Source organism: Lacticaseibacillus porcinae (genome assembly GCF_003946305.1).
Lineage (GTDB): Bacteria > Bacillota > Bacilli > Lactobacillales > Lactobacillaceae > Lacticaseibacillus > Lacticaseibacillus porcinae.
This window is the reverse complement of the sequence record NZ_RHNS01000017.1, coordinates 1-57,224: the sequence shown is the minus strand read 5'-3', so window position 1 is coordinate 57,224 and position 57,224 is coordinate 1. Positions and strand designations below refer to the sequence as shown.

Sequence of the window (57,224 nt, the reverse complement as noted above, 5' to 3'; positions counted from 1 at the left end):
TATTTGACTCCACCCGCACAGCGGGTGGTTTTGAGGCACGCGCGTTTTCCGCGCGTACCAGGCTAAAGCCTGCACAATAAAAAAATCGCACCACCCATCAAAATGGGCAGTGCGATTTGAGAAAACGTCGATTAGGCTTCTTTGTTGTCGTCGTCTGAATCATCAGAAGATGGTTCGGAGTATGGCTTGTCGTCTTCAGTTTTTTCTTCTTCAGCTTTTGGTGCAGCAGCAGGCGCAGCTGGTTCTGCGACAGTGCGAATGGCACTTAAGTTGAAGGTTAAGAAAATGCCGTCTAAGTCCAAGTCAACCGTACCGTTGGCAGTGTCGATGCTATCGATCACACCATGCAAACCACCGATAGTGACAACCTTGTCGCCTTTTTTCATGGCGTTTAACATTTCTTGACGTTTTTGTTGTTGTTTCTTTTGGGGACGCATCATGCCAAAGTACATGAAGGCAAACATAACGACCACTAAAATGATCATGGAATAGCTACTACTCAATGTGGGCACCTCGTTTAATTTTTATTCATTCCATACTGTAACAGATTTTCACTTGTCTTGCCAATGCGACTTTAGGACTAGAAAGACTTCGCATTCGGCTTGTTGTAGCCATATTGTTCGAAAAAGGCTTCGCGGAAGTCTAACAATTGGTCATTGGCGATGGCTTCACGCACTTGTTGCATCAAGTGTAACAAGAAATATAAATTGTGATAACTGGTCAACCGAATCCCAAACGCTTCGTCAGTATGGATCAAATGACGAATATAGGCGCGGGTGTAGTTGCGGCAGGTGTAGCAATCACAATTAGGATCCAGCGGTGTGAAGTCGCGGGCGTATTTCGCATTTTTAATGACGACCCGACCATTTGACGTCATCGTTGTGCCATTGCGAGCGATCCGCGTTGGCAAGACGCAATCAAACATATCGATCCCGCGCATTGCCCCATCGATCAAAGCATCAGGCGAGCCGACCCCCATCAAGTAACGGGGTTTGTGTTCTGGTAACAGCGGCGTGGTGAATTCTAAGACATGATTCATTTCTTCTTTGGATTCGCCGACTGATAACCCACCGATGGAATAGCCTGGGAAGTCTAAGCTGACCAAATCGCGAGCAGATTGTTGCCGCAAATCTTTAAAGCCGGCGCCTTGAACAATGCCAAATAACGCTTGCCAATCAGGATTTTTATGCGCTTTTAACCCGCGTTCTGCCCAACGACTGGTGCGCGCAACCGATTTGGCGACATAATCATAGCTTTCAAAAAATGGTGGACATTCATCAAAACTCATCATGATGTCAGGGCCAAGGGCATTTTCAATGGCGATCGCTTTTTCTGGGGATAAGAACATTTTAGAACCGTCTAAATGGTTCTTGAAATGGACCCCTTCTTCTTGAATATCGCGCAGTTCTGCTAAGGAGAACACTTGGAAACCACCAGAATCGGTTAAGATCCCTTTGTCCCAGTTCATAAATTTGTGTAGCCCACCGGCTTGTTCGACAATGTCTTCGCCAGGGCGCAACCACAAGTGATAAGTGTTTGCCAAAATCACCCCGGCACCCATCGCATCAAGTTCTTCAGGGGCCATGGTTTTCACTGATGCCAAGGTGCCCACAGGCATAAACATTGGCGTTGGGAACGTCCCATGCGGCGTGACTAATTCGCCTAAGCGCGCGCCAGTATGCTTGTCGACGTGTTTGAGATGATACGTTACTGCAGGTTCCATAAAGCCTCCGTTGATTTAATGAGCGACATTGCGAAATACGGTTGTTCTGGTGATTTGAAATTGGGACTCCAGCTGGCTCGCCGCTGCATAGTGAGGGTCCTCGGAAAAGCTAACTTGATCCGTCGCTCTGCTCCGTTTCAAGTGGATCTTTTCCTGCGGCTTTGCCTAAGCGGTAAACCGCTAAGGCAAATCTCACTATGCAGCGACGGCCAGCTTCCGTCCCAATTTCAAATCACTGCCACGTTTTTTACCTCAAAGCGGTTTTAGGAGTGAAAACGACTCACAATCGCTTGGGGTATTGCTGAATAGAATTGATGACGGCGTGGCGTCAATCCATCTTACCACGAACATGGGAAGACAACAAAAGGCCGAGATCGGCCTTTTGCACAAAATTACTTGTGAATATACATCGCATCGCCGAAGCTAAAGAAGCGATAACGTTCTTGAACCGCATGAGCATAGGCGTTGAGAATGTTCTCGCGACCGGTGAACGATGCAACTAACATGACCAACGTGGACTTTGGTAAGTGGAAGTTGGTGATGAAAGCATCAACCACGCGCCATTGATAGCCTGGCTTGATGAAAATATCAGTCCAGCCACTTGAAGGTTTGATTTCACCATCAAACTTGGTGCCGATGGTTTCAAGGGTCCGAATAGAAGTCGTCCCAGTGGCAATGATCTTACCACCGTTTTTGCGCACTTCATTTAAGGTATCGGCAGCTTCTTGGGAGAAACGGTAGAATTCACTGTGCATTTTGTGATCTTCGATGTTGGAAACGGAAACTGGACGGAAAGTCCCGAGGCCAACATGCAACGTTAAGTAAACGAGCTTGGCACCTTTGTCTTGCGCCTTTTGCAGCAATTCTTCAGTCCAGTGCAACCCAGCAGTTGGCGCAGCGGCAGAACCGACTTCTTTGGCGTAAACCGTTTGATACATTTCAGGATCGTCAAGCTTTTCTTTGATGTAAGGCGGCAGTGGCGTTTCACCAAGTTTGTCTAAGATCTCCATGAAAATGCCATCGTAATGAAATTCGATGATCCGGCCGCCATGTTCAAGTTCTTCCATGACTGTCGCTTTGAGCAAGCCGTCACCAAATTCGATTTCGGTGCCAACAGGGGCTTTGCGAGCAGGCTTCATCAAGGTTTCCCACTTATCGCCTTCAGTGTTGTGCAACAACAACACTTCCATGTGCGCGCCAGTATCAGGCTTGACGCCATATAAACGGGCAGGCATCACGCGGGTATCGTTCATCACGATCGCGTCACCTGGTTCGATGTAGTCGAGGATGTCATAGAAATGACGATCTTCAGTGGCGCCAGTTTCCGCATTTAACACCAACATACGGCTGGCATCGCGTTCTTTTAATGGGGTTTGGGCGATTAATTCATGAGGCAGATCATAGTCAAAATCTTCGGTTGTTAACACAGTTGTTCCTCCTGAGAAACTTTATTTTTTCGTCAAATACGGCATATCCAAATGGGCAAAACCTGCAGGCGTCACCATGCGTCCGCGCGGCGTGCGTTTTAAAAAGCCGATTTGTAGCAAATACGGTTCGTACATTTCTTCAATGGTGGCAGTTTCTTCACCAATGTTGGCAGCGATCGTCGCCAACCCCACCGGTCCACCATCATAGTCGCGGATCATCATCATGAGCATTTTGCGATCGATTTGATCTAAGCCGCGTTCGTCGACTTGCAATTGATCAAGGGCATGATCGACCAGTTCAACGGTGACAGTGTCGGCTTCTGCAACATCAGCGAAATCGCGGATCCGCTTGAGCAAGCGATTGGCGATCCGCGGCGTGCCACGTGACCGCAATGCCAATGCTTGCGCTGATGCCAATGGTAGGGTCATATTGAAAATGCCGGCAGTGCGCTGAACGATTTGCGTGAGTTCTTCAGGGGTGTAATACGCCATATGCGCGGTGATCCCAAAGCGATCACGCAAAGGCGCAGACAACATCCCTGCTCGCGTGGTGGCGCCGACTAAGGTGAATGGTGGCAATGGGAAGTGGACTGGATGAGCAGTGGGCCCTTGACCCACAACAATATCAATATAGAAGTCTTCCATTGCAGAGTACAGCATTTCTTCAACAATTTTAGGCAAACGATGAATTTCATCAATAAATAAAACATCACCAGCTTGTAATTCGTTGAGTAACGCCACCAAGTCGCCTGGCTTTTCGATCGCCGGCCCTGAAGTGCTGCGAATGTGGACGCCGAGTTCATTGGCGATCACTAACGCTAAGGTTGTTTTCCCTAAACCAGGTGGGCCATACAACAACACATGATCTAAGGCTTCTTCGCGTTTTTTGGCGGCTTGGATATAAACGGATAATTGATGTTTAACTGCCGTTTGCCCGATATAATCAGCGAGCAACTGCGGCCGCAAAGAACGTTCGATCGGATCTTCTTGCGGTTGTCCATGTTGATCGACGATGCGCTCGTCTGCCATATGACCCCTCCTTTTATTGACTTAATAATGATAACCCTAAGCGCATGTATGCGTCAGTGGTTTTTGCACTAGAATTTTCTAATTGACCGGCAAGTTTATCGACTGCTTTTTGCGGATAACCCAAGGCGACCAAAGCGGCTAAGGCATCTGCTAATTGGGCATTGTCTGGTTGTTGCGGCAATAATTCTTGCAACAGCGGCCCTGGGGCATCGATTTTGCCTTTGAGATCCAAAATAATTTGTTGGGCGGTTTTTTTGCCGATGCCTGGGAATTTCGTCAAAAAGCGCACGTCATCTTGCGCGATCGCATTCGCTAAGCCTTCAGTCGACGCATTGGCAAGGATCGCTAACGCGGACTTTGGACCGATGCCAGTCACGCTGAGCAATTGATTGAAGGTTTGTTTTTCATTGGCGTCAGCAAAGCCATACATGCTTTGATCATTGTCGCGAATGATCAACTGCACGTAAACCGTCACCTCTTGACCTTCTTCAAATTGATAGGGATTGGCCACTAACAGGCGATAGCCGATGCCATTGACATTGATCACGATAAAACTAGGCGTCACGGCGGCGATGCGCCCTTGCATAAATTCGTACATGGGATTCCTTTCATGAGTACATGTGTTCGGTTTATTCTACCATAATTCCAAAGCCTACCCAACAAATCAGACTTGCGCCGCATTTCAAACTTTCATGAGCTTGCTAAACTAAACTTAATGAGTCGCAGGCGTTGATTTGAAAGGGTGAATTTGGGTGCAAACAACGACTTCACGAAAATTGATCAATCTCGGCACGGTTGCCATGTTAGCCGTCAGTATCGGGTTGTGTGCGTATTGGTATCACTTAGGCGTCTTTCACGATCTCAACAGCATGCAAGGCTTTTTAAGTGGAGTCGGCATCGTGGGTCCCTTGGTGTTTATCGCCATTCAAATCATTCAAGTGGTCATCCCCATTATTCCTGGTGGGATCTCCACCGCCGCTGGGGTCTTGTTGTTTGGCCCATGGGCAGGATTTGCTTACAACTACATCGGCATTTGTATCGGGTCGATCATTAACTTTTGGTTGGCGCGACATTACGGCGTCAATTTCATTCATTATGTCGTCAGTGAATCGGTGTTTGATAAATACCAACGTTACACCAAAAATCAAAATAAATTCGATTGGTTCTTTGCCATTGCGATCGTCGCCCCAGTCGCACCAGATGATGTCTTGTGTTTAATGGCTGGGATGACGCATATGTCGTTTAAAAAGTTCTTCTGGATCATTATCTTAGGCAAACCGATCACCATTGCCGCATATTCTTGGGCGTTAGTCACTGGCGCGCATTGGTTGACCCAACTGTTTTAACGCAGAAAACGGACATCTTCTTGGATGTCCGTTTTTTGATGACGTCGCGCTTTACCAAGCAACGCAAAGACCTGCTCTAGGCTACTCGGATGGCTAAGTGCGCTTGGCGTTACTCTGGAATTACAACATACGGGCTAAGGTGCTGATCGGCAACCCCATCACATTGTAGTAATCACCGACAATGCCTTTGACAAGCAGTGCTCCTTGGCCTTGAATGCCATAGGCCCCAGCTTTATCGCGATATTCTCCGCAAGCCAAGTAGTTGCGGATCTCCTGATCTGTCAGCGGCCAGAATTCTACGGCTGTAGTCACCACTTGCAACTTTTCAGCGCCATCAGCTTTGCGGACGAACACCCCAGTGTGGACGTGATGGACTTGTCCTGATAACTCGCGCAACATCGCAAATGCTGCGGCTTCATCTGCGGGCTTGCCGAGCAAGTCGTCGCCATACGCCACCATGGTGTCTGCGGCGATCACGGTGGCATCAGGATGTAACGCCGATACTGCGCGACCTTTGGCTTGGGCTAAGGTTTGCACATAAGTCGCAGGCGCAGACATTGGTAGCGCGCGTTCATCAATTTGCGCAGGTTCCACTTCAAAGTCTTTGGTAATGCGCTGCAACAATTCCACCCGACGTGGCGATTGACTGGCTAAGATCAACATTAGAAATCCTCCGTGGTGTGGGAATCTTGAATCCGTTTGAACATTTTCTCCAAATCAGTATTGGAAAAATGGACCAACACTGGCCGACCATGTGGGCAATTAAAGGGATTTTCACATTGGGCAAGCTTCACCAACAACGCTTGCGCTTGTTGCCCGTCGAGATGGTGATTGGCTTTGATGGCACGTTTACAACTCATCATGATCGCGGTTTTCTCACGGAAAGCCGCTACTGTTAAATGACCATCTTTTAACACCCAATCCACCATTTCGCGAATGGTATCTTCTTCTTGACCCGCTTTAAACCACGTTGGGTGTTGGCGAACAATAAACGTGTTTTGACCGAAGTCTTCTAAATACAACCCGAGACTTTCAAGGGTTTCATGGGCTGCTTTAATCGCGATCGCATCGCTCGCCGGATAATCTAAAACGATCGGCACCAGCAAACGTTGCAAGTCAGTGGCCACCTCACCGATTTTTTGGCGGTAGTATTCGTAATTCACCCGCTCTTGGGCCGCGTGTTGATCCAATAAATACAACCCATCAGGATCTTCCGCTAATAAATAAGTGCCATGGACTTGCGCTAAGTAACGCAGATCAGGGAAACGTTTCGTCGGCTCAGGCCGCGATAAATCAGGTTCTGCGTCAGCGGTAGCCTCGTCATGGGCATATTTTTCGTCCCACTGGGCTAAACGCGTGCGATCTTTAAAAATCGGAGTCCCATCAAGATCCGCCATTGATTTCCCAAAAGCTGGCACAGCTTCAGTTGCTTGCGGTTGCGGCGTTGAGGTTGAACGCACCGGTTGCGGCGTCGGTTGAACTGCCGAAGCACTCACCTGTGGACTCGGCTGCGGCGTCGGCACGTCAAACTGACGTTGCACATCATTGAGGGTTTGCGTCAATTGTTCCATATTCACCGCCGGACGTTGCCGTAAATTATGCAACGCTTCTGGGATCAGATTTTCTGAGCTGAGGCGAGCCTTAATGGTTTGCGTCAATAAGCGCGCTAATTGATCTTCTTTGCTCAACCGCACTTCTTGTTTGGTCGGATGGACATTGACATCAACAAGCAACGGCGCCATTTCAATATTCACCACTGCGATCGGGTAGCGCCCCACCATCAACTTACTGCCATAGCCTGCGATAATGGCTTTGGTCAGTTGATAGTTTTTGATGTAGCGACCGTTGATCATTAAACTCAAATAATTGCGAGAAGCGCGGGTGGTATCTGGCAAAGAGAAGTAGCCTGAGATCTTGAAGTCATCATCTTCGCCTTCAAAGCTCAACATTCCTTTGGCGGTGGCCACACCGTAAATACCAGCAAGGGTTTGTTGCAAGTCGCCGTGACCGGCAGTTTTTAACACCATTTTATCTTGATGGCGCAAACTAAAGGCAATTTCTGGATGGGCTAAGGCTAAACGGTTGACGATATCGACGATTTTCCCAAGTTCAGTGGCTTGCGATTTCACATACTTCAACCGCGCTGGCGTATTGAAAAATAAATCGCGCACCGTGATCTGGGTGCCTTTGCGACTGCCCGCTTTTTCAATGTTTTCCATTTTCCCGCCGACAATATGGGCGATGGTGCCAAGACCTGATGCTGTCGCCGTTTCTAACGTGACATCAGCAACTGCAGCGATCGACGCTAAGGCTTCACCACGAAACCCTAGCGAATGCACATTAAATAAATCCTTCACCGTGAGGATCTTGCTGGTGGCATGCGGCAAAAACGCCGTGGGCACATCTTCTTCATCGATCCCCATGCCGTTATCGAGCACTTGGATCATGGTGATGCCAGCGTCTTTTAAGTTGATGTCGATTTGCGAAGATTTGGCATCAATACTATTTTCCACCAGTTCTTTGACGACACTGGCAGGTCGTTCGATGACTTCCCCTGCTGCAATTTGATTGCTTAACGTCGGAGAAAGTTGATGGATTTTTGGCATAAGCTCACTTCTTCTTTAATTGCTTTTGTAAGTCATACAACAAGTTCATCGCATCCATTGGCGTGGCGGTCATTAAATCAAAGTCCCGCAACTTCTTTTCAACGCGGGATGGGCCTTGGTGGACCGGCTCTGGTTCAAACAAACTTAACTGTGCCTCAGGTTCTGCGACTTGCGCTTCCGGTTCTGGTTGTACTGAAGCAGTCGGTTTGGCCCCTCCTGCTTCCAGCGTTTGTAAAATGGTATCCGCTCGCTTCAACAAGCTATCAGGCAACCCGGCAAGTTTGGCAACATGGATCCCGTAAGATTTATCTGCAGGGCCTGGCAACATTTTGTGTAAAAACACTAAGGTACCTTTGTCTTCAACAGCGCCGACATGGACGTTTTCCAGTTTGTCTAAGCTATCCGATAAGCTGGTCAGTTCATGGTAGTGGGTGGAAAACAAGGTCTTAGCATGGACATGATCATGCAAATATTCAATGATCGCTTGCGCTAATGCCATGCCGTCATAAGTCGCGGTACCGCGACCGATTTCATCAAATAAAATCAACGAACTCGCAGTGGCATGTTGTAAAGCAGCGTCGGCTTCCATCATTTCCACCATGAACGTCGATTGGCCTTGTGCTAAGTTGTCCGCCGCGCCAATGCGAGTGAAGATCTGATCAAACACTGGGAGTTCGGCACTATCTGCTGGGACAAAGCACCCTGCTTGCGCCATGATCACGATCAACGCGAATTGACGCATATAAGTCGACTTCCCTGACATGTTTGGCCCAGTGATCAACAACATATCCGTATCATGATCCATGATCACGTCATTGGGAATGTATTGTTGAGTGCCTAACACTTGTTCCACCACCGGATGACGACCGCCGTGAACGGCAACATCATGGCCTTTTGAAGACATTTGCGGGCGGACATAGTGATTGTTTTCAGATACTGTCGCAAAGCCTTGCAACACATCTAAGCTTGCGATCAATCCAGCGAGTTTCTGCAACCGGGCGATTTGCGCTTTAACTTGTTCGCGAATTTCTTGGAATAAGTCATATTCCAAACCTGCCGCAGATTCTTGGGCCGTTAACATCAACGCCGCTTTTTCTTTGAGTTCTGGCGTGGTGAAGCGCTCAGCGTTGGTCAACGTCATTTTCCGCTCGTAGCGCGCTTCTGGCACTTTGTCTAAACTGCCATTAGGAACGGAGATGAACCACCCGGCAGCGCTAGTGTTGTTGACTTTCAGCGTGCGAATGCCAGTGAGTTCACGTTCGCGAGCTTCCAGTTCAGCCATCCACTTCTTCCCGTTAAGGTTGGTATCGCGATAGTCGTCAAGTTGTTGGTTGTACCCGGCTAAAATGACGCCACCATCAGTGATCGACAATTTAGGATCAGGATCAATGGAACGGCGAATCAAGTCAGCCACATCGCTGACAGGGTCGAGTTGTTTGCGCATATCCGCAAACGCGCCATCATCCAATTGATCAAGAATGGCTTGAATGCTAGGGATCTGATCTAATGACGTTTGCAATTGAATCAAGTCGCGGCCGTTAACATTGCCATAAGCCACCCGGCCAGCTAAACGTTCCAAGTCATACACTTGCGTCAAGCTTTGTTGGAGTTCACTGCGTTCAAAATAGTGATCGAGTAAATCTTGGACTTGGTCTTGGCGCGCATTGATCGCTTTGAGATCAAGTAATGGCCGGTCTAACCATTGCTTCAACAAACGTCCACCCATTGCGGTTTTGGTTTGATCAACTACCGCTAACAACGTATCGGCTTTGCGGCCTGTGCGGGAGTTTTTCAAAATGTCTAAGTTGACGCGAGCATCCATATCCATATCGAGATATTGAGAAGGCTGATAAGCTACCGCTTTTTGAATATGGGCGAGGCTGCGTTTTTGGGTGGTGAGCAAATATTGCATCAACATCACCACCACTTGCACTTCGTGGGCGTCTTCTAGGTCTTGGCTGACATAGCTCGCTTCAGCACTTGGAGTGGTCACTTGTTGCGGTGATAATAACCGGTCTTGGCCTAGCCACTGGGCATCGGCATCGTTTAAATCTGTTGGCACCACGATTTCTTTGGTGTTTAAAGCGGCGAGTTCATTTTGAACGGCGAATTTGTTGCGCAAACGCGAGACTTTCAATTCACCAGTCGACAAATCAGTGTAGGCAAAACCATAGTCGTTGCCAGTTGGCAGCACGGCTGACAAGTAGTTGTTTTCCGTTGCCCGGCCTGGCTTCACATCTAAAATGGTCCCAGGCGTGATCAATTGCGTGACTTCGCGTTTGACCATGCCGACTGCTTTGCGCGGATCTTCGACTTGTTCGCACAACGCGACTTTGTAGCCTTGGTCGACTAAGGTTTCGATCGGCGCTTGCACCGCGTGATGCGGCACCCCACACATCGGGATCGCATGGTCAGTGTTTTTGCTGCGATAGGTCAATTTCAACTCAAGGATGCGAGCGCCTTTGATCGCGTCGTCGTTATATAATTCAAAAAAATCCCCAACGCGGTAGAACAAAAAGGCATCAGGGTATTGATCCTTGATGGCCTGGTATTGTTGCATCATTGGTGTCGTTTGCGTCTTGCGTGGCATGCTTTCACCCATCCTTAAAATATCTGCATCTATTGTAGCATTAAACCAAACCTTGCGCATGACCTCCTGAAGTTGGGCATGACATGTTTCCTGCCGCCATCAGGCGACAGTGGGCTAGCTCCGTTGCGGTCGTTTGAAGCAGTGGTCTCCAGTCGTCTCGTTACTGCATAATGAGGGCCCTCGGGGAAGCTAGTCTGGATGTCTCGCTGCGCTCGCCACCAGCCGGATCTTCCCCTGCGGCTTTCCGTAAGCGACAAGTCGCTAACGGAAATCTCACTATGCAGTAACGGACGCCTTCCGACCACTTCTTCAAACGACCTTCACTGCGCTAGCCCACTGTCACCTGATTGCTACGAAACACGTGATTCCAGAGAACGATGTAATATCTCGACTGATGAATGACGTCGCAATCTCTGCGTCTGTATCTTAAGCTAGGAACATCAACGAAGAAAATCTGTGAACGGAGATAAAAAGTCTGGAGGCGGGATAGCATCAGCCGTGGGCCTCTTTGCGAGTTAGCTTCGACGAGCGTCATTGCTCTACTACGGTCGCCATATCTATCCCGCCGGAAGGATTTTTGTCGGAGCCCACAGATTTTCGTGCCGGAGGTAAGTTGTTGTCACTAGCCGGAAGATCAAAAACGCCTGCCGAAAAATCTCGACAGGCGCGTGGTGAATCAGCGTTTCAAATGGTAACTGTAAGTGGCAATGATGACATTTTCGCGAGAAGCAAACGCGGTGCGTAAGCGCACGTTGGTTTGGTTATGCAAAATGTTTTGCCAAGGTTTCTTTGGCACAAATTGTGGGATCAATACCGTGGTAGTGAAGTTACGTTTGGCGGCATTTTTGGCGATGATGTCGACAAAACGGATCGTTGGTCCTGTGATCGAGCGATATGAAGAATGCACATCGACGAAGCGGACATCTGGGAAGTCGCGTTTGAATTCGTCTTGCGTTTCGTGTTCCTTGTTGGGATTTTCATCCATGGACACATGCATCGCGATCACATAATCACCGATGGTTTGCGCGTAGTTCAAGGCCCCGCGCGTCACCCGCGTCACGTTGCCGACTAACACGATCACTGTGGAACCAGAATATTCATGTTTGGCAATTTCTTCTGGCAACCGCAATTGCGCCGCGACCATTTGATAATGGGTGTGAATTTTCCAGAACACCACGATCAACAATGGCATGATAATGAAAAATGGCCAAATGTCAGGCAACCGGTAAACAAACAAGATCACTAAGATCGCAAATGAGATCAACGCGCCAGAGAAGTTGGCGATCGATTTCCCGATCCAGCCTTTTTCAGTGGTATGACGCTTCCACCAGTGACGGATCATCCCAGATTGCGACAAAGTAAATGGAATGAACACCCCAACGGCATACAACGGGATCAAACGTTCCGTTGAGCCTTGGAACAAAGTGATCAATAAACCTGAGCCGATCGCTAAGGTCAAGATCCCGTTGGAATAGCCTAAACGATCGCCGCGGTCCATATACATATGGGGCAAATATTTATCTTTGGCTAAGTTATAAGCCAAAACTGGGAAAGCGGAGAACCCAGTGTTAGCGGCAACGGCTAAGATCAACGCCGTGGCAAACTGGATCACATAATACATGATGCCGCCGTTACCAAAAGTTTTGGCAGCGACTTGGGATAATACCGTGACTTTGGCAACCGGCACAATGCCGTACCAGTAGTTTAAGAAAGTAATGCCAGCAAAGAAGAAGCCTAAAATTGCCGCCATGATGGCTAACGTGGAAGCCGCGTTGTGTTCACGAGGCTTTTTGAAAAATGGGACCGCGTTAGAAATCGCTTCGACCCCAGTTAACGAACTGGACCCACTCGAAAACGCGCGGAAGATCAACGCTGCAGAAATGCCAGGTACCACCCCGCCGACTACTTGCGTCGCATGAAATGGGATCTGACCGGTGAGGATCTGATAAAAGCCCCACACGATCATCGCGGTGATCGACACCACGAACAAGTAAACTGGGATCATTAAGAAGTTGGCGGATTCACTCATCCCTCGCAAATTCATCAACGCTAACACGACGATGATCACGATGGAAATGGCCACTTGATGCCCGTATAATGCCGGGATCGCAGAGGTGATGGCTTCAGCCCCAGCAGAAGTGGAAACCGCCACGGTCAACATGTAGTCGATCAACAGCGACCCACCGGCAGCTAAGCCAGCATTTTGGCCGAGGTTTTCAGAAGCGACCACATAAGCGCCACCACCTGATGGGTAGGCGTGAATGATCTGGCGATAAGATAACGTCAACGCCAACAGTAAAATCAGCACAAAAGCTGCGATCGGCAAGGAATACCAAATCGCCGCTGCTGATAACGTGGTCAAGACCAAAACAATTTGTTCAGTCCCGTACGCCACAGAAGACAAAGCGTCGCTAGAAAGCATGGCCAAAGCTTTGAACTTCCCAAGCTTTTGGCCACCTTCTTCGTTAGACTTAAGGGGTTTCCCCACTAAGAAGCGTTTTAAATGAGGCATGTCGTTTCTCCATTTTCAAAAAATCAAACAGAAGCTATTCTAGCGCACCAGTTTCTGAAAAGCTACAAAGACTTTGTGCGCAATCTAAAATCCTGACGCATGATATCGCTAAAATGATAATTCACTGAATAATTCGCGGTGATCCCTGTGAAATTTCAGAAAATCGCCATATCGTCGCAATACAGATGAACAAGGCGTTGCGGTCGCTGATTCAGTCCGTCGCCAACGTCATTTGAAATTGGGCGGAAGCTGGCCAGTGCGACGTGGTGAGAATATCGTTAGCGATTTATCGCTTATGATATTCCGCAGGGAAAGATCCGGCGAGTGGGGAGCGAAGCGACACACCTCGGCTAGACAATCCCTTGGACCCTCTCCACGTCGCGCCGGCCAGCTGGAGTCCCAATTTCAAATGCCCGCCTGCGTGCGCAAAAAAATCCTGCTCCGTTGCACTGCGCAAAAAAATCCTGCTCCCCAACAAGGTTGGTTCGACGGGATTATTTTGCGGTTACGCGTTCGCCAATTCAATGATCACGATGTCTTTGAATGGTAATTTCCGCTTCGCGCTGGCTTCAACTGTGGCTTTGGCTTCATCGTCGATTTTTAGTTGCGCCTTTTGTTCAGGGGTAAACAACTTGTCGACGATAAAATCAATTTCAGCTTGTTTGATCTGGCGAGTTTCTTGCGTCAAGATCACATCAGTTTTACTGAAGCCTTCTACGTAATGCACATGGACTGAACCTAAAGTGTACAACCGGAACGTTTTAACCGTGCCGTTGTGTTGACCGAATAAGTAGCGCATGGTGTATGGCAACATTTTATGCAAACTCGCATTCAAGCGAATGGGATTTTCAATCAGTTTCATCGAATCACTCCTTTAAATTAATTGTAGCACAACCCTACGACCAACTGGGATCTGCAGAGCTTTGGGATTGGTTGAGCAACGACAATAACGTCAATAACTCAGTCGGCACGTTGTAGTCGCGGGTATAGATCACATGCGAGATCCGCCGAGAAAAAACGCCGATGCCAATGGGTGATACTTTGCCTTGTTGATACTCTTTGGTAAAACTGACCAACAATGCTTGAACTTGCGGCCAAGCCTTGGTCACTGATACCGCAGCAGTTAAGGCTGCAAGCACTTGAATATCTGGTTTTTGGTGTTTGAACATCGCGTCTTCCCCCCATCCAACAATTCGTTGGTATGCCGTCAATATACACCCTACGCCCTTGTCAGCGCAAACAAAACGACTTTTAACTACCGTGACTGTCGCAAATCGGGGTGTCAAGTTTTCACCTGGAAAATAAAAGTTTCAAATCTTAGAAACACATATACCAATATAACGTCAGTTGCTATAATTACACTTTATTTATAAAGAATAGTTAGTGTCACGATACAAAACCTTTACAATAAAATGCTGGACTTTAATTTTTTATGGTGTTATCTTGTAAGCGGTATCGAGGAGGAAGGGGCGGCTAAGGCTACGTCGTCAGTATTACTTCGCAACGAGGGGAAGTGCCTCGCAAACCGAGGAAGAGCGATCCGCAGTCAGGTGAGGTGACTCTAATGGCTGGCTCTCTGATACCAGAGTGCCGGTACTGAAGTGTCTCGTTTGGTGGACGCAAACCAGGTATACGCGGAAGTACTGCCTCATGGCGACATGAGAAGCAGGTGAAGCCTGTAAGTAAACGGCAATGCAGAGCTTATTAGCGATCAAAGCGGCTAAGGTACAATAAGCCAAGGCTACGCAGACACCCACCTGATACTTAATAGCGATATGAACGTAATCGGATATTGAAATCCACGAAATTAGCCCTAGTTTCGTGGATTTTGTGTTGTCTTCGTAGCTATTCAGATGGTTAGCGTTGATCTTGCTGCCACATTGCTTTCCCACTGTCGCTAAATATAAATAAATACATTTTCTCGTGAAATCGGATATGAACTACTGCATTGAAAATAACACCTTATTTTCAACACAAAAAATCCGGGATCACCTGCAACTTGCAGATGATACCGGATCATTTTTTATCTGATCATATGATCAGCTAGATTACATCATACCGCCCATGCCTGCAGCTGGGTTAGCAGGTGCAGCAGGTGCGTTTTCATCAGGCTTGTCAGCAACGACTGCTTCAGTGGTCAACATCAAAGCCGCAACGGAAGCAGCGTTTTGCAAAGCAGAACGGGTTACCTTAGTTGGGTCGATGATCCCAGCTTCAGCCATATCTTCCCACTTATCAGTGGCAGCGTTGTAACCAAAGCCAACGTCTTCTTTCTTCATCCGATCAACAATGACGGAGCCTTCCAAACCAGCGTTAACAGCGATTTGGCGAACAGGTTCTTCCAAAGCACGCAGCACGATGTTGATCCCAGTTTGAACGTCGCCTTCTTCTTTCAAAGCAGCAACGGCATCGATGGTGTCAACTAAGGCAACACCACCACCAGCAACATAACCTTCTTCAACGGCAGCGCGAGTGGCATTCAACGCATCTTCAATGCGGTACTTGCGTTCTTTAAGTTCCGTTTCAGTGGCAGCGCCGACTTTGATGACCGCAACACCGCCGGCTAACTTAGCCAAACGTTCTTGCAACTTTTCACGGTCAAAGTCAGATGTGGTTTCAGCAATTTGCTTGCGGATGATTGCAACACGTTCGTCGATGGCAGCCTTGTCGCCGGCGCCTTCAACGATCGTGGTCTTGTCCTTGGTGATGGTAACCTTGTTGGCAGTCCCTAATTGTTCCAACTTGGTGTCTTTAAGATCTAAGCCAAGGTCGGAAGTGATCACCGTACCACCAGTCAAAGTAGCGATATCTTGGAGTTGTTCCTTACGACGATCGCCAAAGCCTGGGGCCTTAACAGCAACGACATTGAACGTCCCACGGATCTTGTTTAAGACCAAGGTTGGGAGAGCTTCGCCATCAACATCATCAGCAATGATCAACAAAGCCTTACCTTGTTGGACGATTTCTTGTAACAATGGCAAAACGTCTTGAATGTTGGAGATCTTCTTGTCAGTGATCAAGATGTATGGGTTGTCGAGATCGGCTTCCATCTTGTCGTTATCAGTGACCATGTATTGAGACAAGTAGCCGCGATCAAATTGCATCCCTTTGACCACATCAGATTCCGTCTTGATCCCTTTAGATTCTTCAATGGTGATGACACCGTCGTTACCAACTTTTTCCATGGCGTCGGCGATCAATTCACCAACTTCAGTGGAAGCACTGGAAACAGAAGCAACTTGGGCGATTTCCTTTTTACCAGAAACAGTGTGGGAGATCTTGTGTAATTGATCAACCGCAGCGTCAGTGGCCAATTCGATCCCACGACGGATGCCAACAGGGTTAGCGCCGGCAGTGACGTTCTTCATGCCTTCGCGGATAATAGCTTGGGCTAAAACCGTGGCAGTGGTAGTACCATCACCAGCAATATCGTTAGTCTTGGTTGCGACTTCAGCAACTAACTTGGCACCCATGTTTTCGTAGTGATCTTCAAGTTCGATGCCTTTGGCGATAGTCACACCATCGTTGGTGATTTCAGGAGCACCGTAAGACTTTTCCAACACCACGTTGCGGCCTTTAGGACCAAGGGTGGTTTTAACTGTGTCAGCCAGCTTGTCGACACCGGCAAGCATCGAACGACGAGCGTCTTCAGAGAACTTAATTTCTTTTGCCATGTGTATTTTTCACCTCATAAATTTTTTTTCAAAAAGTTTTAGTCAACGATGGCCATCAAGTCTTTTTCGTGCAAGACCAAATACTTTTCACCGTTGTTCTTCACTTCAGAACCTGCATACTTGTCATAAACCACGACATCGCCGACTTTGACGCTAGGGGCTAACACTTTACCTTCTGGTGTGCGTTCGCCTGCACCGACAGCTACGACTTTACCGGATTGAGGCTTTTCTTTCGCGTTGTTGGCTAACACGATCCCACCAACAGTCTGTTCTTCTTCTTCAACAACTTGAACGATGACGCGATCTCCTAATGGCTTTAACAAGGCAATCCCTCCATAAACATTTGTTTTTTTATTTATTTAGCACTCTACATTCCTAAGTGCTAACCACAACTGCTACTATAACTAGTTTTAAGTTAGAATGCAAGTGTTTTGTAGCAATCTTCCTTCGAGAGTGCTAATTTTCGATTTTCTTAAAAAAATGGTTGTGACTTTCAATGAGGCCCCTACCCGCGGTACACTAGGGATAATATAAAGGAGGGCGACCATGCAAACGCGTAGTTCTCGCCGGCAACAACCTCATTCAAAAAAGCCTTGGCTCAAGTGGCTATGGCTGGTGTTAGCCGTCGCAATTTTCTCAGCAGGTGCTTATGGCCTGAGATTGTACAGCCAAGCCAAATATGCCATCGACAGTACTTATTCCGGCTTAAAAACTCAAAAAGTCGCCACCGACATTGCCAATAAGAAACCTTTTGCCGCTTTGTTGCTCGGGGTGGACACTGGGGCTTTCGGGCGGACTTATAAAGGTAACTCCGATACCATGATCATTGCCGTGGTCAATCCGAAGAAACACACCACTAAAATGGTGTCGATCCCACGGGACACCGTCGCCCAGTTGATCGGCACCAAATCGTTCAACATGCAAAAAATCAACGCCGCTTATAACGTCGGCGGCTCAGACATGGCGATCAACACCGTATCCAAGTTAGTGAATGTCCCGATCAAGTACTACTTGACCGTGAACATGGGCGCTTTGGAGAAAGTCGTCGATGCTGTCGGCGGTATCGATGTCAATGTGCCTTTCTCCTTTAAAGACGCATATTCTGGGAACTTCCAATTCACCAAAGGCAAAATGCATCTCTCTGGTAAATATGCATTAGCTTATGCGCGGATGCGCCATGAAGATCCTCAAGGCGATTACGGTCGCCAGCAACGTCAACAACAAGTGATCAAAGCGATTTTGAAAAAAGCGGTATCCTTCAGCAGTTTGACCAACTTCACCAAATTGCTCAACACCGTTTCTTCCAATATTCAAACCAACTTGACCTTTGACGACATGCAAAGTATTTTCATGAATTATCGCTCCGCCGCCAAAACCGTCACCACCGGCACCTTGCAAGGGCAAGCCGCTAGCGTTTATTCCAGCTTGTACGGCAGCTACTTAGATTATCAAGTGCCTTCCACTGATGAAATGCAAAAAGTCTCTGACGAATTACGCGCGGCGCTTGGGTTGAAGTCTGAAACCATCAACAACGAAAACGTCAAAGAAAATGCCGCCAACAGCGGCTTCTCTTGGAACACCAATGTCGATCAAACTTACACGATTTACAATCCAGATCTGTAAGCGACAAATAGGGCCCAGCGCCAACGCGCTGCGCCCTATTTGTTTGTGAATTACCGTCACTGATGTATCGTCTCAAGTCATCGATATCAGACGAAACAACGCTAAAAGCGATATCATTTAATACAACATCGCGTTTTCTGTACTACTGAATTTCACCGATCAAAATCGATTGCACAAAACGAGTGATCGCCAACCATCTTGTCGAATAGGCCGAAAATTCTGCACAATTAGCCTATTTTGTTTGCTCATTCTTACACCAATAAGTGATTTCATCGTCGCGTTTGTTGAAGCAACGCGCCTCGGATGGCTCTGGAATCAAAAAAAGCCAGTCGCTGCGCCTCAAAATTGAGGTCAACGACTGGCTAATGGTTTTATTGTTCGTCTGTTTCTTGCAACGTTGGCCCGTAATGTTCCAAGAAGTAGATCAAGGTTTGCAATTCGGTGGCAAGATCAACATTTTGGACACGGACGTAATTTGGAACTGAGATCCGCAGTGGCGTGAAGTTCATGATCCCTTTGATCCCAGCTTTCACCAGTTCATCGGTGATGGCTTGCGCCGCATCAGTCGGTACCGTTAAAATCACGATTTCGATTTGTTGTTCTTTGAGTTGCTTGACCAACTCGGTCATCGGATAAATCGGGACACTACTTTGAATGGTGCCAGCAATGTCTGGGTTGACGTCAAAGCCAGCAGAAATGCGAATATTGTTGGCTTGGCGGAAGTTGTAGTTCAGTAACGCATGGCCGAGATTCCCGACCCCCACTAAGGCGACGTTAGTCAGGCGATCTTGATTCAAGATCTTTTTGAAGAAGGTGATCAATGACTGAACGTCATAACCATAGCCTCGTTTCCCTAATGCGCCAAAATATGAAAAGTCACGACGGATCGTGGCGCTATCGACTTTAACCGCCTCTGATAACTCTGTCGAGCTGACTTTGGTGGTACCTGAATTCGCTAAAAACGTCAAATACCGGTAATATAAGGGTAGACGCTTTGCGGTCGCTTTTGGAATGATCGTTTCTGCCATTGGGTGCTGTACCTCCTACAATTTGTTCAGCATTGCGCGAAGCTTTTGTGAATCAGCGTTCATGCTTTCCATTCGATAGTAACCGCTTTGCGCAGCTAACGCAAGCAAATCAGCTGCTTTGCGCAAAAAAATTCACAACCATCAATAAAACAGTATCTATGAATGTGTTATATTGTTACCAAGAACATTGAAGAAAAGGATGACATCACTGTGATTATTATGCAGGCCCAACAAGTCGGGCGGACCTTTGACGGTAACGACTTGTTTACTGGGATCAACCTCGAAGTGCAAACCGGCTCTCGCGTCGGCTTAGTCGGCCCTAACGGTATCGGCAAAACCACTTTGCTTGAGATCCTTGCTGGGATCAACCCACCAGACTATGGTCAAGTGACCACCAGCAAAAATGTTTCCATCGGTTATTTGGCCCAAGACTCAGGTCTTGATTCCAACCGCACCATTTTTGCGGAAATGCTAACGATCTTCGAACCGCTGATCGCCATGGAAAAACGAATGCACGACTTAGAAGCGCAAATCGCCGATCCTAAGCTTGCAGAAAACCAAGACCAATACGATCAAGTCATGAAGCAATATGATCAGATCCAACATGACTTCCAAGCCCAAAACGGTTATGGCTATCAAGCGGAGATCCGCTCAGTCTTACATGGTTTTCAATTTGACGACACCACTTATGACAAGCCGATCGGTAATTTATCTGGTGGCGAACGCTCTCGCTTAGCTTTAGCAAAGTTATTGCTGGAACATCACGACTTGATCATTTTAGATGAACCGACGAACCATTTGGACATCGACACCTTGACGTGGTTAGAAGGTTACTTGAAAACATACCCTGGCGCGATTCTCACCGTCAGCCATGACCAATACTTCTTAGATCATGTGGTCACTGAACTTTACGAACTGACCCCTTCTAAGTCGATTCACTACAAAACCAACTACTCTGGCTACCTCAAGCAAAAAGCCGACAACTTAGCTTTAGCTTGGAAAGCTTACGAAAAACAACAAGAAGAAATTCACAAGTTGCAAGATTTCGTCGACAAAAACATTGTCCGTGCCTCGTCGACGAAACAAGCCCAAGCCCGTCGCAAACAACTGGAGAAAATGGATGTCCTCGCCAAGCCTCAAGGCCGCGAGAAAACCGTGCACTTCCGCTTTACCCCAGAAACGACTAGCGGCAATGAAGTGTTAAAAGTACAAGATGCCACTGTTGGCTACGAAGCTGATCAACCAATGGCCGGCCCGATCAACTTCCAAGTGAATAAAGGCGATCGCATTGCCATTATCGGACAAAACGGCGTCGGAAAATCGACATTATTGAAATCAGTCCTCGGACAAATTCCTTTTTTGAAAGGACAAGCACAATTCGGCACCAACGTCACCACGGGGTACTACGATCAGGACCAACATCAATTGCATTGGAACAAATCGGTGCTTGATGAAATCTGGGATGATCACCCGACGATGCCAGAACAAGCAGTACGCTCTGCATTAGCCGCCTTCTTGTTTGACGCTGATGACATCACCAAAACTGTCGCTGATCTTTCAGGCGGTCAAAAAGCCCGTTTGGAATTGACGAAGCTCTCATTGAAACATGACAACTTCTTAGTGTTAGACGAACCGACTAACCACTTGGACATCAATTCCAAAGAAGTGTTGGAATCTGCACTGGCAGACTTTGAAGGCACCGTGTTGTTCGTGTCACATGACCGTTACTTCATTAATGAACTGGCCACCAGCATTGTTGAAATCGAACCTGAAGGCGGCACCATGTTCTTAGGGAACTGGGATTACTACCAAGAGAAATTGCTGGAAAAGCAAGCTGAACAAGCAGAAGTTGCCGCTGCCGCAGAACCAGAAGTTGCCGCAGCGCCAACTGCCGCCAAAAACTATCAACAATCTAAAGATCAACAACGCGCCCAACGCAAACTCGAACGCGAAGTCGCAAAGCTTGAAGCCGAAATGGAAAGCCTGGATCAACAAGTCTCTGACTTACAAGAGCAAATGACGGCGCCTGAAGTCCTCAGCGACTATGTCAAAATGCAAGAGCTCCAAACCCAACTCGACGCACTGAATGAAAAAGCCAGTGCTGCAGAAGACGCTTGGGAACAAGCGTCGCTACAACTAGAAGAATTCGAATAAATTTCGCAACAAACGAGCCACCTTTCAATCGATGTGATTGAAAGGTGGCTCGTTTTGCTTCTTTAATGTTGACGGGTGATCACTTCAACTCGACGAATCGCTTGGGCGACAGCCGCTGCACTGGTATCAACTGGGATCAAATGCATTGTGGTACTAGGATCTGCAGCATATTCAGCCAGTTGGTCAACGCGTTGGTCGACAGCCCCTAACCCCAGAGTTTCAAAGTTTGTTGGCACGCCTAGCGTCCGATAAAATGGGAGCAATTTGATGATTTCAGTTTCGTGATGCTCCAAAGCTAATTGCACCAAGATCCCATATCCGACTTTGTGTCCATGCAATAATTTCACGGTTTCAGGAAATTCGCACAAGGCATCATGAATGGAATGTGCGCCTGTGGCTCTGGCGTATTCATCCCCCCAACCACCGACAGTCCCAGCCGTGACGATCACGGTTTCAGCAACGGTTTGCCAAGTATGTGTCAACTGACCGGCTTGCATATCCTTGACCGCTTGAATCGCTGAATCTAACAAGATCTGCCGACATAGCTTTGCCGATTGTTGCGATAAGGTCAAGGCCACGGTGTAATCCTCTGGTTGCAATTGGTCAAAAATCAATTCCGATTCATAATACTTGGCCAAGGTGTCGGCGATCCCAGCGATAAAGTAGTCGATCGGTGAATGCAAGATCACTTGCGGCTCAAACAACAACAAATTGGCCGTTTCATTGTACACTTTAAAGTCGTCATGCGACCCATCTTCATGATAATGCACACTCAAAGCTGACCAAGGGGCACAATTGCTGGCAAGCGTTGGGATAAACACCGTGTATAGTGGTGTCCCAGTGGCCACACTTTTGGCGGTGTCCAACACTTTGCCGCCACCTAAGGCGATCACCGCATCGACATGATGTTGCTCGGCGATGGCTTTGATCCGATCGATTTCAACGTAGCTACACTCACCACCAAACAGCACATCAGTCACTTCAAATTCTGCTGTCAAATCTGGTAAATAAGGTTTTGCCGCCTTCAGTGAACGAGTCCCATGCAAAAATAAGACGCGTTTGACCTTTAAACTATGCAAAAATTCAGGTAATTCTTGATATGCCCCAGGCGCAGCAATATAGCGTTGAGGTCCTGGTTGTGACATCATGTGACTCATCCCCTAATTCTTTGGCTTAAAGGCGGCAACATACATATTCTTGAAGTCGGTGTTGTAGACTTTCACAACGGATTTCGTTTGATAAGCTTTGATCACCTTTTTCAGCGTTGCTGAATTCTTGTCTGCAGTCCGCGAAGCGATCACGTTGATCCATGGTTTGTTGTCAGGATTTGAGAAACTGTAATCAGCAGTGTAAATTGCATCTTTGACTGGATCTTTACCGGCGGCTTTGACGAAGTTTGAGTTGGTGATCCCAGCAGCAACGTCAGGCAATAAGTTCATGATCTTGGCTGGGTCTTGTTGAACGATTTGTAACTTCAACTTGTTTTGAGTGATGTCTTTGATAGCTGGCGCAAAGCCTGCTTTAGGATCGATTTTGATCAAACCGGCTTGTTCTAAGACCTTTAAAGCACGACCAGCATTGGTCACGTTGTTTGGAATCGATACTTTGTCACCTGACTTCAAGTCTTTGATCGACTTTAATTTGCTTGAGAAAATGTTCATCGGGGTCAAATAAGTGTTAGCAAGTACCGAGAACTTGTAGCCTTTTTCTTTTTCTTCTTGATTCAAAAAGGCATTATTTTGAAAAGCAACTAAGTCAAGTTCTTTGTTGTTCATGGATTCATTGGCTAAGATCCCATCAGTAAAGCGCACCAACTTGATTTTAATGTGGTCGCCTTTCAAGTTAGTTTGGACTTGCTTCCAGATCTTATCATCGGTGGTGCCAATGACGCCGACTTTCACTACTTTATCCGCTGTGGCAGTACTTTTTGATCCACAACCAGATAACCCCACTGCTAATGCCAGTAATGCCAAGCCTGATAACAAGCCGGCCCAAAATTTTTTCTTCATATTTTTCACTCCTGATTTAATGTTGAGTTTGTTTGCTGATCAAAGTCCCAATAATCTGCATGATGGACACGATCACCAATAGGACAAGGACACAAGCAATGGTCGCATCTTGTTGATTTTGTTGATAGCCATATTGAATCGCAAAATCCCCGATACCCCCGCCGCCAACGACACCAACGATCGCCGTCAAGCCGACTAATGAAATTAAGGTGATGGTGGTCACTCGGGTAATGCTTGCGATACTTTCTTTCAAATATACGGCGTGAATAATTTGCCATACCGACAAGCCCATCACTTGACCTGATTCCACTAAACCGGGATCTAATTCATTTAACGCCGATTCGATTTGCCGCGAGAAAAATGGGGTGATCCCGACGATCAATGGGAAAATCGTCCCTTTGACCCCGATTGCCGTCCCTGCAATGATCCGCGTCAACGGAATCAACGCCGCGATCAAAATAATAAACGGGATCGACCGAAAGAAATTGATCAATTTATCAAATAATTGCCAAACCACCACATTTTCAGCGATGCCACCACGCTGTGTCACGACTAATAACACGCCGATGGCCAAGCTGATCACAAAGCTGACGATGCCAGTAATCACCAACATCTCTAGGGTTTGAATAATGGCAGTGCCGAATGCATCGCTGGACGCCACAACATTAGGAAAGAATTGTTCAAGCATGCTTCAACACCTCCAAACGAATTTTTTGTGCTTTAAGATACGCTAAACTTTGATCAACCGCTTGCTGGTCGCCATCTAAAATAATGACTAACCCGCCTAAAGGTTTTTGCTGCAAGATCTTGATATCACCGACGATGATATTGGCATTCACTTGAAATTGCCGCGAAATATAAGAGATCAGTGGTTCAATGGCGGTACTGTTGACGTAAGTGATCTTGATCAATTGCTGGTGTCCGCTAAGCGTCAACAAGTCCGAATCCACGACTTCTTGCGGCAGATCTAATTTAGAGGTGGTGGCAATGAACTTTTTGGTCAATGGCTGTTGAGGATCAGAGAATAAGTTGTACACATTCCCGGATTCAACGATTTGACCTTGATCAAGCACGGCCACGCCTTGGCACAAGTCTTCGATCACTTGCATTTCATGCGTCACAACCACCACTGTGATGCCAAGTTCCGCGTTGAGCTGGCGGATCAACTGTAAAATATCAGCAGTGGTTTGCGGATCCAGTGCACTGGTCGCTTCATCACATAACAACACTTCTGGATCTGACACTAACGCGCGAGCGATCGCCACCCGCTGCTTTTGACCACCAGATAACGTTGCCGGATACACATCTGCTTTATCTGGTAAACCAACTAACTCAAGTAAATGCGTGACTTTGGTGCGGATCGTCGCTTGATCTAATCCGGAGAAGCGGATCGGCAAGGCGACATTTTCAAAAACAGTACGTGACGGCATTAAATTGAATTGTTGAAAAATCATCCCGATTTTGCGGCGCAGGTCACGGAGTTTCTGATGATCTAGACTACCAACTGCCACGCCTTTAACTAAGACTTCTCCGCTGGTCGGGGTTTCAATGCCGTTGATCAAGCGGATCAACGTCGACTTCCCTGCACCGGAATAGCCGATGATCCCGAAGATGCTGCCGGCTTCGATGGCCAGATCGACGTCTTTTAACACCGTCAGTTGCTGATGATCGGCGCGGGTGAATTGTTTGTTCACATGATTAAATTGAATAATAGTGCCCATATTCGCCCTCCTAAACTTGACGAAACCGTTGCAATACGGTTTTTAACACGGCTAGCGGTTGCGTTAAACTGATCCGCACATAGTTTTGACCTTCAGCGCCAAAGCCAATGCCAGGCGCCACCACCACTTGTGCTTGTTTCAGCAACAATTGCGTAAAGGCTTCACCACTTAAACCATTGGGTGCTTTGATCCAGACATAAAAGGCGCCTTGTGGTAAGACATATTGCCAACCGATTTCATCAAGGCCTGCACATACCGCATCGCGACGCTTTTGATAAGTGTCACGAATTTCCGCAACTGATGATTGATCCCCATTTAAACCGACGATCGCGGCATCTTGCACGGCCCCATAAATCGTACTGTACGTGTGCTCATGGTAAGCTTTTAACGCCGCCATCGCACTGGCATTACCTAAGGTGTAGCCCACGCGCCAGCCCGCCATGTTGTAAGTTTTGGACAAGGTGTTCAACTCAATGGCCACATCTAATGCGCCTGGTTGCGCAAGTAAACTGATCGGCGCTTCATCAAAACCGATCGCCGCATAGGCAAAGTCGTTAACCACCAGTATTTGATGTTGACGACCAAAGGTGATCGCTTGTTGGAAAAATGCCGTTGTCGCCGTTGCACCAGTGGGATTATTCGGATAGTTCAATAACAAGATCCGCGCTTTTGCCAACACGTCAGCTGGCACTGAATCAAGGTCTGGCAGAAAGTGATTGCCTTCATTGATCGGCAACTGATATAACTTTCCGCCAGCTTGCGCGACTGTTGCATAATATTCGGGATAACAAGGATCTGTGGTGATCACATACTCCCCAGGATTTAAAAAGACTTGCGGCAATGCCGATAAACTAATGCATGACCCATTCGTTGCTAAGATCTGCGTGTCAGGATCAACCGCCACCCCGTATAGTCGTTGATAATATGCAGCGATGGCTTGGCGTAAGCTTGCTTTGCCAGCGACATCAGTGTAGCGACCATTTTCAAATTCAGTGCTGGCCTGATTTAACGCGTTAACGATTGCTTTTGGGGTGCGTAAATCAGGATTACCTTTAGTTAAGTCGATGACGTTTGCATGATCTGGGAGACTCGCCACCACTTGGTCGAGTTTGGCAAAGAAGTTTTTCGGGACTGAAGCGATACGAGTTGCTGGGTGAAATTCCATTGTTCTTTGCCTCCTTCAATTTATAAGTAGTGCATCCCACCATCGACTTGAATCGATTGACCAGTGGTGTAGCCGCCATCAGGTCCCACTAAAAATGACACTAAGTTGGCAACATCTTCAGGGGTGCCTTCACGACCTAAACCAATTTCCGTCAAGCAGTTGGCTTGTTGTTGCGGCACCGTTAACCCTTTGATCGCAGCGGTTTTCTTGTCGATGCCATCGCGCAATGGGGTGCGCACGATACCTGGGTTATATGCATTGACGGTGATTTGATCTTTCGCTAATTCTTTAGCCGCCGATTGCGTTAAGCCTCGGATCCCAAATTTAGAAGCAGAATAAGCACTTTGCAAAGCTGAAGCTTCAACCCCAGCCAGTGAAGCGGCATTGACGATCCGACCACCATGACCTTGCGCTAAAAAGCGCGTCGCAGCAGCTTGAATGCCCCAATAAGTCCCCAGCAAATTGACTGAGATCAAATGTTCAACTAGCTTTGGATCAGAATCAACAAATTTATCAATGAAGGCTTCACCGGCATTGTTGATAAACACAGCTAAATCACCAAAATCTTCAACTGCTTGATCAACTAATGCAAACACAGCATCGCGATCAGCGACATCTAAGTGATAAGCCTTCACAGGATATCCTTGCGCTGCTAAATCTGCAGTGACCGCATCCACGGTTTCGGCGTTAATATCTGCTAAAGCAATGGCAAAGCCATCTTTAGCTAAGCGACGGGCGATCCCTTCGCCGATGCCTTGTCCGGCACCAGTGACAATTGCTAAGTTTTGAGTCATGTTGTTTTCCTCCAAATTAAATTTCGTGGCGAACGAACGGATCGTCGCTAATGCCTTCTGCTAGAATTTTCTTGGCCCATTCTTTGGCGGAAAATAAGGAATGGTCGCGGTAATTGCCACAAGAATAAATGTCAGTGCCTTGGACATCGTCCCAAGTGATTTTGTCAGCAATATCTTGCAAAGCCGCTTTCAATGCAGTCGCGACTTCTGTGGTGCTGTGTTGCCCCCAAGTGATCAAATGAAAACCGGTACGACAACCGAATGGGGAACAATCGATCACCCCAGTCAAGCGATCACGCAACAACCCAGCAAGTAAATGTTCGATGGTGTGTAACCCGGCAGTTGGGATCGCATTAACGTTTGGTTGTACCAGACGTAAATCGTAATTTGAGATCAAATCGCCAATTTGGCCGTGTTCTTCAGTGATCAAGCGGACATATGGGGCTTTGACTTTCGTATGATCTAAGGTGAAACTTTCAACTTTTGCCATAATTAAGACTCCTTTTGATTTTCTGGAAAAATGATTTCAGCAATTTCGCTGAGATATTTGGCATCGACATCATCAAATGTATCCAACTTGGGACTATCGAGATCTAACACGCCCCAGAAGCTTCCGTGGCGAAACACTGGGACCACGACTTCTGAGCGGGAAGCACTGTCACAAGCGATGTGGCCGACGAATTGATCAACATCTGGCACAACTTCTGGTTTTTGGGTCGCCGCGACAGTGCCACACACCCCGCGACCTACTGGAATATGCATACAAGCAGGCTTACCTTGGAAAGGCCCAAGGATCAACTCGCCATCAACGAAGCGATAATACGTGGTCCCATTCAGGTCTGGCAATTCGTGAAAGACTAACGAAACAAGATTTGCCATATTCGCAACAAGGTCGAATTCACCCGCTAATAAGCTTTGTGCTTGTTGGACCAACAAGTCATAACGTTTAGATTTTTCAGTCATAGGTAACTCCTTTAAAGAACAAAAAAACACTTCCGCTCTTTGATCATTGATCAAAGGGCGAAAGTGTTTTTCCGCGGTACCACCTTTATTCGCAAATTCCTCACGAATTTGCGCGCTTCGGGTACAACAATTCGTCAGGGATTCGGAACTTACTGAGTCAGTGCATACCTTAACTCGATATCGGGAGTACCCGTAGTCGCCTCACTTACGCTCGACGCCTAAACGATTTTCAAGACCATCTTCAATCCCTTGCCGTTATCGCTTTACACCACCCAGCGACTCTCTTTAAACCGCGCCTGACTTACTCATCTTGTCGTTTGCATATATTAATTGTTTTTGATTATGCGTCGCACAAGCCAATTCGTCAACCCCTAAATTAAAAAAAGTTCATCAAAACAACACGATTATTTAATTTATTCATCACGCTTTGCCAACAAAAAAGCGCCGTCTACCTATGAGGTAACCGAGCGCCTTCAATAACTCGTATGATGCAATTAAATAACAAAAATTAATTTGCCAGCAACGCCTGTAACATTCTCCCAACCCCTGCATGATCGTGATTATCCACCACCGTATTGGCAACTTGTTTCACTTCAGGGATCGCATTGCTCATGGCGACACCGTAACCGACCCCTTCAATCATCGCAAGGTCATTTTCATAATCACCAAAGGCAACGAAATCTTGAACATCGGTGTGCCAAGTCGCCGCTAAAGCCTTTAAACCGGATAATTTGTTCACGCCAAGGTTGGTGATCTCTAAGAAATTCGCTGACGCCCACACCATCGATACCGGTTCATGCACCAATTGGTCATGGATCTTCACCAATACCGCATGATCAGGATGATTGAAGCCGACTTTGTACACCTCGTCGGTGGCTAACAACTTCAACATCCGCGCTGACGTCTTAAATAAATGGTTATACCCTTTGCCATGCATCAAAAATGCGGCATGCCACATCAAATTGTTGGTCACATCATAGCGAAACACGCCTTTTTTGCGGTATAACATCAAATTGGTGTGGCCGGCAACAGCAAGTTGGAATAGCTGGGTGATGCGGTCATGAGCAATCGCACTGGCAACCAACGTTTGACCACGCTCATCTTCGACATAAGCACCATTTAAACAAACTTTAGCACCAGTCACTCCGACTTTCGTCATCACTTGACCGATCGCTGGGGCTTGCCGGCCAGACGCCACGACAAAATGGATCCCGGCGTTAACCGCAGCGCGAACCATTTTCGTATTTAACGCGGCAATCGTCATGCCGTGATGCATGAAGGTACTATCGAGATCAGTGGCAATCGCTTGAATCATGAAAGCTCCTTAAGCGTGGTCAAAGTCTAATCCAGGATCGGCACTGAGATCAAGGCTGCCGAATTGTTTCTTCGCTAAAGCCACATGCGCCGCAGCGCCGATCATTGCGGCATTATCCCCACATAAACGCAGTGGCGGGACGATCAAGTCGATATCGGTGTTGGCGAGTTCTTTGGTCAACCGTTCTTTCAACCCAAGGTTAGCGGCAACACCGCCAGCAACGACAAGTTGTGAAACGGGATGATCATGCAAAGCACGCAAGGTTTTATGAGTCAACACATCAACCACTGCCGCTTGAAAACTCGTCGCTAAGTCTTCGCGGCTCAAGGTTTCATGAATTTGATCCGCATGGTGCACCGTGTTGATGAACGCGGACTTTAACCCAGAGAAACTGAAGTCGAGATCTTCAGAATCATCCATGGCTCGTGGGAAGTTGAAGGTATCTTGACCTAAATGTGCTAAGCGATCAACTTCTTTGCCGGCAGGATAGTTGATGCCTAAGACGCGGCCAATTTTATCATAAGCTTCACCAGCAGCGTCATCGCGGGTATCGCCGATGATCTTAAAGTCTCCGGCGGATTGCATGTACACTAATTCGGTATGCCCACCGGAAACCACTAACGCTAACAAAGGATAAACTAGTGGCTTCACCAATTGCGCTGCATAAATATGGCCGGCGATGTGATTGATCGGGAGCAATGGTAAGTTATGCGCAAAAGCCACCGTTTTAGCGGCAGTGACACCGATCAATAACGATCCGATCAACCCTGGACCGTAAGTCACTGCCACGGCATCAAGGTCTTCATAAGTGACTTTTGCTTCTTTCATCGCCAAGTCGATCACTTCAGTAATTTGCTCAACGTGATGGCGACTGGCCACTTCTGGTACCACGCCACCAAAGCGCTTATGCGAGTTGATTTGGGTGGCAATGATGTTGCTTAAAATCGTGTCGCCATTTTTAATGACAGCGACACTTGTTTCATCGCAACTACTTTCAAAGGCTAAAATCAATTCCGGTTGACTCAAGATGTTCTCCTTATTCCTCATTCAACTGCCGCCACATATCCATGGCGTCTTCATGATGGGCGACATAATACCCTTTTTTAATGCGGCCATCGTGAAATCCTAACTCGTGATATAACGCTTGGGCGATGGCATTGTCGGTGCGGACTTCAAGGGTCAGTTGATCACTGCCAAAATCTCTAGCTTTGGCGATCATCCACAACATTAAATAACGTCCCAACCCTTGATGTTGCAAATTCGGGTCCACCGCAATATTGGTGACATGGGCTTCGTTTTTGGCAAAGGTGCATCCGACAAACGCGACAACAATACCATCATTCGGCAACGCCAACACCAAATACAAACTGTGTTGCCGCTTGTGTAACTCTGATAAAAAGGCCACCCGATCCCAAGGCGTATCATTGTATACGGCCCGTTCGATTGCCAACGCCGCATCGATGTCACTGTTAGTCATCCGCCGCAATGTGAACTCGCGGTTGTGGATCAGCGCTTTTTCTTCAGTAAACGCCAAGCTCTCTGGGGGATTGTTTTCAAACCAGTCTTTAAACTTTCTCAACATAAGGCTCATGTCCTTCATCTGAATGGGTCTTTAACCAGTTACGTTCGGCTTCGGTGACGCGCAAATACGTTGGGACAAAATCAAATACAGACACCGGCTTGGCGTGCATCCCCAGCAAGGCGATGCGACTCGCCCGAGGATAGGCGCGCAAAGGATCGGCAAGATTTGCTTTAGCGCCTAGCGTTGCGCGGATCTCTTCAGCAAATTTCTCAACGTCTGCACCGACAAACACGGCTGGTTGGCGCAACACGCGAACTTCTTCAAGTAATTGCGTCAGCGGCAAATGCGAATCTTCCACGACATTGATCAATTCACCGTTCACCCATTGATACACACCGGCGAATACATTTTGACGGCGGGCATCCATCAATGGCACGATCAACGCTTCAGTGTCGGTGACCCCAGCTGCCAATGCCGCTAAGCTAGACACCCCGACGAGTTCTTTGTTTAGCGTATACGCCAACGTCTTACCAGTAGTAACGGCGATGCGGATACCAGTATAAGAACCTGGACCCTCGGCAACGATAATGCGGTCAATTTGATCGACAGTCAAGTCGGATTGTTTCAGTAAGTTTTGAATCGTTGGCAGCAGTTGTTCGCTGTGCGTTTTTTTGTGATTGATCGTCGTTTCGGCTAAAAGCGTTTGGTCGTGCATTACCGCGACGCTCATGGTTTGATTGGACGTATCAAGAGCTAATAAATACATGTCTGCCTCCGAGTGATTTTATTGTGCTATTATAACATTTTTCAGCAAACTTGCGCGGAATGGGAAAATCTGTGATCTCCAGCATTAGGCATCACGACGGTGAACGAGATCAGCTGCCGCTGCGGCTAGCGGCCAGAACGCCTTATTTCGTTGTTCTCAGGTACCGATGACTTAGTGATTTGCAATTGAGACGGAAGCTGGTTGGTGCGACGTGGTGAGAATCCTGTTAGCGACTTGTCGCTTATAGGATTCCGCAAGGGAAGATCCGGCTGGTGACGAGCGTAGCGAGACATCCAGACTAGCTTCCCTGAGGACCCTCTCCACGTCGCGCCAACCAGCTGGAGTCCCAATTGTAAACCACGTATAACAAAAAAAGCCGTCTGTCGACGACTTTCAGAAACTTTATAACGTTGGTTTCACACGCGAGACGCCTTTAAGCACGGCGTAAGACACAGCCACTTGAATCGGGTAAACGATCGCGTCTTTGATCAACCGCACGACGATGATCCCTTGCCAAGGAGTCCCCATCATTTGCAGCCACAAGGTGTTCATCAACACATTGCATAACAAGGTCACGGCTAACACTGCCAAGGCCACACGCCACAACCGCACTGGCTTTTGGTAGAAAAACAACCCGTAAATGATCGCCGCAGTGATCGCGGTAAGCGTAAAGCCTAAGAAATTGACCCCTGGTGAAAAGATCAACACGTTGATTTGATCACATAATGCCGCACCGACAGCTGCGATCCATGGTCCCAGGTAGTAAGCCATGATGATCGTGGCAATAAAGGCAGGGCCAAGTTTGACAAAACTAGTTCCGAAACTAAAGCGGCGTAACACCAGATCCATGGCCATAAACATTGCTAAGCTGACCCAGGTTTTGGTGGTGAGCTTAGGCGTTCTAAATGATAATTGCATAACAGACTATCCCCTTTGGTGGAGACGCCGCAATTGACACAGGAGGCGCGCACCCCTGACATCAACGTATTTGGCGAATGCGAACTTGTTACCGCAGCAATTGCTTTCGTCTAGTGTTCACATTCCGTTCCACTAGCACTTAACGCAACAAGTTCTACTCCTTAGATTTTTGTAGTACGCTATCCATCATAACCCGTACGTTTTAAAATACAATAGCAAAGTTATCCGACATTCTTGGCAAAAAGTGGGATAAATATTTTTAATACGTTCGGAAATGTTTATATTTAAAATATCGCACGATGATTTATTCCGTTAAAATTTAAATAAAATCACATTTTATGAGAGCCACGTTAAATCTCTCACACGAAATTATTTTAACTTTGCTACTGCCAGCAACATTGAATTTAACTATCGCGGCGTATAGTAGCCATTAGTAACCAAACCGCAATACCGCTTTCGCTTGCGAAAGCTTCCCTTAAATAACACTTCCAGCTGCGAAGTGTTTTTTTATACCGCAAATTCTGATACACTTATTTTTTGAAAGAAGGGATCGTATGACCCATATTTTAGCCTTGCATACTGGTGGCACCATCGCAATGAGCCAAGATGAAAATGGCGACGTTTCGCCTAACGCTGAAAATCCTTTGTTAGGACTACAAGATTTAGTCGGCCAAGACATTGAAGTCACCTCTGAAGATTTCTTCAACTTGCCATCCCCACACATGACGCCGCAACGAATGCTTGAATTGTCTAAACGGATCCGCCAAGCAGAAGCTAATGGCATCGACGGCATCGTGGTGACCCATGGTACCGATACCTTAGAAGAAACCGCCTATTTCTTAGACTTGACGCTTGATGCCACGATCCCAGTCGTCGTCACCGGTGCAATGCGCTCGAGCAATGAAGTCGGCGCTGATGGCAGCTACAACTATGTGTCTGCGATCCGCACTGCCGCCACCCCTGCTGCCCGCAACAAAGGCTGCTTAGTGGTGATGAATGATGAAATTCACACTGCACGCTTCGTCACCAAAACGCACACCACCAATGTTGCGACGTTCCGCACCCCAACCTTTGGGCCGATCGGTTTAGTCACCAAAGCTGGCGTGCGCTTTTTCCAAGAGTTGATCAATCAAGTGGCTTTGCCGATCGATGAACTCCAAGCCCCAGTGTTCTTATTGAAAGCTTATGCCGGCATGGACAGCACGTTATTTGATGCACTGCCCGACGACACCAAAGGCCTCGTGATCGAAGCGCTTGGTGCTGGGAACTTACCGCCAGAAACGCTACCAGGGTTGCAACGCCTGTTAGATCGCAACATTCCTGTGGTGTTAGTGTCGCGGTGTTTCAACGGGGTCGCTGAAGGCTTCTATGATTATCAAGGTGGCGGTGCGCAACTTGCAAAAATGGGCGTCACCTTCTGCCAAGGCCTCAACGGTCAAAAAGCCCGGATCAAATTGATCGTCGGCGTTTCTGCTGGCAAAACTGGAAAGGAGCTCGCGAAGTATGTCGACAACGCGATCTCTTGATTTAAACGGCTTATATCATGAATTAGTCGATTTACTCGGTCCCAGTGGCTGGTGGCCGGCAGATTCAAAATTTGAAATTCTCGTCGGTGCCATCTTAGTTCAAAACACCAACTGGCAAAATGTGGATAAATCGCTGGATAACTTACGCCACGCCACAAACTTTGACCCACAAGCCATCGCCGACCTTTCGATCGATGCCTTACAAACTTTGATCCGTCCCAGCGGTTTCTACCGCAATAAAAGTCGCACGATCAATGGGTTATTCAGTTGGTTGGCACATGCAAACTTTGATTTAGACGCCGTCGCCGCCACTGACCCTCAGCGTTTGCGACAACAACTCCTCGCCCTTCCTGGCATAGGTGAAGAAACCGCCGACGCGATGCGGTTATATGTGTTTGATCAACCGACCTTTATCGCTGACAATTACTGTCGCCGCTTATTCAGTTGGTTAGGACAAGACTTTCAAACGTATGCCAAACTCAAAGTTCACACTCACGAAGTTGACGGTTGGGACTTGATCGACGCCCAAGAGTTTCACGGGTTGATCGATAATTTCGGAAAAACCGTGAAGACTCCCGAAGATTTTGCCCAAAGTCCGCTTGCACAATTCACCTTAACATTGAAATAGCCGCCGCAAATTTGCGACGACTATTTTTTAGTTTAAGCTGAAAGTCATTTTGACCGGATTGTGGTCGGAATACTTAAAATCAGTATCCACCACTTGTACCTGATGAACCTGAACATTCGGTGAGACGATGAACCCGTCGATCAAAGTTTTAAAGCTTTTTGCCGGATCCCAAGGTTTGTCTAAGCCGCGTGCTGATGGAATTGCCGCTGCCGCAAGTCCTGTCGTTGGTTGTGTAAACCCTGCTGGCAACTGATCCACTGGAAAAGGATGCGTCCAAGTCTGCGGTTTTGCACTAGTGTGGAAAACTTTAGGTGCATTGGGGATAACGCGGTGATTATAATCCCCGCCGACGATCACATAATCGCCTTGGGCATAACTTTTGGCAATGGCTTTGAACAATTTGGCAAATTGTGCTTCTTGCACCGCATGATTTGGTGTGAATGCTGATAAGTGAATGTTCACCAACACTAACGACTTGCCATTAGCGACTGCCACGCGACTCATGGAAAAGGCGCGATCGAGATCCATCAACTTATTATAATCAGTATCCACAGGCAACGAATACCGCCGGGCACTAGTGATCGGCGCCTTCGCCAAGGTCACTAACCCAGACTTCGCAGCGCCGATCGGTTGGTTAAATGGATAAAACAAGTACGCTGAATCGTAGTTTTGCGCAAACACCCTGGAATACGCAGGCATTCCTGCCGCCAGCTTCGTCACTTCATTGACATGTTGCGAGCGGTCACCATCGACATCGACTTCTTGATAAAACGCAATGTCTGGCGCCACCAAATGAGTGGTTTTCACCACCCCAGCTAAACTTTTATCCACAGCTTGGGGACTATACGCGCGCGAATACTTACCCCCGTCCATAAAAAAGCTGTAACTTTGGGGATAACTGCCATACCCGATGTTGTAAGACATCGCAGTATACTCGCGATCAGTGGACAACTTAGCTTGTCGGGCATGCGCAACTTTTAGCGGCAAGTCGTCGGCCTCGCGGTGATAACTCGCAAACAAATAGCCCACGTACCCGCCTGCGACTAGCACCACGCCACCGACCCCGATACCTAAAGCTTTGACCCATTTTTTCATCACGCACCTCCGCGTTTATTGTCACAAAAAGCTGGGAACTTATCCCCTGTGGACAAGTTCTCAGCTTAAAAGTTATGCACCGGTGAATATCGCAGTACTCAAATAATATACCCCAGCGACGCCGATAAATCCGTAAACGATTCGCGTGATCATCGCGACATTCAAGTGATCGACGATGCGATTGGCAATGATCGTCCCGATCACCGCACCGATCATCCCCACTACAACATATTTCATGTCTGCAAAGCTCAACACATGGTTGGCAAAGCGCACAGTGGTGACGTAAAAAGTATCGATCAAGAAAAAGGTTTGAATGCTAACAAGATATTCTTCTTTAGATTTGGCTAGCGTTAAGAAGTACAGCGCCATCAGCGGTCCGCCGATGCCAAACAACCCGTTGAAAAACCCTGAGATGATCATAAACCCAACGCTCACCAACAACGGAATCCGTTTATTTCCAGCGGCACGGTTGAAGGTGAAATACAAACATAACACGATCAACAAACACCCAAGCAATCCTTTGAGAAAATGGGTCGGCAAGATCTGTCCCAGATGCACCGACCACGTCGCCACACTCGCATACACGAGAAACGGGATCGGTAGCCGCCGCCATTGCAACGCATGACGATAGCGCCACACCAACACCACTTCGGCGATCAACATCGTTAGCGTTGAGACCCCAGCGCTTTGCCCGATCGGCAAAAGCGTCGGCAAGAAGATCATCAACATGATCCCAGAACCAAACCCGGTGACCCCTTGCACCAAACTGGCAAGCACTGCGGCAAACAGCACCACGAAGATCCAACTCATCGCTTGCGCCACGTCATTTCTGCTTCAGCGTTAATCACGCCGTCAGTCACGACTTGATGATAGGTGTTGAGGCCTTCGATTTGCACTTGGGCACTTGGCGTCGCATCAACTGGCAACTCTTTGGCATATTTAATTTTCATGCTGGCAAGTTCATGCGTTGACAAGAAGTCGGCACCAAGGGAGTCTTCCATCCATTCAAAATAATGCACATTGTTCACATGACCATTAGGATCGATATCAAAATACCGCACGGGATACTCCCGCGTGCGATCGACGCGATCAATTTTGGTGAGACGCTTGAAACGTTCAACATGCGTCGAGTATGGGGCACCGACTTTTTCAACTAAGTCTTTGACCACTGGCACCACTTTACGAGCGTTTAAGTCCATCATCACCCAAGCACCGCGCATCGTTGCTAAGTGCTCGCCATCAGGAGTTTCTAACCAGTAATCGCGGTAGCACATCAACTTATTGTAGCTGGTGGCTTCTGTCCCTAAAATCACCGGCACTTCGACTTTAGGCATCCGTTTAACGTCGAGTTCATATTGGGTGATCACCCAACCGATCCCGCGCGACAATACTTGCGTCATCCCGGCACCGACTTGGTCGAGTTGATGTTCAGACCCCATCAACATCGCATTGACTAACGTCGCTAAGCTGGCAGTCCCTTTTTGCGTCGCCATGAAAAATGGGATCGTGTAAGGTTCGGTGTACTTCATTCAGCGTCCTCCAATCCGTGATAAGCGTTGTAAACTTGTTGCCGGTTCAAGCCGTTAGTCTTGGCGACTGCTTTGATCGCAGCATTCGGTTTGTCGCCGCCGTCGATCAATGCTTGGACTTGTTCAACTAATGGCACGTCTGATACGACCGGCTCTTGAGGCGTTGCGCCTTGCACCATGATCACAAATTCCCCACGGGCAGATTCAATGGCCCAGTCGATCAACTCAGACAAACTGCCACGAATAAATTCTTCATGAAGCTTCGTCAACTCGCGAGCAAGCACCGCTTGGCGATCACCAAAAATCGCCTGGATCGCAGTTAAGGTCTTCGCCACGCGATAAGGGGATTCATAGAAAATCACCGTTTGTTCTTGTTTGGCGAGTTTGGTGAGTTCAGCCTTTTGCACAGAAGCCTTACGTGGTAAGAAGCCGTAAAACATAAATGGTTGTGGCGCTAACCCGCTAGCGATCAAGGCTGTGGTTGCCGCATTAGCCCCAGGCAGTGGCACTACTGGTAAGTTCGCTTCAATGGCTGCGGCGACGAGTTCTTTACCAGGATCTGAAATTGACGGCATCCCCGCATCAGAGACTTGGGCAATCGATAATCCTGATTGAAGCTTCGCGATCAATTCAGGAATCCGCTGTTGGGTATTGTGTTCGTGAAATGAGATCTGCTTAGTGTCGATGTCGAAGTGATTCAACAGCTTTTGGGTGTTGCGGGTATCTTCTGCGGCGATCAAATCAACGGTTTGCAACGTTTTGACTGCGCGCACCGTCATATCATCTAAATTGCCGATCGGCGTCGGCACCAAAAAAAGCGTGCCGCTATCATGTTGGTCAAAACTGTGTTGATTTTGCATTAGCGCTCCCCGTAAATAATGTCGACACAAAACGCGCAAGGTTCATTATCGATGCGGCGTTGGCCATAGTAGTATGGGCACACATGAAAGCCTTCTTCATAAAGGTTCTCTAAGTTGAGCTTTGATTTGGACAGCTCAACAGCACCGGTAGATTTGTGATCGGCACTGGTTTGCAATTCTTGTAAATGCTCACGCAAATGCCGGTTTTCAATTTCTAGTTCGGCGTTTTTTTCGACTAATTGCGCCATATTTTGCTTCAAGCCTGCGAGTTTACTTAACATCGCTTGCGTTTGTTGTTCTAGCTCGACGAATCCGTCATAGAGATCTTTTTTCTCCATGTGCTCCCCTTCTTGTGTGAATATGATAGTTCCAGTATAGCATACGAACAGGCCTTGGCTAACCACACGTCCGCATTACAACGTGAACGACTTCAGTCGAATCACTAGATGTTTCAGCGCACCTTTGATTCAACAAAACATCCTTATCAAGATTGTTAGCAATAAAATACGATGCCCATCGACTAAAATTGTCGGTGGGCATCGTTATTGTGAATTTTAGGACGGAAGACGACATCATTTCATCGTGGCTTCGTTGAAAGCGTGTCGCAGATAAATTCAGCATATCATGACTCATCTTCAAGATTCACAATCCTAAGACCTTGTTATGCGATCCTGTCTGCAACAGTAACACCACGGTTCCAGCTTCTGTGATTTCATATTCGATCACCCAGTCGCTGGCTCGCTGACCTACATGAATCTCACGAAAGGCTTTCTTTTTCCCAGTCAACTGATGATCCCATAGACGTTCAAGCTCTGCAACGTCTTCCGTCAGCAAGACTTCAACTGAATGATCAAGCAGATCCATATTCCATCCGGCACGTTTTAATCGCTTGTACTGTTTTTTGTACGTGTGGGTAAATTCGACTGCTCTCATAGCTTATCCATCGCTGCTTTGTACGCGGCAAAATCATCAGCGTGCTCAACGCGACCTGCCTTAACGTCGGCAAGGGCATCAGCTAAGGTTGCATCTAATGGATCTGCGGCACTTGGTGTAAACGGTAACCGTTGATCATGGGCAACTTGACTGAGATAAATACTGATTCCCGTACTCATATCCATCCCCATCGCCTTAAAAGCCGTCATCGCCGCATCCTTAGTTTCTTTATCGATACGGGTTTGAACTGTGACACGCACTTCAGATTTTGGTGTTGATTTCGTCGAAGACATCTAAACGCCCCCTTTGAGTTTATAGTTTGAATTCTAGCAGATGAAATGCAGTTGTCAACATATAGCATGCATATTGCAACGTATCTACCATTTTGAGTGTAACATAAAAAAGCAGCCAAGTCCTAAGACTCAGCTGCTAACAGTTGTAAGATCAACGCTTCAGTGGCAGATTGAAACGTCACGTTTTGTCGTAGCCGCACTTGTGCAGCGAGGATCGCTTGCAAGCTTTTGGTCAACACTTTGCTGGATAACCCGGCAAGTTGCTTGACCACAGCTTCACCGACAAATGTCGATTGACTCTCAACTTCAAAATGATGATTCAGCGCATCTTCATAAACTAACGCGAGCAAGGCTAACACTTGATTTTGTTCCGGCAAAGCTTTGGCAGTGGGCAACAAGCTTGATTGCACCGACACAAACGCCGACGCATCGCGATTAGCCAGTTGCGCGGCGAGATTCAACACTGCTTGGACGCGACTTTGAAACTCAGAATCCGCGACTAAAGCTTGAGCCTGCGCAACATCTGCAGTGAGCTTCACGGCCAGCGCTGCCGACTTCTTATCGACCCCTGCAGCTTCAAGTTGTGATTGAATCGACGCCACTGGCGGTTCTGGGAAGTTAATGATCTGCGCTCGCGACAAAATCGTCGGCAACAATTGATTCTTCGCTGTCGTTGTTAAAATGATCGTCGCCCCTGCCACTGGTTCTTCGTAGAATTTCAACAAGCTGTTGGCAGCCCCTGGGGTCATTTTCTCTGCTTGCTGGATCACGAAGACACGTTGTTGGCCTTCAACCCCTGATTTCGTCAGCTCAGCTTTGAGGCCGCGGACATCATCGACTTTCAAGCTCCGCGCTTCAGTGGCGAGCACCACCACATCTGGATGGTTGTGACTTAAGATCCGCTGGCATTCAGGACATTGACCACAAGGTTGACCATTTTGGACATTTTGACAAAATAAGCGCAGTGCGATCCACTCTGCCAGCTGTGCTTTGCCAGAGCCGGCCACGCCGCTGAAGACGTATGCTTGTCCCAGTTGATTGCGGTCGATGATCGCGGCAAATTGTTTGACCAAGCTGGGCTGTAACTCTGCGATTTGCATCAGAAGCGGTGGAAGCTTTCGACAGGCAAGACAAAGACAGTCGCGCCGCCGACTTGCACTTCGATCGGATAAGCCATCGCCGAATCGCTAGTGGCATCAAGGTTTACCGGTGGGGTCATGAATTGTTCACGGGTTTGCGAGGTGTCTTTGATGATCTGCAACACTTCATCCACGCGATCATCGTCGATCCCGATCAAAAAAGTGGTGTTCCCAGATTTCAAGAAGCCGCCAGTGGTCGACAATTTCGTCGCCCGAACGTTGTTGTCGATGAATTCACTACTTAACAAATTGGCGTCTTTGTCTTGCACGATGGCCATGATCATTTTCATGATGAGTCCCCCTTATTGTAAATGCTTGAGCAACTGCGCTAAACTTTGCGACACCACGGTTTCAAAATCTTGAGTGGCGTCGATGGTGACAAAACGTTGTGGATTGGCGTCAGCTAAACGTAAGTATGCCGCCCGCACCCGTTGGTGAAAATCGAGCTTTTCTTGATCGAGGCGATCATATTGGGTGGTTTTGCGATGGGCTTTGATCCGCGCTAAGCCGATATCAGAAGGCACATCTAAGTAAATCGTCAAACTTGGCTCCAAGCCTGCAGTGGCAAATTGATTCATTGCCAACACCGCTGATTCACCGATACCGCGACCGGCGCCTTGATAGGCAACAGACGAATCGACGAAGCGATCGCACACCACCACTTGATCTTCCGCTAACGCCGGTAAGATCTTCTCCACCAAATGTTGCCGGCGGCTAGCAGCGTACAACAATGCTTCAGTGCGCGCATCCATTTCCGTGTTTTCTGGGTCTAAGATCAAGTCGCGGATCTTTTCAGAAATTTTAGCGCCACCAGGTTCTCGGGTCAACACCACTGAGCGGTTCAACGCTTGTTCTAATTGCGGTAACACCGCTTGTAAGACACTGGTTTTCCCAGCGCCATCTGGTCCTTCGAAAGTGATGAATCTCCCTGCCACAACAAATCGCTCCTGTCTGATACCTTTAGTTTAATGGAATGTGGTGAAAACCGCAAAAAGCGCCCGGTCGCCCGTACGCCTTTTACAAGTTCGCTTGATGTAATTGTTCGGCAGCCATTTCCGACACTAATTCGCCGGACACTTGCCGCACCCGCGCTTCGCGATACAAAAAGTCGAATAACCCGGCTTGTAAGTTGTATTGCGATTTGGATACGGCATCGACTTCCCGAAAGGTCGCCAACAATTTCCGTTCATGCGTCATTTGATCCCGCACGCGATAAACTGTCGTCATTAATTCCCGATCAGCTTCAGTTTTCAACTGTGGTTTCTTTTTGAAAAACATCGTTATCCTCCAAAGCTTACTTTATGATGCTACCGGCTAGCGCCGTTACAAGATCTTGCAGTTTGGACTCCGGCTGGCTCGTCTAGGCATAGTGAGGGTCCTCGGGAAAGCTAGCCGAGGTGTGTCGCTACGCTCCCCACTCGCCGGATCTTTCCCTGCGGCTTTGCGTAAGCGATAAATCGCTAACGCAAATCTCACTATGCCTAGACGGCCAGCCTCCGTCCAAACTGCAAAATCTTTCCACTAGGCTAGCACATGCCGTAACGACGACGAAATGGTAGCGAGTTGATATCTCATTTGAGAAACAAAATGACTCATAGTCTCGACCGACGCAGAAAATCTGGGTACGGAGAGGGGCTGGTATCGCGGAGGTGAAAGCGACAATTATCGTGACAGTGAAATCAAGTGAGACGCCGGTCTGTGGCGGCTCACGCAGATTTCACCGGCAAAAAATGAAACAAAGTGATTTTCTTTGGTTCATTTTTTAGGCGGAAGAACATCGGCGGTTTGTGCCGATTTCTGCAGCCGGCCGCACGATAACTTGTCGCTTTCACCGGAGTGATACCAGACCCTCGTAGCCCCTTAGATCTCAGTACGTCCTTCAACGGCTTTTAACAGCGTCATTTCGTCTGCGTATTCAATGTCTGAACCCACTGCCAAACCATGAGCGAGGCGCGTGACTTTGATCTGCGCAGGCTTGATCAACCGCGCGAGGTATTGGGCCGTCGCTTCACCTTCTGGCGTTGCGTTAGTGGCAACAATCACTTCTTGCACCGCAGTATTATTTTGCAGGCGCTTGATCAATGACTCGATGTTCAAGTCTTCTGGTCCGCGACCTTCGATGGGACTAAGGACACCGTGAAGCACATGGTAAAGGCCATGATATTCATTGGTGCGATCAAAGGACATCACATCTTTTGGTTGTTCGACCACGAGGATCGATTTTTGATCGCGCGTCGGGTCGCTGCAGATCTCACAAGGGTCTTGTTCGGTGATATTGCCGCAAATCGTGCAGTAATGTAATTTGGTTGAGGCGTCGATCAAACTGTCAGCGAAAGCTTTGACGTCTGACCTGGCCATATCGATGGTGTAAAACGCTAAGCGGGTCGCAGTTTTGCTCCCAATACCTGGCAGTTTCATGTAACTATCGATCAGTTTTTCAATAGGTGCCGGATATTGCATAGTTACCTCACTACATGCCTAAGCCGCGAGAATATTTACCCATTTTGGCTTGCGTTTCTTTATCGATGTCAGCCATTGCGGAATTAACGGCTTCAATGATCAGATCTTGCAACATGTCTGGATCGTCTGGATCGATGGCTTCTGGTTTGATTTGAATATCTTTGAGCTTCTTGTCACCAGAGAAAGTCACGGTCACCATGTCAGAAGCAGAAGTTGCGGAGAATTCGCTTTGGTTCAGCGCTTCTTGATCCGCCATCATTTGCTTTTGCATCTTTTGCATCTGCTTCATCATACCTTGCATATTGCCCATGCCACCACGCATCATATTAAAAATCCTCCTATTAATCGTCTGTAATTGTAATATTGTTTTCATCACCGAACATATCAGTGATGGTTTTTACGACTGGCGGAGTCGTAGGTTTCGCCGGCTGTTTTGCTTTAGTCGGCGCGCCGTTAGTTTGTAAATATTCTTTCCGCAAGTTCGGCCATGCGGCAGATTGCACTAACACGATGTCATATTGCTTTTGGGTCAAGCGTTGCAATCCGTCTTTAAGCTCTGCCATCAGCGCTTCGTCTTGTTCTGCCCGCTCCACTAAAATGTCATAGTCGAAGCTGACGATCACACCTTCTGGACTTGCGGCCACAGGCTCTGAGATCTTCATCATCGCCCGCTTAGAAATCGACAACATGTTCAACAGATCTGGCCACACATCTTTTAAAGCTTCGAGGTCTTTGCGCGTCGCCTTGCCTAAAATCGGATAAATTTTTGCGATATTAGGTTTATAGCCGCCAGATTGATGCCGTTTAACCGGCTTGGCAACCGGTTTTGCGGCAACGTCAGTTTGTTGCAATGTCGATACTGTTTGTTGCAGTTGTTGGATCTGTTGTTGCAACGCTTCAACTTCTGCCGTCGGTGCTGCTGGTTGTGCTTGTGGCGCTGCCGCCGCAGGTGTTCCTTCAGCTAAACGCACCGTCGCCACTTCCAAATAAATCGTCGGATGATTGGTCAACCGCAGCTGTCCTGAGGTTTCATTCAACACTGCGATCATGTGCGCCAGTCGATCAGCGTCAAAGGCTTGACTCAACGGTTTAAAATGCGAGTCGATCAATTCAGTTTCGGTATCTGCAAGCAAGGTCGGCGCTTGTTGATACACCATTAAGTCACGGAGATATGAAATCAGATCTTCGATCAACCGGCCAGCATCTTTACCTGCAGCTAACAAACTTTCTACTGTCGTCAAGGCTTTGGCGACATCTCGATCATGCACGGCTTGTAAATACTCGCCGAGTTGAGCAGTGGCCACACCGCCAGTCACATCTAAGGCATTTTCCACAGTGACGTGATTTTGTCCAAAAGATAAGACTTGATCAAGGATCGACAACGCATCGCGCATCCCACCTTCTGCCGCCCGCGCGATCACCGCTAAAGCATGATCATCATAAGTGATCTGCTTGTCGTTAAGTACCGTTTCCAAGCGTCCCACAATGTCTTCAGTGGTGATCCGGCGAAAGTCAAATCGTTGCGTCCGAGAAATGATGGTTGCAGGGATCTTTTGCGGTTCGGTGGTGGCCAAGATAAACACCACATGGGCCGGCGGTTCTTCCAAGGTTTTCAACAAGGCGTTGAACGCCCCAGTCGATAACATATGCACTTCGTCGATGATATAAACTTTGACGCGGGCCATGGTCGGCGCATACTTGGCTTTATCGCGAATATCGCGGATCTCGTCAACACCGTTGTTAGAAGCGGCATCGATTTCGATCACGTCAGTCATGGAACCGTTGGTGATCGCTTGGCAGATCTCACAAGTGTTGTCAGGTTCGCCATCTTGCAAATGCAAACAATTCAGCGCTTTGGCTAAAATTTTAGCGACAGAAGTTTTCCCGGTACCACGCGGCCCACAAAATAAGTAGGCGTGGCTGGTTTGTTGGGTGATCAACGCGTTTTTCAGCGTTTGGGTCACGGCATTTTGGCCGATCACATCGCTAAAGGTCTGCGGGCGCCATACCCGGTACAATGCTTGATAGCTCACTGGCAACCATCCTTTCTGAGTTAATTCTACCATTGAAAATGAAAAAGGCCACCTGGTAAGGTGACCTTGTTAATAGGCTTAAAAACTTAAGGCACATGGTTAACGATCCTTAGTGCTGCTTCCTTCCGGACCTGACACGATTCGAAAAGCTGCCATTGCCTCAAGGCCTTTCGGCAAGAAATATTATACCGCATCCTTGAAGATTTGACCAGCCTATTGTGAGGAGTCATACTAACAACAACTCAGAAAGAAGGCCACCGATTTTGTCGATCGAAACGATGCTTTTACAACACCAAACATTGAGGACTGCACGGTTAAGTTTACGCCCGGTTGCATTACGCGACGCTGACATGTTTTTGCGCGTCGGCAGTGACGTCGAAAATAATCGTTTCACGATTCGCTATGCTGATCTTGACGCCGTACTTGTTGGCTTGGCGACTTATTGGATCGGGGAACCATTAGGGAAATTCACTATCGATTTAAATGGTGAAGCGATCGGGGCGATGGACTTGCACTGGACGGAAACTGCTGCGGAAATCGGATATTTCCTAGATAAACGCTTCTGGCATCAGGGTTATGCCACTGAAGCTGCGCAAGCATTGATGGATTTTTGCTTCGACACGTTAAAGTTACTGCGCGTCGAAGGCCGTTTTGATTCACGTAATCCGGCCTCTGGCAAGGTGTTAGCGCGTATCGGGATGCACGAAGAAGGCCGACTAGTCAATGAGCGCCTGGCAGACGGTGTGCCAGTGACCACTGTGGTGATGGCCAAGACTTGTTAACCTTGTTGTTGCTTCTTGGCAAGCTTAGCGGCTTTGCGTTTTTTGCGGATCGCTTGGAAAAAAGTTTTCAATAATTGCGCCGCTTGGTCTTCGTCAATGCCTGACACGACCTTCACTTGATGATTGAAGCGGGTATCTTCAAGCAAATTTCCTAATGATCCAGCGACGCCAGCTTTCGGATCTTTGGCGCCGTAATAACAAGTTCGAATGCGACTGTTGATCATCGCCCCGGCACACATCGGACAAGGCTCTAAAGTCACGTACAAGTCGCAATCTTCTAACCGCCAAGAACCAAGGGTCATGCACGCTTCTTGAATCGCAAGGATCTCCGCATGCAACGTGCTATCTTGGCTGTGTTCCCGTAAATTATGGCCGCGACCGATGATTTTGCCATCGTGAACGATGACGGCACCGATCGGGACTTCACCGATGGTCATCGCATCATGGGCTTCTAGTAACGCCTCTTGCATGTAATCTGTCATGTGGTCCTCCCCGCATCGATAGTCAAAACGTGTTAAGATGATTGTAAGCGATTCACAAGGAGCAAGTTTATGGCCTCACTACAATCAGTACTTGAACAATATTTTACAGTGTATCACACCCCACCGTTTCCCGCCGACGCCTTTGAGTTGATCGTCGACGGAATGCCGCTAGCAGTGGCTGGGGATTTAAGTCCGCGAGAATTAGCACTACTGAAAACCCTCGCCCCACAGCCTGCTAGTCGCAACCCTTGGGCACAATTTCTGGTGGGCTCCGGGTCGATCCCGACTAATGGCGTCGTGCGCTTGGTGCAATTCAATACCCAACAACCGCCGGCGCAACCTGCATTATGGCTTGATGCACTGTTAAGTTTATTCGCCAGTGATGTCACCGGCTTTTGGTTGACGCCGACGCATGCCGTCGTCGTCGAACCCCACAGTGCAACGCCATTAGATGAAGGTGGATTATTATCGATTTTAGATACCTTGGATCCTGACTTTGATACCCAAACTCGTGGGTATCTCGGGCAATTCTGGACGGTGAATGCGTCGTTGCCGGCGATTTTTGCCGAAGAACAACGGTTAGCTGCCGATTCAGATGATCGCTGTGCTTGCTTAGCCAACTCGGCACTCGCGTATTACACCCGCACTGCGCGCCGCGATTCACCGTTATTAGGAAACTTGCGCGACATGATCGCCGACGACGCCGAAATGCGCCCTGTGATCGTCAGTTTATATGAAAATTTAGGCAACCTCACTGCCACGGCCAAAGCGTTGTACATCCACCGCAACACCTTACAGTATCGCTTAGACAAGTTCCAACAAACTACCGGCTTTTCGCTGCGGCGAATGGACGACTTGGTGTTATGTTACTTGCTGGTACAAGGGGCGTAAAGGCTGCGACCAAAAAACTTACCGTTCATTTAAAATCCCCGCAACTCGACAAAGAGTGGCGGGGATTTGTTTAGGCTTTGGTCGCTTGCAAAATATAATAGCCTTTATCTTTTTTCACAATTTGGGCATTGCCAAAAGTTTCTGCCATTAATTTCTTGGCAGAAGGTGCACCTTGCTTCTTTTGCAAAACAGCGTACAGTGAGCCGCCTTGATTTAAATGATCAAAAGCCCCAGCTAAAATCGCAGAAACTGTCGCCTTCCCAGCACGGATCGGTGGATTCGTCACAATTGTATCAAAGGTCCCGTCGATTTGATCGTACACGGAGCTTTCGATGATCTGGACATTTTGAATCCCATTGGCGTCTGCGTTGCGCTTAGCTAAGCCCATTGCCCGTTCATTGACGTCTGACATCACCACATCAAGGGCTGGTTGGGCTTTGGCGAGGCTTAAGCCAATTGGTCCCCACCCGCAGCCAACGTCAAGCAAGCGGCCTTGTGGTTGCGTCTGTGCGACCACAGCGATCAAAGCGCGGCTACCGTAGTCAACGGTGTGTTTTGAGAATACCCCGTTATCAGAAGTGAAGTGCAACTCATGTCCTGCCAGCGTGAAGTCAAAGCTGTGTTCGTCATGGGCCAGGTCTGGATCATTGGTAAAATATTGATTCATGTCGATCTCCTATTGTTGTTGTCTGGCTCTAGCGTACCTTACTCTACCGGAAAATAGAAGTGCGAAGTCGTAGCCACCCAACAAAAAAGCCGTCGCGCGACTCTCTTGCGAGAATCACCCGACGGCTTTTTCGAACGCTTTAAAGTAAAAATTACTTCAAAGTGATAACGGCGCCAACAGCTTCAAGTTGTTCCTTGATCTTGTTAGCTTCGTCTTCAGTAACGTCTTCCTTAACAGCGGAAGGAGCGTTATCAACAAGACCCTTAGCGTCCTTCAAGCCCAAGCCAGTGATGGCACGAACTTCTTTGATAACCTTAACTTTAGCTTGGCCAGCTTCAGTTAATTCAACAGTGAAGGAGTCCTTGGCTGCTTCGGCACCGGCGCCGGCAGCACCAGCAGCTGCAACAGGGGCAGCAGCGGTAACACCAAATTCTTCTTCGATTGCTTTAACGAGATCGTTGAGTTCCAAGATGGAAGCTTCTTTGATCTGGTCGATGATTGCTTGAGTATCTAAAGCCATGATTGTTTCCTCCAATTTATTGGGTTTTATGCAGCTAGGCTGCGAGTATTAAGCGGCTGGTTCTTCGTCCTTGCTTTCGGCAACGGCCTTGATGGCGTATGCGACGTTGCGGACAGGCGCTTGCAATACGGAAAGCAACATTGAAAGCATACCATCGCGGTCTGGTAACTTGGCAAGTTCCAAGATTTGGTCCAGAGTTGCGACTTTACCTTCGATGAAGCCACCCTTAATTTCAAGAGCGTCGAATTTATCAGCGTACTTGGACATGATGCGGGCAGGTGCTACGGCATCTTCGTTAGAAAATGCAATGGCAGTAGGGCCTTTGAAGATATCATCCAAGCCTTCATAGCCGGAAATATCAGCAGCACGACGCAAGTAAGTGTTCTTGAGAACTTCCATCTTGACACCGGAATCGCGTAACTCCTTACGAAGTTCGGTCACCTCATCAACAGTTAAACCACGGTAGTTCACAACAACTGCGCTAGTAGCGGCCTCAAACTGCTTGACGATCTTGTCAACAGCTGCGGCTTTTTGTGCGAGAATTGCTTCACTCATTTGATTCACCTCCTGTAGTTTGGTTGAAGTTTTTGCAATAAAAAAACTCCATGTCCACCAAGACATAGAGGTATCTAAAAGTTCTCGATACCACCTCGGCAGGATATTAAGGCTTGCGCCACCTGAGTCTTAGGCAGAGTGAATTAACACAAAAAGCATCGTACCATGCGGCCAATGCTTTCGTCAAGTGATTTTTAAATTTAATTTGGGAGATCATGATCGGTGATCTTTTATATAGAAGAAACTAGGCCAAAGAGTTGGTCATGGTCCAGTTCAAGTTCGCGGAATAGTCAGCGGCAACGTTACCAGCAGGCACATGCAGTGAAACAGAGCTTGGGGTGTAGTTGGCTTGGTAAGTCCCGATCCCAGCACCTTTGTCAGCAGAGATCAACGTGGCACCAGCAGCGCCAGCTTGAATCGTGGTGCCGGCTTGTTCAGTGGTTGGCTTAGCAGAAATGTTGGTGTCATCAGTTGGGTTCACATCAGTATGAGCAAAGGTCAATTCTGCGCCTTTGATGCTACGTGATTGGTCAGCAGTGGCAAAGTTAGATGCTTCAACGTTTAACGTCCAGCCTTCTTGAAAACCTGGGTTAGTCACTTCAACTGGTGCACTAACAGAATCTGCGGTGTAGTCAGCACCAGAAGTGGTGATCTGCTTAGTCCCAAAGTCTAAGTTAGGCATTGCTTTAATCGAAACTGCCGCATTCTCAGGCATGGAAAATTCAACTGTGGCTTGCGTCGTGGTATCGGCGTGAACCGTGTGTGGTGTGGCTAAGGCTAAAAGGCCGGCAGCGATAATACTAGTGGAAAGCGCAACAAGGCGCGTAAAAGAAAGAGACTTGATCATGATGATTCCCCCAAACCATTTAATGACAAGTGTGATATGCATTTAAATTACAAATATAGTTATAACACGATAATCCGCATAATACTATAACTTTTTTAGAAAATAATTTTCAAAACTTGAAAATCGAGGCGTTTTCTGTAAGCGCTTACTGTGATTGATTCTCGCTAACATTGCTTTAACAGCAGGATTCACCATGTTTTCGCTGTTGTTTTTAACCCCTTCAAAGTTGGTAAAAAATATTTTTTTGGCCCCTGTTTTCATCAGGCCAACGCAAAAAAGCCATCGGCTGATGGCTAATCTGTTTAAGTATTAAATTTACCGATTTAACGGTCCGTATTGCACACACGATTTGTTTGTCATCGATGATGGTTTGGGGGAAGATCATCGAAAACCTGTTTAAGAACAAAACGACCCGTCACAGCAAGCTCGAAGCTTCTGCGTACGGGTCGTCCTAAAAAATTATTTAGGTGAGCATTTAAATTCAATTGTTCTTAACTACAAGACATATGATAGCGCGGTCTTGATCCGAATGCAAGCCTTTTACAAATATTTCGTGATATTTTTTGTAAAAAGTTTTATTGCGGGGCATCGCTCAACGTCCAAGTTAATTCAGACTTGTAATCGCCTGCAACGTTACCAGCAGGTACGGCTAAAATAACTGTATCCCAGCTGTTGTTCCAAACGCCAACACCTGCATCAGTCGCAGCACTGAAGACATTCACTGCGCTACCACCTGGCTCAATGGCATTATGGGGAGCATCGGGAGAAGCGCTGGTGTTCGAGCCATCTGCTGCGGCGATATTTTTGACGTTGACCGTTAATTCTGCACCTTTAAGGTCATACTTGCCAGTTGTAAACTTGCTTGCAGCAACGGAGACACTCCAGCCAGAAGTAAAACCAGGGTTGGTGACCTGAATCGGAGCTGAACCTTTAGTCGTATACGTTGTCGCAGTGGTGCTGATAGGCTTTTGTCCGAAATCGAGGTCAGGCGCCTGATTCAACGTGATCGCACCGCCTGTAGTTAAAGTGATGCTGCCTTTGGTCGTCGCAGCAGTATCGCTAGTGACGTCTGCATGAACGGCTTGTCCGCCGACAACCGCAGTGGTGACAATAGCAAGTGCTGCAGTAATGATTTGTTTAAACATGGGTCTGACCTCCTTTCTTGAGAATAAAAAAAGGCCCGCCGAACAGCGGGTGGTGTTCCCCTGTTGACGGGTCGTCTCACAAGTTGGGCCTGTGCCTAGACAATGTGAGTGAGCAAATTTTATTCGATTTATTCCTACTCTTTGTAGTATACCGATTATTCACTCATGATGCAAGATATTCTGATCAAATATTTGATGTCATGCAATACGTGTAAAAGCTTGCGGTCATTGCGCTGAAGCGACTAGCGACCAAGTCATTGTCGCTGAATAGACCCCTGGGGCATTGCCGCCAGGCACATCTAAAACAGCCTGCAAATTACTGTTCCACCAGCCGACACCGATCGTGTTATGGATCCATTGATTATCATATCGGTTCGCATCAGTCGACAGTTTCGACCAATCAGCGTTTAACACCGTTTGTGCGGCACCACCAGGCACAAACTTCTCACCAGTGACTCCAGTAGGCGCCATACTAGTATTTCCTCGCCAGCTGGTGATATCGCCTTGACTTAAGGTCAATGTCGTTCCTTTGAGCTTTTGTTGGCCGTTAGAGAAGTTACTGAGCTTCATGGCCACTTGCCAGTTTTCTGCAAAACCAGGGTTGCTGACTTGCACTGGCACGGAGCCATTTGCTTCAATGGTTGCCCCTTCGGCTGCGAGGATGTTTTTACCAAAAGCAAAATCTGGGGCCGCATCCAACGTCAGCTCTCCGCCAGTTGTAAAACTAATTGTACTCGTTGTTGTGGTAGTTGCTGCATGCACTGGTTGAGTCGTTATTAACAATCCACCAGCTATTGCCAACCCCATGATCAATCCTTGTTTCCACATTCTCGTATTCCCCTTTAAAAGCAAAACGACCCGCCACACAGCAAGCTTAGCTTCTGTGCACGGGTCGTCTCGCAAGTTCAACGCGAGTGAGCATGTAACCTATTTAAATTACTGTGGGCCGTCAGTTAACGTCCAGGTGATGGCACTTTGATACTTTTCAGCCTCTACAGTATCTTTTGCAGTGGCCCCAGCATTAAGTTTGACATATAACCCTTGCGATTTAACGTCATCGATTGAATCACCGCTCGGCTGTGTTTTATTCCAACCATCAGTTAAATTAACATCATAATTGTCTTTGCTCGTCGTTGGCAATTGCTTACTGTCAGCAATCGCAACTTGTTCGCTACCCAATTCAGCATTGGCACCAGATGCATTCACATAATATAAGCTACCCTTGAGTTTCGTGTTGTCTGCCGTCGTAAATGCCGTTGCCGATGCTGTCACACGCCACTGACTGCCCAATGTGTTGTTCAAAGTTACATTTGGGACCTCACTGGCACCAACAATTTGTTGTGAACCAGTCAACGTGGTCTGTGGGAAGGTGGCATCAGTGGCTTTCGTGAACTTTAAGAGGCCAACATTAAATGCAATGCGTTTAGGTGTTGAGGCCCGCCCTTGGTTGTCGACTGCGTAGATTTGCACCACGTTCTTCCCAGTACTTATGTCACTCATTCCATACCCCAACCACTGATCAGACGCTGTGCCCAGTGCTTGGCCTTTCGTGGTAGGGGCATTGCTAGAATTGAATGATTGAAGGCCGCTAAGATCCGGCTTTGGAATACTTATATTGTAACGTCCTGTGTGGCCATTAATTTTATTGTTTGTGGTAGCACGAGCCGGAAGTTGAATATGAACCACATGTCCAACCCATTTTTCGCCTTGCATTTGACCCGTTTCAGCATACATCGTGATTTGGTTGTCATTCGTGACACTCGAACTATCATAATAACCAGATAAGTTGATATAGTCTGAACCTTCAGCAACATCTCCCACCTGATCGATATTGACATAATCGACATGAGCGGTTGAATCATCCGGCGTTTGATCCGTGTCTGAAAGAATTGATGGCGCGCCTGCTTGATTGGCTAATGGCGTATGTGCCGTAAATTCTTGCGTAGCGGCTGTGGCTGTGTGTAATGAGGACTCAAACGTTACTGTAGCAGCGGGCACTTTGGTTGCTGTCGTCGCATTCAGGATTGTCTTCCCAGTTAAGTTCAAGGTAACAGTCACAGTAATATGGTTGGTGATCGGATTTCGCACTAAGCCAGTACTTTCAGTTACTGGTACCCCTGCTTTAAGTTGGCTGTAAGTGTAATCGCCACTTTTTACGTTATTGGAACCATACACAGCCGTCACATGAAATAGCTTTTCATCGCTATTGAGATCTAAATCTGAAAACAGATTATTTTCTGGCATATCAACTTTTGCTGTGATTGTGTTGGCCCAGTCAATTGGGCTATCTGCATCCAACTGAACATCAAAGGTATATCCTAATTTATCACCTGCAAAGACGTGCGCAGAGCCAAGTTCAGGAGATCCAACTTCAGTAAAGTCACGAATTGTGGCGGTAGTGGTAGTCTTTACGCCTGGTTTTAATTCAAAACCAGTGTCTGTCACCTTTTGATCAATCCCACCGTTATACGCAAGTGCCTGAGCGGATGGTACATCAATATGATCTTTTCCGGCAGGCAAATCAGAAGTTTTAATCTCTTTTGCCTTACCTTTGATTGTTACGGTTGCGGTAGTATTATCACTCAATAAATCGCCGACCGCAGTATCTAACGTATACGTCCCATCACCATTTGGCTTGATGTCGTCAGAACTGACATTAGATTCCTTACCGGCAGTATTTAATTTAATCGTATCCGTTTCCGGGACAAAATATTTTGGCAAAACAGTATGAATCCGAGCATTCCGCAATCCATCTGGGTTCGAGCTAGTTTGGTAATTGACTTTATATTGGTAAGTTAATGGCTCGCCACCACGAATAACATAACTACTGTTTTTGATTTCAGTACCGTTCGAATCATCAGTAATTGTTGCAGATGCGTTAGCGCTCAAAAGGTTACTGTCAGTATCGACAATGACGAGGTTCTGATCAGTCTTAGTCGCAGAAGCGAACCCATAGTAAAGCTTGGTAACACTCTTGCCAGACTTATCTATGAATTTAGATGAATCGAGTTTGAATGACTTGGTTAAACTGTCATTAATGTAGTTGGTATCATCCGTTACATCACGAAAATTACTTAAATCACGATCATTATACCAAATTGTCAGTTTATGATAGTACTCGCTATTTGGATCACTTGCATTATACTTGAGGGTTACATGGCGCCAACCACCACCAATCTTACCAGAGTTTCCCAGATTACTCTGAATATAACCGCCATCCATGTTCATGCCATTGGTCTTAGAAGTGTCGTAATAGTACTCAGTCGTTGAACCCCATCCGAGAATTGGGACTCCACCAACTTGTACGGCTTTATAGGCATAACTGGTGTATTGTGACGTATATGCACCACCAATCGTATCGGTAATATTGTTATAGTTCCCTCCGACACCCTTATCAAGCCAATCGTGATTTTGATAGGTATCAAACTCAATGGCATAGCTATTTGGCATCGCTGTATTCCACGGTTGTGCATTATCGACTGTTGGGTCACCCCAGACGCCTAACTGCATGCCGCCCTTTGAACCTGTATTGGTCGCATTTGCATCAGGAGTCAGGAAGAATGCCATCCCATCATTAAGTGTCGAGGTGCTTGACAGTGGCATGTAAATCCAAAATGAAAGGTTCTGATCTTTGTTTAAATCAAAACTAGCTTTATTAGATTGCATGTATGTAGCAATAGACTTACCATTCTGATTCGGCATTTCATAGATAATTGGTGAGTAACCAGTACCTGAGGTATTCCCAGAGCCAGTACCTGAAAAGACACCCGTGGCCATATTATTACTTAGGCCCCAAGGCGCAGCAAGAATTGCTGCATTAGAATCAGCGAATGTCGCTGCCGATACTGACTGTTTCGATTGCGCAACCATTCCACCGCCGACGGCCAGTGCCAGTGCGCCTAGCGCAAGTATTATTTTTTTGATTGGCCGCATTGTTTTCATGTGTGACGCCTCCCAAGTGCCTAGGCAACAATATCGATTACTTCGTTTCGTCTTCGTCGTCATCTTTCTTACGACGCTTGAACAATAAGAACAAGATCAACAACAGGATCAACAAGATCAAGATGCCGATACCGATCAAGATCCACAGCAAGTAGTTAGGCTTGGTCTTCTTCAATTCAACCGCAGTCTTGTTAAGCTTGTTGGCTTTAGCTGCCGTGATGGTGAAGTTCTTCTTGAAGTGCCAGTGGTAGTTGCCATTATCATCTTTGGCCCAAGCTTCGAGATCCATGGTGTACTTGCCAGCTTGTAACGGATTGTTGTTGGTGGAGACTGGGAAGGCCAACATCGAGTTTGGTGCCATTGCCATCGCAGACTTAGTGGTCGTCAACAGCGTATCACTCGAGCCGCGTTTGGAAACTTTGGCTGTGATCTTGAGCTTACGCATCAAGTTAGGCACAGTGTTTTCAACGTTGGCAGTGATGTAGTTGCGGTAGTTCATTTGCTTGGCGTTAACTGAGTGCATTGCCATATTCGGCTTGATCTTGGAATAATCTGCGTCTTCTTGCAACGCTAAGCCGATCACGTAAGCAAACTTGTTGGTCAACGACAAGCCTTTACTGGACTTTTTGCTGGTGCTTGAGTCAAGTTCTGCGACGCGCACACCACCTAAAGCAACCCCAGTAAAAGGTTGTTGCGGCACAGTCAATGCGATTGTTGCAGTTTTGGTCGTGTTAGCTGGCACGTTGACAGTGAACGCTTTAGGCGTCATGTCTTCAATGTTAGCTTGCAGGCTTGGGGCCTTTTTCACGCCACGCTTGGCGTAGTCGATCACACCGTTCGTGTTGGTGACGGCACGATTGACTGACACGCGGTAATTGTGGGCTTTAGAATCAGAGTTCACGATTGAAACGCCGAGATTCTGCTTTTGACCAGGTGTGACCTTCAAGGCAAAATAACTCACACCAGAGTCGATCTGGTTGCTAGGCAATTGCGCCGATACTGAGTAATGTAAGTTCTCAGCATGAGTCGTGTGACCAGGCACCATGAACAAAGCTGCTAACAGTGCAAATAATGGTAGTAAAAATTTCTTCTTCAAGAAGTTGTTCCCCCAGATATTCAACATGATTTGCATTAAAAAAGCGTCAACTCGCGCCTCTGAAGTCTTGCGAGTCCAGAATTGCTGACAGCTGACGCTCTCATGCACGATTCATCTACAGTTTACCAGCGTTAGATGGTAATTACTATAAGGAGTATGCGTGCTTCGCAATAGATATATTATTAAGCAGGAGTGTTTTCCAAGGTCCAGTCGATTGTTGCTGTGTATTCGTCGGCAACATTACCAGCAGGAACAGCTAAAGTAGTTGCACCTTTGTTAATAGCGGCAGTCCAGTTACCAACACCCTGAGTAGAATCAGCAGCAGTTAAAACAGGTGCAGCGGCATTGGTGATTGCAACACCCTTATTTTCCTTAGTGTTTTGATCTGCCGTACCAAATGGAGCAGTACTTTCGTTAGTTGTGTCAGCTGCAACACCATTGTCCAGTGCTAACGTAAGTACGGCACCTTTCAAAGTAGCGCCAGTCGTACCAGTGAAATCAGATGCCTTAGCAGAAACAGTCCAGCCTGAGGCAACACCTGGGTTAACTACATTAACACCAGTGGCAGTATCAGCATTATAAGTTGCTTTTGCGGTCGAGATATGCTGTTTACCAAAACTAATATCAGACGCAGAAACTAAAGTGATGTCCTTGTATGGATCGTTAGCATCAGTACCATCGTTTGCAGTTAAGTTGATAGTACCCTTAGTCTGAGCTGTCTTAGTAGCGGCAGGAGTAGTATCATCAGCAAATACATTGCTTGCGGAGAAAGCAGCGGTAGTAGCGAAAGCAGCAGCGGCAACTAAGGAAACAAGAGTGAACTTCTTCATGGTAATATCTGATGTGAACCCCCAGGTTTGGACAACAATCCAAATCTGGGGGTTTTCTTATGGTCAAGTTTGATTTAGATCTTCGT

The 57,224-nt window shown here is 47.4% G+C and carries 58 protein-coding genes, 1 other RNA gene, 1 riboswitch and 1 other annotated feature; of the genes, 7 read left to right on the top strand and 52 right to left on the bottom strand.

From position 1 onward, the window contains the following. Positions 1-131 precede the first annotated feature (131 nt). From yajC to ruvA, 5 genes are all read right to left on the bottom strand, one after another. The gene (gene yajC, locus EKM92_RS11520; RefSeq protein ID WP_125710931.1) at positions 132-503 is read right to left on the bottom strand and encodes a preprotein translocase subunit YajC; all 372 of its coding nucleotides are present in this window, start codon (positions 501-503) and stop codon (positions 132-134) included. Positions 504-580: 77 nt separating this feature from the next. Further along, positions 581-1,723, bottom strand: coding sequence for a tRNA guanosine(34) transglycosylase Tgt (tgt, locus tag EKM92_RS11515; RefSeq protein WP_125710929.1), 1,143 nt, complete (start codon positions 1,721-1,723; stop codon positions 581-583). 392 nt (positions 1,724-2,115) lie between these two features. Continuing rightward, on the bottom strand, positions 2,116-3,150 hold the full coding sequence (queA, locus tag EKM92_RS11510) for a tRNA preQ1(34) S-adenosylmethionine ribosyltransferase-isomerase QueA (protein ID WP_125710928.1): 1,035 nt from the start codon (positions 3,148-3,150) through the stop codon (positions 2,116-2,118). A gap of 21 nt (positions 3,151-3,171) precedes the next feature. Next, positions 3,172-4,179 (bottom strand): Holliday junction branch migration DNA helicase RuvB, encoded by a 1,008-nt coding sequence (ruvB, locus tag EKM92_RS11505; RefSeq protein WP_125710925.1) that lies wholly within the window; start codon positions 4,177-4,179, stop codon positions 3,172-3,174. 13 nt (positions 4,180-4,192) lie between these two features. Further along, the gene (gene ruvA / locus EKM92_RS11500; RefSeq protein WP_125710923.1) at positions 4,193-4,777 is read right to left on the bottom strand and encodes a Holliday junction branch migration protein RuvA; all 585 of its coding nucleotides are present in this window, start codon (positions 4,775-4,777) and stop codon (positions 4,193-4,195) included. A gap of 154 nt (positions 4,778-4,931) precedes the next feature. Here ruvA and EKM92_RS11495 point away from each other — a divergent pair, with 154 nt between their 5' ends. Further along, positions 4,932-5,525, top strand: coding sequence for a TVP38/TMEM64 family protein (locus tag EKM92_RS11495; RefSeq protein ID WP_420812587.1), 594 nt, complete (start codon positions 4,932-4,934; stop codon positions 5,523-5,525). A 120-nt stretch (positions 5,526-5,645) separates the two neighbouring features. On the opposite strand, the gene EKM92_RS11490 is transcribed toward EKM92_RS11495, so the two are convergent. From EKM92_RS11490 to groES, 8 genes are all read right to left on the bottom strand, one after another. Beyond that, positions 5,646-6,188, bottom strand: a complete 543-nt coding sequence (locus tag EKM92_RS11490; protein WP_125710921.1) for a Maf family protein — start codon at positions 6,186-6,188, stop codon at positions 5,646-5,648. Further along, a complete protein-coding gene (gene mutL, locus EKM92_RS11485; RefSeq protein ID WP_125710919.1) occupies positions 6,188-8,131 on the bottom strand; it encodes a DNA mismatch repair endonuclease MutL in 1,944 nt (647 codons plus the stop codon). The genes EKM92_RS11490 and mutL overlap by 1 nt, the downstream gene beginning before the upstream one ends. Positions 8,132-8,135: 4 nt before the next feature. Beyond that, positions 8,136-10,721 carry a DNA mismatch repair protein MutS gene (mutS, locus tag EKM92_RS11480; RefSeq protein WP_125710917.1) on the bottom strand — a complete coding sequence of 862 codons (2,586 nt, stop codon included), beginning with the start codon at positions 10,719-10,721 and terminating at the stop codon, positions 8,136-8,138. 676 nt (positions 10,722-11,397) lie between these two features. Next, entirely contained in the window at positions 11,398-13,233 is a 1,836-nt protein-coding gene (locus tag EKM92_RS11475) for an APC family permease (protein WP_125710915.1), read from the bottom strand. Positions 13,234-13,738: 505 nt separating this feature from the next. Then, positions 13,739-14,095 carry a DUF1827 family protein gene (locus tag EKM92_RS11470; RefSeq protein WP_125710913.1) on the bottom strand — a complete coding sequence of 119 codons (357 nt, stop codon included), beginning with the start codon at positions 14,093-14,095 and terminating at the stop codon, positions 13,739-13,741. Between the two features lie 34 nt (positions 14,096-14,129). Beyond that, positions 14,130-14,402: a hypothetical protein gene (locus EKM92_RS11465; protein ID WP_125710911.1), complete on the bottom strand. Its 273-nt coding sequence runs from the start codon at positions 14,400-14,402 to the stop codon at positions 14,130-14,132. Between the two features lie 879 nt (positions 14,403-15,281). Continuing rightward, on the bottom strand, positions 15,282-16,907 hold the full coding sequence (groL, locus tag EKM92_RS11460; RefSeq protein WP_125710909.1) for a chaperonin GroEL: 1,626 nt from the start codon (positions 16,905-16,907) through the stop codon (positions 15,282-15,284). 38 nt (positions 16,908-16,945) lie between these two features. Beyond that, complete coding sequence (gene groES / locus EKM92_RS11455) at positions 16,946-17,230, bottom strand: co-chaperone GroES (RefSeq protein WP_054714622.1); 285 nt, start codon at positions 17,228-17,230, stop codon at positions 16,946-16,948. Between the two features lie 223 nt (positions 17,231-17,453). On the opposite strand from groES, the gene EKM92_RS11450 reads away from it, so the two are divergent. Next, entirely contained in the window at positions 17,454-18,530 is a 1,077-nt protein-coding gene (locus EKM92_RS11450) for an LCP family glycopolymer transferase (RefSeq protein WP_125710907.1), read from the top strand. A gap of 371 nt (positions 18,531-18,901) precedes the next feature. Here EKM92_RS11450 and EKM92_RS11445 read toward each other — a convergent pair whose 3' ends face one another. Beyond that, on the bottom strand, positions 18,902-19,558 hold the full coding sequence (locus EKM92_RS11445; RefSeq protein ID WP_125710905.1) for a redox-sensing transcriptional repressor Rex: 657 nt from the start codon (positions 19,556-19,558) through the stop codon (positions 18,902-18,904). 210 nt (positions 19,559-19,768) lie between these two features. On the opposite strand from EKM92_RS11445, the gene EKM92_RS11440 reads away from it, so the two are divergent. Then, positions 19,769-21,712, top strand: a complete 1,944-nt coding sequence (locus EKM92_RS11440) for an ABC-F family ATP-binding cassette domain-containing protein (RefSeq protein ID WP_125710937.1) — start codon at positions 19,769-19,771, stop codon at positions 21,710-21,712. A 62-nt stretch (positions 21,713-21,774) separates the two neighbouring features. Here the strand turns inward: EKM92_RS11440 and EKM92_RS11435 are convergent, their stop codons facing one another. The 13 genes from EKM92_RS11435 to EKM92_RS11375 all read right to left on the bottom strand — a co-directional run bounded on the left by EKM92_RS11435 (position 21,775) and on the right by EKM92_RS11375 (position 32,885). Beyond that, positions 21,775-22,860 carry an iron-containing alcohol dehydrogenase family protein gene (locus EKM92_RS11435; RefSeq protein ID WP_125710903.1) on the bottom strand — a complete coding sequence of 362 codons (1,086 nt, stop codon included), beginning with the start codon at positions 22,858-22,860 and terminating at the stop codon, positions 21,775-21,777. Between the two features lie 12 nt (positions 22,861-22,872). Beyond that, on the bottom strand, positions 22,873-23,721 hold the full coding sequence (locus tag EKM92_RS11430) for a MetQ/NlpA family ABC transporter substrate-binding protein (protein ID WP_125710901.1): 849 nt from the start codon (positions 23,719-23,721) through the stop codon (positions 22,873-22,875). Positions 23,722-23,737: 16 nt separating this feature from the next. Next, complete coding sequence (locus EKM92_RS11425) at positions 23,738-24,409, bottom strand: methionine ABC transporter permease (RefSeq protein ID WP_125710899.1); 672 nt, start codon at positions 24,407-24,409, stop codon at positions 23,738-23,740. Continuing rightward, positions 24,402-25,442 (bottom strand): methionine ABC transporter ATP-binding protein, encoded by a 1,041-nt coding sequence (locus EKM92_RS11420; protein WP_191988955.1) that lies wholly within the window; start codon positions 25,440-25,442, stop codon positions 24,402-24,404. Before EKM92_RS11420 ends, EKM92_RS11425 begins: the two co-directional genes overlap by 8 nt. A gap of 10 nt (positions 25,443-25,452) precedes the next feature. Next, positions 25,453-26,607, bottom strand: a complete 1,155-nt coding sequence (locus EKM92_RS11415; RefSeq protein WP_125710897.1) for an aminotransferase class I/II-fold pyridoxal phosphate-dependent enzyme — start codon at positions 26,605-26,607, stop codon at positions 25,453-25,455. Between the two features lie 20 nt (positions 26,608-26,627). Continuing rightward, positions 26,628-27,401: an acetoin reductase gene (locus EKM92_RS11410; protein WP_125710895.1), complete on the bottom strand. Its 774-nt coding sequence runs from the start codon at positions 27,399-27,401 to the stop codon at positions 26,628-26,630. A 16-nt stretch (positions 27,402-27,417) separates the two neighbouring features. Further along, positions 27,418-27,891, bottom strand: coding sequence for an S-ribosylhomocysteine lyase (locus EKM92_RS11405; RefSeq protein WP_125710893.1), 474 nt, complete (start codon positions 27,889-27,891; stop codon positions 27,418-27,420). 2 nt (positions 27,892-27,893) lie between these two features. Continuing rightward, a complete protein-coding gene (locus EKM92_RS11400) occupies positions 27,894-28,364 on the bottom strand; it encodes a GAF domain-containing protein (RefSeq protein WP_125710891.1) in 471 nt (156 codons plus the stop codon). 508 nt (positions 28,365-28,872) lie between these two features. Further along, on the bottom strand, positions 28,873-29,679 hold the full coding sequence (locus EKM92_RS11395; protein WP_125710889.1) for an HAD family hydrolase: 807 nt from the start codon (positions 29,677-29,679) through the stop codon (positions 28,873-28,875). A gap of 9 nt (positions 29,680-29,688) precedes the next feature. Then, positions 29,689-30,705 (bottom strand): tRNA (adenosine(37)-N6)-threonylcarbamoyltransferase complex transferase subunit TsaD, encoded by a 1,017-nt coding sequence (tsaD, locus tag EKM92_RS11390; RefSeq protein ID WP_125710887.1) that lies wholly within the window; start codon positions 30,703-30,705, stop codon positions 29,689-29,691. Between the two features lie 10 nt (positions 30,706-30,715). After that, on the bottom strand, positions 30,716-31,261 hold the full coding sequence (gene rimI / locus EKM92_RS11385; RefSeq protein ID WP_125710885.1) for a ribosomal protein S18-alanine N-acetyltransferase: 546 nt from the start codon (positions 31,259-31,261) through the stop codon (positions 30,716-30,718). Continuing rightward, positions 31,245-31,967: a tRNA (adenosine(37)-N6)-threonylcarbamoyltransferase complex dimerization subunit type 1 TsaB gene (tsaB, locus tag EKM92_RS11380; protein WP_125710883.1), complete on the bottom strand. Its 723-nt coding sequence runs from the start codon at positions 31,965-31,967 to the stop codon at positions 31,245-31,247. Before tsaB ends, rimI begins: the two co-directional genes overlap by 17 nt. 402 nt (positions 31,968-32,369) lie before the next feature. Continuing rightward, positions 32,370-32,885, bottom strand: coding sequence for a folate family ECF transporter S component (locus tag EKM92_RS11375; RefSeq protein ID WP_125710880.1), 516 nt, complete (start codon positions 32,883-32,885; stop codon positions 32,370-32,372). Between the two features lie 69 nt (positions 32,886-32,954). Continuing rightward, positions 32,955-33,049: riboswitch (THF riboswitch) on the bottom strand. 390 nt (positions 33,050-33,439) lie between these two features. On the opposite strand from EKM92_RS11375, the gene EKM92_RS11370 reads away from it, so the two are divergent. Both EKM92_RS11370 and EKM92_RS11365 read left to right on the top strand, forming a co-directional pair. Beyond that, the gene (locus EKM92_RS11370; RefSeq protein ID WP_125710878.1) at positions 33,440-34,411 is read left to right on the top strand and encodes an asparaginase; all 972 of its coding nucleotides are present in this window, start codon (positions 33,440-33,442) and stop codon (positions 34,409-34,411) included. Beyond that, positions 34,389-35,039 carry an endonuclease III domain-containing protein gene (locus tag EKM92_RS11365; protein ID WP_125710876.1) on the top strand — a complete coding sequence of 217 codons (651 nt, stop codon included), beginning with the start codon at positions 34,389-34,391 and terminating at the stop codon, positions 35,037-35,039. Before EKM92_RS11370 ends, EKM92_RS11365 begins: the two co-directional genes overlap by 23 nt. A 27-nt stretch (positions 35,040-35,066) precedes the next feature. Here EKM92_RS11365 and EKM92_RS11360 read toward each other — a convergent pair whose 3' ends face one another. The 15 genes from EKM92_RS11360 to ffs all read right to left on the bottom strand — a co-directional run bounded on the left by EKM92_RS11360 (position 35,067) and on the right by ffs (position 45,548). Continuing rightward, complete coding sequence (locus EKM92_RS11360; protein ID WP_125710874.1) at positions 35,067-36,134, bottom strand: endonuclease/exonuclease/phosphatase family protein; 1,068 nt, start codon at positions 36,132-36,134, stop codon at positions 35,067-35,069. A 72-nt stretch (positions 36,135-36,206) separates the two neighbouring features. Beyond that, positions 36,207-36,944: a sulfite exporter TauE/SafE family protein gene (locus tag EKM92_RS11355; protein ID WP_125710871.1), complete on the bottom strand. Its 738-nt coding sequence runs from the start codon at positions 36,942-36,944 to the stop codon at positions 36,207-36,209. After that, complete coding sequence (locus EKM92_RS11350) at positions 36,941-37,663, bottom strand: acyl-[acyl-carrier-protein] thioesterase (RefSeq protein ID WP_125710869.1); 723 nt, start codon at positions 37,661-37,663, stop codon at positions 36,941-36,943. Before EKM92_RS11350 ends, EKM92_RS11355 begins: the two co-directional genes overlap by 4 nt. Further along, positions 37,660-38,523, bottom strand: a complete 864-nt coding sequence (rsmI, locus tag EKM92_RS11345) for a 16S rRNA (cytidine(1402)-2'-O)-methyltransferase (protein ID WP_125710867.1) — start codon at positions 38,521-38,523, stop codon at positions 37,660-37,662. The genes EKM92_RS11350 and rsmI overlap by 4 nt, the downstream gene beginning before the upstream one ends. Continuing rightward, positions 38,523-38,861: a DNA replication initiation control protein YabA gene (locus tag EKM92_RS11340; RefSeq protein ID WP_125710866.1), complete on the bottom strand. Its 339-nt coding sequence runs from the start codon at positions 38,859-38,861 to the stop codon at positions 38,523-38,525. Before EKM92_RS11340 ends, rsmI begins: the two co-directional genes overlap by 1 nt. A gap of 304 nt (positions 38,862-39,165) precedes the next feature. After that, positions 39,166-39,456 carry a type II toxin-antitoxin system RelE/ParE family toxin gene (locus tag EKM92_RS11335; protein ID WP_125710864.1) on the bottom strand — a complete coding sequence of 97 codons (291 nt, stop codon included), beginning with the start codon at positions 39,454-39,456 and terminating at the stop codon, positions 39,166-39,168. After that, entirely contained in the window at positions 39,453-39,749 is a 297-nt protein-coding gene (locus EKM92_RS11330) for a type II toxin-antitoxin system RelB/DinJ family antitoxin (RefSeq protein WP_125710862.1), read from the bottom strand. The genes EKM92_RS11335 and EKM92_RS11330 overlap by 4 nt, the downstream gene beginning before the upstream one ends. A gap of 122 nt (positions 39,750-39,871) precedes the next feature. Further along, positions 39,872-40,849 carry a DNA polymerase III subunit delta' gene (holB, locus tag EKM92_RS11325; RefSeq protein ID WP_125710860.1) on the bottom strand — a complete coding sequence of 326 codons (978 nt, stop codon included), beginning with the start codon at positions 40,847-40,849 and terminating at the stop codon, positions 39,872-39,874. Beyond that, complete coding sequence (locus EKM92_RS11320) at positions 40,849-41,178, bottom strand: cyclic-di-AMP receptor (RefSeq protein WP_125710857.1); 330 nt, start codon at positions 41,176-41,178, stop codon at positions 40,849-40,851. Before EKM92_RS11320 ends, holB begins: the two co-directional genes overlap by 1 nt. 12 nt (positions 41,179-41,190) lie before the next feature. Next, the gene (tmk, locus tag EKM92_RS11315) at positions 41,191-41,823 is read right to left on the bottom strand and encodes a dTMP kinase (RefSeq protein WP_125710856.1); all 633 of its coding nucleotides are present in this window, start codon (positions 41,821-41,823) and stop codon (positions 41,191-41,193) included. Positions 41,824-41,905: 82 nt separating this feature from the next. Beyond that, positions 41,906-42,166 carry a YaaL family protein gene (locus tag EKM92_RS11310; RefSeq protein ID WP_125710854.1) on the bottom strand — a complete coding sequence of 87 codons (261 nt, stop codon included), beginning with the start codon at positions 42,164-42,166 and terminating at the stop codon, positions 41,906-41,908. Positions 42,167-42,748: 582 nt separating this feature from the next. Next, on the bottom strand, positions 42,749-43,348 hold the full coding sequence (gene recR, locus EKM92_RS11305; RefSeq protein ID WP_125710852.1) for a recombination mediator RecR: 600 nt from the start codon (positions 43,346-43,348) through the stop codon (positions 42,749-42,751). Positions 43,349-43,358: 10 nt separating this feature from the next. Beyond that, positions 43,359-43,658 carry a YbaB/EbfC family nucleoid-associated protein gene (locus EKM92_RS11300; RefSeq protein WP_420812589.1) on the bottom strand — a complete coding sequence of 100 codons (300 nt, stop codon included), beginning with the start codon at positions 43,656-43,658 and terminating at the stop codon, positions 43,359-43,361. Positions 43,659-43,689: 31 nt separating this feature from the next. After that, positions 43,690-45,381, bottom strand: coding sequence for a DNA polymerase III subunit gamma/tau (dnaX, locus tag EKM92_RS11295; protein WP_125710849.1), 1,692 nt, complete (start codon positions 45,379-45,381; stop codon positions 43,690-43,692). An 80-nt stretch (positions 45,382-45,461) separates the two neighbouring features. After that, positions 45,462-45,548: signal recognition particle sRNA small type (ffs, locus tag EKM92_RS11290), an RNA gene on the bottom strand. Between the two features lie 96 nt (positions 45,549-45,644). Between ffs and EKM92_RS11285 the strand changes: the two genes are divergently transcribed. Further along, the gene (locus tag EKM92_RS11285) at positions 45,645-46,163 is read left to right on the top strand and encodes a GNAT family N-acetyltransferase (protein ID WP_125710847.1); all 519 of its coding nucleotides are present in this window, start codon (positions 45,645-45,647) and stop codon (positions 46,161-46,163) included. Here EKM92_RS11285 and tadA read toward each other — a convergent pair. Beyond that, positions 46,160-46,645, bottom strand: a complete 486-nt coding sequence (gene tadA / locus EKM92_RS11280; protein WP_125710845.1) for a tRNA adenosine(34) deaminase TadA — start codon at positions 46,643-46,645, stop codon at positions 46,160-46,162. The two genes, EKM92_RS11285 and tadA, sit on opposite strands and share 4 nt — an antisense overlap. 69 nt (positions 46,646-46,714) lie before the next feature. On the opposite strand from tadA, the gene EKM92_RS11275 reads away from it, so the two are divergent. Further along, positions 46,715-47,536, top strand: a complete 822-nt coding sequence (locus EKM92_RS11275; RefSeq protein ID WP_125710843.1) for a PucR family transcriptional regulator — start codon at positions 46,715-46,717, stop codon at positions 47,534-47,536. Positions 47,537-47,606: 70 nt separating this feature from the next. On the opposite strand, the gene EKM92_RS11270 is transcribed toward EKM92_RS11275, so the two are convergent. The 9 genes from EKM92_RS11270 to EKM92_RS11230 all read right to left on the bottom strand — a co-directional run bounded on the left by EKM92_RS11270 (position 47,607) and on the right by EKM92_RS11230 (position 57,138). After that, positions 47,607-48,203 (bottom strand): class I SAM-dependent methyltransferase, encoded by a 597-nt coding sequence (locus EKM92_RS11270; RefSeq protein WP_125710841.1) that lies wholly within the window; start codon positions 48,201-48,203, stop codon positions 47,607-47,609. 151 nt (positions 48,204-48,354) lie between these two features. Then, positions 48,355-48,723, bottom strand: coding sequence for a 50S ribosomal protein L7/L12 (gene rplL, locus EKM92_RS11265; protein WP_125710839.1), 369 nt, complete (start codon positions 48,721-48,723; stop codon positions 48,355-48,357). 48 nt (positions 48,724-48,771) lie between these two features. Continuing rightward, positions 48,772-49,278, bottom strand: a complete 507-nt coding sequence (gene rplJ, locus EKM92_RS11260; protein WP_125710837.1) for a 50S ribosomal protein L10 — start codon at positions 49,276-49,278, stop codon at positions 48,772-48,774. A 30-nt stretch (positions 49,279-49,308) separates the two neighbouring features. Continuing rightward, positions 49,309-49,430: a sequence feature (ribosomal protein L10 leader region), on the bottom strand. A gap of 92 nt (positions 49,431-49,522) precedes the next feature. Next, positions 49,523-50,125 (bottom strand): WxL domain-containing protein, encoded by a 603-nt coding sequence (locus EKM92_RS11255; RefSeq protein WP_164509984.1) that lies wholly within the window; start codon positions 50,123-50,125, stop codon positions 49,523-49,525. Between the two features lie 575 nt (positions 50,126-50,700). After that, entirely contained in the window at positions 50,701-51,270 is a 570-nt protein-coding gene (locus EKM92_RS11250) for a WxL domain-containing protein (protein ID WP_125710833.1), read from the bottom strand. Positions 51,271-51,495: 225 nt separating this feature from the next. After that, positions 51,496-52,098: a WxL domain-containing protein gene (locus EKM92_RS11245; RefSeq protein WP_125710831.1), complete on the bottom strand. Its 603-nt coding sequence runs from the start codon at positions 52,096-52,098 to the stop codon at positions 51,496-51,498. A gap of 108 nt (positions 52,099-52,206) precedes the next feature. Beyond that, positions 52,207-55,212 carry a hypothetical protein gene (locus EKM92_RS11240; RefSeq protein ID WP_164509983.1) on the bottom strand — a complete coding sequence of 1,002 codons (3,006 nt, stop codon included), beginning with the start codon at positions 55,210-55,212 and terminating at the stop codon, positions 52,207-52,209. A gap of 37 nt (positions 55,213-55,249) precedes the next feature. Beyond that, a complete protein-coding gene (locus EKM92_RS11235) occupies positions 55,250-56,308 on the bottom strand; it encodes a WxLIP family cell surface protein (protein WP_164509982.1) in 1,059 nt (352 codons plus the stop codon). A 182-nt stretch (positions 56,309-56,490) separates the two neighbouring features. Beyond that, on the bottom strand, positions 56,491-57,138 hold the full coding sequence (locus tag EKM92_RS11230) for a WxL domain-containing protein (RefSeq protein WP_125710825.1): 648 nt from the start codon (positions 57,136-57,138) through the stop codon (positions 56,491-56,493). Positions 57,139-57,224: the final 86 nt, after the last annotated feature.

What these genes read in the sequence shown, in the direction of transcription:
- tgt (WP_125710929.1), bottom strand. Translation starts at nt 1,723, where the DNA reads ATGGAACCTGCAGTAACGTATCATCTCAAACACGTCGACAAGCATACT.
- ruvB (WP_125710925.1), bottom strand. Translation starts at nt 4,179, where the DNA reads ATGGCAGACGAGCGCATCGTCGATCAACATGGACAACCGCAAGAAGAT.
- ruvA (WP_125710923.1), bottom strand. Translation starts at nt 4,777, where the DNA reads ATGTACGAATTTATGCAAGGGCGCATCGCCGCCGTGACGCCTAGTTTT.
- EKM92_RS11490 (WP_125710921.1), bottom strand. Translation starts at nt 6,188, where the DNA reads ATGTTGATCTTAGCCAGTCAATCGCCACGTCGGGTGGAATTGTTGCAG.
- mutL (WP_125710919.1), bottom strand. Translation starts at nt 8,131, where the DNA reads ATGCCAAAAATCCATCAACTTTCTCCGACGTTAAGCAATCAAATTGCA.
- mutS (WP_125710917.1), bottom strand. Translation starts at nt 10,721, where the DNA reads ATGCCACGCAAGACGCAAACGACACCAATGATGCAACAATACCAGGCC.
- EKM92_RS11475 (WP_125710915.1), bottom strand. Translation starts at nt 13,233, where the DNA reads ATGCCTCATTTAAAACGCTTCTTAGTGGGGAAACCCCTTAAGTCTAAC.
- EKM92_RS11470 (WP_125710913.1), bottom strand. Translation starts at nt 14,095, where the DNA reads ATGAAACTGATTGAAAATCCCATTCGCTTGAATGCGAGTTTGCATAAA.
- EKM92_RS11465 (WP_125710911.1), bottom strand. Translation starts at nt 14,402, where the DNA reads ATGTTCAAACACCAAAAACCAGATATTCAAGTGCTTGCAGCCTTAACT.
- groL (WP_125710909.1), bottom strand. Translation starts at nt 16,907, where the DNA reads ATGGCAAAAGAAATTAAGTTCTCTGAAGACGCTCGTCGTTCGATGCTT.
- EKM92_RS11450 (WP_125710907.1), top strand. Translation starts at nt 17,454, where the DNA reads ATGCAAACGCGTAGTTCTCGCCGGCAACAACCTCATTCAAAAAAGCCT.
- EKM92_RS11445 (WP_125710905.1), bottom strand. Translation starts at nt 19,558, where the DNA reads ATGGCAGAAACGATCATTCCAAAAGCGACCGCAAAGCGTCTACCCTTA.
- EKM92_RS11435 (WP_125710903.1), bottom strand. Translation starts at nt 22,860, where the DNA reads ATGATGTCACAACCAGGACCTCAACGCTATATTGCTGCGCCTGGGGCA.
- EKM92_RS11430 (WP_125710901.1), bottom strand. Translation starts at nt 23,721, where the DNA reads ATGAAGAAAAAATTTTGGGCCGGCTTGTTATCAGGCTTGGCATTACTG.
- EKM92_RS11425 (WP_125710899.1), bottom strand. Translation starts at nt 24,409, where the DNA reads ATGCTTGAACAATTCTTTCCTAATGTTGTGGCGTCCAGCGATGCATTC.
- EKM92_RS11420 (WP_191988955.1), bottom strand. Translation starts at nt 25,442, where the DNA reads ATGGGCACTATTATTCAATTTAATCATGTGAACAAACAATTCACCCGC.
- EKM92_RS11415 (WP_125710897.1), bottom strand. Translation starts at nt 26,607, where the DNA reads ATGGAATTTCACCCAGCAACTCGTATCGCTTCAGTCCCGAAAAACTTC.
- EKM92_RS11410 (WP_125710895.1), bottom strand. Translation starts at nt 27,401, where the DNA reads ATGACTCAAAACTTAGCAATTGTCACTGGTGCCGGACAAGGCATCGGC.
- EKM92_RS11405 (WP_125710893.1), bottom strand. Translation starts at nt 27,891, where the DNA reads ATGGCAAAAGTTGAAAGTTTCACCTTAGATCATACGAAAGTCAAAGCC.
- EKM92_RS11400 (WP_125710891.1), bottom strand. Translation starts at nt 28,364, where the DNA reads ATGACTGAAAAATCTAAACGTTATGACTTGTTGGTCCAACAAGCACAA.
- EKM92_RS11395 (WP_125710889.1), bottom strand. Translation starts at nt 29,679, where the DNA reads ATGATTCAAGCGATTGCCACTGATCTCGATAGTACCTTCATGCATCAC.
- rimI (WP_125710885.1), bottom strand. Translation starts at nt 31,261, where the DNA reads ATGTTGAGAAAGTTTAAAGACTGGTTTGAAAACAATCCCCCAGAGAGC.
- tsaB (WP_125710883.1), bottom strand. Translation starts at nt 31,967, where the DNA reads ATGTATTTATTAGCTCTTGATACGTCCAATCAAACCATGAGCGTCGCG.
- EKM92_RS11375 (WP_125710880.1), bottom strand. Translation starts at nt 32,885, where the DNA reads ATGCAATTATCATTTAGAACGCCTAAGCTCACCACCAAAACCTGGGTC.
- EKM92_RS11370 (WP_125710878.1), top strand. Translation starts at nt 33,440, where the DNA reads ATGACCCATATTTTAGCCTTGCATACTGGTGGCACCATCGCAATGAGC.
- EKM92_RS11365 (WP_125710876.1), top strand. Translation starts at nt 34,389, where the DNA reads ATGTCGACAACGCGATCTCTTGATTTAAACGGCTTATATCATGAATTA.
- EKM92_RS11360 (WP_125710874.1), bottom strand. Translation starts at nt 36,134, where the DNA reads ATGAAAAAATGGGTCAAAGCTTTAGGTATCGGGGTCGGTGGCGTGGTG.
- EKM92_RS11355 (WP_125710871.1), bottom strand. Translation starts at nt 36,944, where the DNA reads ATGAGTTGGATCTTCGTGGTGCTGTTTGCCGCAGTGCTTGCCAGTTTG.
- EKM92_RS11350 (WP_125710869.1), bottom strand. Translation starts at nt 37,663, where the DNA reads ATGAAGTACACCGAACCTTACACGATCCCATTTTTCATGGCGACGCAA.
- rsmI (WP_125710867.1), bottom strand. Translation starts at nt 38,523, where the DNA reads ATGCAAAATCAACACAGTTTTGACCAACATGATAGCGGCACGCTTTTT.
- EKM92_RS11340 (WP_125710866.1), bottom strand. Translation starts at nt 38,861, where the DNA reads ATGGAGAAAAAAGATCTCTATGACGGATTCGTCGAGCTAGAACAACAA.
- EKM92_RS11335 (WP_125710864.1), bottom strand. Translation starts at nt 39,456, where the DNA reads ATGAGAGCAGTCGAATTTACCCACACGTACAAAAAACAGTACAAGCGA.
- EKM92_RS11330 (WP_125710862.1), bottom strand. Translation starts at nt 39,749, where the DNA reads ATGTCTTCGACGAAATCAACACCAAAATCTGAAGTGCGTGTCACAGTT.
- holB (WP_125710860.1), bottom strand. Translation starts at nt 40,849, where the DNA reads ATGCAAATCGCAGAGTTACAGCCCAGCTTGGTCAAACAATTTGCCGCG.
- EKM92_RS11320 (WP_125710857.1), bottom strand. Translation starts at nt 41,178, where the DNA reads ATGAAAATGATCATGGCCATCGTGCAAGACAAAGACGCCAATTTGTTA.
- EKM92_RS11310 (WP_125710854.1), bottom strand. Translation starts at nt 42,166, where the DNA reads ATGTTTTTCAAAAAGAAACCACAGTTGAAAACTGAAGCTGATCGGGAA.
- recR (WP_125710852.1), bottom strand. Translation starts at nt 43,348, where the DNA reads ATGCAATATCCGGCACCTATTGAAAAACTGATCGATAGTTACATGAAA.
- EKM92_RS11300 (WP_420812589.1), bottom strand. Translation starts at nt 43,658, where the DNA reads ATGGGCAATATGCAAGGTATGATGAAGCAGATGCAAAAGATGCAAAAG.
- tadA (WP_125710845.1), bottom strand. Translation starts at nt 46,645, where the DNA reads ATGACAGATTACATGCAAGAGGCGTTACTAGAAGCCCATGATGCGATG.
- EKM92_RS11275 (WP_125710843.1), top strand. Translation starts at nt 46,715, where the DNA reads ATGGCCTCACTACAATCAGTACTTGAACAATATTTTACAGTGTATCAC.
- EKM92_RS11270 (WP_125710841.1), bottom strand. Translation starts at nt 48,203, where the DNA reads ATGAATCAATATTTTACCAATGATCCAGACCTGGCCCATGACGAACAC.
- rplL (WP_125710839.1), bottom strand. Translation starts at nt 48,723, where the DNA reads ATGGCTTTAGATACTCAAGCAATCATCGACCAGATCAAAGAAGCTTCC.
- rplJ (WP_125710837.1), bottom strand. Translation starts at nt 49,278, where the DNA reads ATGAGTGAAGCAATTCTCGCACAAAAAGCCGCAGCTGTTGACAAGATC.
- EKM92_RS11255 (WP_164509984.1), bottom strand. Translation starts at nt 50,125, where the DNA reads ATGATCAAGTCTCTTTCTTTTACGCGCCTTGTTGCGCTTTCCACTAGT.
- EKM92_RS11250 (WP_125710833.1), bottom strand. Translation starts at nt 51,270, where the DNA reads ATGTTTAAACAAATCATTACTGCAGCACTTGCTATTGTCACCACTGCG.
- EKM92_RS11245 (WP_125710831.1), bottom strand. Translation starts at nt 52,098, where the DNA reads ATGTGGAAACAAGGATTGATCATGGGGTTGGCAATAGCTGGTGGATTG.
- EKM92_RS11240 (WP_164509983.1), bottom strand. Translation starts at nt 55,212, where the DNA reads ATGAAAACAATGCGGCCAATCAAAAAAATAATACTTGCGCTAGGCGCA.
- EKM92_RS11230 (WP_125710825.1), bottom strand. Translation starts at nt 57,138, where the DNA reads ATGAAGAAGTTCACTCTTGTTTCCTTAGTTGCCGCTGCTGCTTTCGCT.